At 40.7% G+C, this 57,671-nt stretch carries 58 protein-coding genes and 4 riboswitches (1 of these 62 cut by a window edge); of the genes, 49 read left to right on the top strand and 9 right to left on the bottom strand.

From position 1 onward, the window contains the following. The 5 genes from FBF83_RS15245 to FBF83_RS15225 all read left to right on the top strand — a co-directional run. Nucleotides 1–764: the 3' portion of an acetyl-CoA C-acetyltransferase gene (locus FBF83_RS15245; protein ID WP_048311912.1), read on the top strand. The gene continues 412 nt to the left of window position 1, outside the view; the window shows 764 of its 1,176 coding nt (coding positions 413–1,176); the start codon falls outside the window, past its left edge; the stop codon is at nt 762–764. Nucleotides 765–803: 39 nt separating this feature from the next. Then, on the top strand, nt 804–2,588 hold the full coding sequence (locus tag FBF83_RS15240) for an acyl-CoA dehydrogenase family protein (RefSeq protein ID WP_136948012.1): 1,785 nt from the start codon (nt 804–806) through the stop codon (nt 2,586–2,588). A 210-nt stretch (nt 2,589–2,798) separates the two neighbouring features. Continuing rightward, nucleotides 2,799–3,158 carry an arsenate reductase family protein gene (locus tag FBF83_RS15235; RefSeq protein ID WP_136948011.1) on the top strand — a complete coding sequence of 120 codons (360 nt, stop codon included), beginning with the start codon at nt 2,799–2,801 and terminating at the stop codon, nt 3,156–3,158. 95 nt (nt 3,159–3,253) lie between these two features. Then, nucleotides 3,254–3,640 (top strand): glycine cleavage system protein GcvH, encoded by a 387-nt coding sequence (gene gcvH, locus FBF83_RS15230; protein ID WP_136948010.1) that lies wholly within the window; start codon nt 3,254–3,256, stop codon nt 3,638–3,640. 353 nt (nt 3,641–3,993) lie between these two features. Next, on the top strand, nt 3,994–4,242 hold the full coding sequence (locus FBF83_RS15225; RefSeq protein WP_169525523.1) for a YusG family protein: 249 nt from the start codon (nt 3,994–3,996) through the stop codon (nt 4,240–4,242). Between the two features lie 28 nt (nt 4,243–4,270). Here the strand turns inward: FBF83_RS15225 and FBF83_RS15220 are convergent, their stop codons facing one another. Beyond that, nucleotides 4,271–4,774, bottom strand: coding sequence for a peroxiredoxin family protein (locus FBF83_RS15220; RefSeq protein ID WP_136948008.1), 504 nt, complete (start codon nt 4,772–4,774; stop codon nt 4,271–4,273). Nucleotides 4,775–4,913: 139 nt separating this feature from the next. Between FBF83_RS15220 and FBF83_RS15215 the strand changes: the two genes are divergently transcribed. The 5 genes from FBF83_RS15215 to FBF83_RS15195 all read left to right on the top strand — a co-directional run bounded on the left by FBF83_RS15215 (nt 4,914) and on the right by FBF83_RS15195 (nt 8,693). Further along, nucleotides 4,914–5,441, top strand: coding sequence for a TraR/DksA C4-type zinc finger protein (locus FBF83_RS15215; RefSeq protein ID WP_169525521.1), 528 nt, complete (start codon nt 4,914–4,916; stop codon nt 5,439–5,441). 139 nt (nt 5,442–5,580) lie between these two features. Further along, the gene (locus FBF83_RS15210; RefSeq protein WP_136948006.1) at nt 5,581–5,910 is read left to right on the top strand and encodes a toprim domain-containing protein; all 330 of its coding nucleotides are present in this window, start codon (nt 5,581–5,583) and stop codon (nt 5,908–5,910) included. A gap of 75 nt (nt 5,911–5,985) precedes the next feature. Further along, nucleotides 5,986–6,294 carry a thioredoxin family protein gene (locus tag FBF83_RS15205; protein ID WP_136948005.1) on the top strand — a complete coding sequence of 103 codons (309 nt, stop codon included), beginning with the start codon at nt 5,986–5,988 and terminating at the stop codon, nt 6,292–6,294. A 344-nt stretch (nt 6,295–6,638) separates the two neighbouring features. Then, complete coding sequence (gene sigI, locus FBF83_RS15200; protein ID WP_240688116.1) at nt 6,639–7,394, top strand: RNA polymerase sigma-I factor; 756 nt, start codon at nt 6,639–6,641, stop codon at nt 7,392–7,394. Nucleotides 7,395–7,415: 21 nt separating this feature from the next. Beyond that, complete coding sequence (locus tag FBF83_RS15195) at nt 7,416–8,693, top strand: anti-sigma factor domain-containing protein (protein WP_136948004.1); 1,278 nt, start codon at nt 7,416–7,418, stop codon at nt 8,691–8,693. Nucleotides 8,694–8,762: 69 nt separating this feature from the next. Here FBF83_RS15195 and FBF83_RS15190 read toward each other — a convergent pair whose 3' ends face one another. After that, a complete protein-coding gene (locus FBF83_RS15190) occupies nt 8,763–9,182 on the bottom strand; it encodes a TlpA disulfide reductase family protein (RefSeq protein WP_136948003.1) in 420 nt (139 codons plus the stop codon). A gap of 176 nt (nt 9,183–9,358) precedes the next feature. Next, a riboswitch (SAM riboswitch) is annotated at nt 9,359–9,469 on the top strand. A 247-nt stretch (nt 9,470–9,716) separates the two neighbouring features. Here FBF83_RS15190 and metX point away from each other — a divergent pair. From metX to FBF83_RS15090, 20 genes are all read left to right on the top strand, one after another. Then, the gene (metX, locus tag FBF83_RS15185; RefSeq protein ID WP_136948002.1) at nt 9,717–10,793 is read left to right on the top strand and encodes a homoserine O-acetyltransferase MetX; all 1,077 of its coding nucleotides are present in this window, start codon (nt 9,717–9,719) and stop codon (nt 10,791–10,793) included. A 15-nt stretch (nt 10,794–10,808) separates the two neighbouring features. After that, on the top strand, nt 10,809–12,107 hold the full coding sequence (locus FBF83_RS15180; protein WP_136948001.1) for an O-acetylhomoserine aminocarboxypropyltransferase/cysteine synthase family protein: 1,299 nt from the start codon (nt 10,809–10,811) through the stop codon (nt 12,105–12,107). Nucleotides 12,108–12,133: 26 nt separating this feature from the next. Further along, nucleotides 12,134–12,244: riboswitch (SAM riboswitch) on the top strand. 70 nt (nt 12,245–12,314) lie between these two features. Beyond that, nucleotides 12,315–14,093, top strand: coding sequence for a PLP-dependent aspartate aminotransferase family protein (locus tag FBF83_RS15175; protein ID WP_136948000.1), 1,779 nt, complete (start codon nt 12,315–12,317; stop codon nt 14,091–14,093). Nucleotides 14,094–14,114: 21 nt separating this feature from the next. After that, nucleotides 14,115–15,116, top strand: a complete 1,002-nt coding sequence (locus FBF83_RS15170; RefSeq protein WP_136947999.1) for an aliphatic sulfonate ABC transporter substrate-binding protein — start codon at nt 14,115–14,117, stop codon at nt 15,114–15,116. A gap of 15 nt (nt 15,117–15,131) precedes the next feature. Continuing rightward, nucleotides 15,132–15,965 (top strand): ABC transporter permease, encoded by an 834-nt coding sequence (locus FBF83_RS15165; RefSeq protein ID WP_136947998.1) that lies wholly within the window; start codon nt 15,132–15,134, stop codon nt 15,963–15,965. Between the two features lie 12 nt (nt 15,966–15,977). Beyond that, nucleotides 15,978–16,712 (top strand): ABC transporter ATP-binding protein, encoded by a 735-nt coding sequence (locus tag FBF83_RS15160; RefSeq protein ID WP_136947997.1) that lies wholly within the window; start codon nt 15,978–15,980, stop codon nt 16,710–16,712. A 17-nt stretch (nt 16,713–16,729) separates the two neighbouring features. Beyond that, a complete protein-coding gene (acsA, locus tag FBF83_RS15155; RefSeq protein WP_136947996.1) occupies nt 16,730–18,382 on the top strand; it encodes an acetate--CoA ligase in 1,653 nt (550 codons plus the stop codon). 14 nt (nt 18,383–18,396) lie between these two features. Continuing rightward, nucleotides 18,397–19,602 (top strand): homoserine dehydrogenase, encoded by a 1,206-nt coding sequence (locus FBF83_RS15150; RefSeq protein ID WP_240688115.1) that lies wholly within the window; start codon nt 18,397–18,399, stop codon nt 19,600–19,602. 335 nt (nt 19,603–19,937) lie between these two features. Beyond that, complete coding sequence (ilvE, locus tag FBF83_RS15145) at nt 19,938–20,843, top strand: branched-chain-amino-acid transaminase (protein WP_136947994.1); 906 nt, start codon at nt 19,938–19,940, stop codon at nt 20,841–20,843. A gap of 364 nt (nt 20,844–21,207) precedes the next feature. After that, entirely contained in the window at nt 21,208–22,929 is a 1,722-nt protein-coding gene (ilvB, locus tag FBF83_RS15140) for an acetolactate synthase large subunit (protein WP_420875139.1), read from the top strand. Beyond that, complete coding sequence (gene ilvN, locus FBF83_RS15135; protein ID WP_136947992.1) at nt 22,926–23,447, top strand: acetolactate synthase small subunit; 522 nt, start codon at nt 22,926–22,928, stop codon at nt 23,445–23,447. The genes ilvB and ilvN overlap by 4 nt, the downstream gene beginning before the upstream one ends. 33 nt (nt 23,448–23,480) lie before the next feature. Further along, entirely contained in the window at nt 23,481–24,506 is a 1,026-nt protein-coding gene (ilvC, locus tag FBF83_RS15130; RefSeq protein WP_136947991.1) for a ketol-acid reductoisomerase, read from the top strand. Then, entirely contained in the window at nt 24,493–26,034 is a 1,542-nt protein-coding gene (locus tag FBF83_RS15125) for a 2-isopropylmalate synthase (protein WP_136947990.1), read from the top strand. The genes ilvC and FBF83_RS15125 overlap by 14 nt, the downstream gene beginning before the upstream one ends. Nucleotides 26,035–26,050: 16 nt before the next feature. Next, nucleotides 26,051–27,157, top strand: a complete 1,107-nt coding sequence (leuB, locus tag FBF83_RS15120; RefSeq protein WP_136947989.1) for a 3-isopropylmalate dehydrogenase — start codon at nt 26,051–26,053, stop codon at nt 27,155–27,157. A gap of 26 nt (nt 27,158–27,183) precedes the next feature. After that, a complete protein-coding gene (leuC, locus tag FBF83_RS15115) occupies nt 27,184–28,596 on the top strand; it encodes a 3-isopropylmalate dehydratase large subunit (RefSeq protein WP_420875138.1) in 1,413 nt (470 codons plus the stop codon). 15 nt (nt 28,597–28,611) lie between these two features. After that, nucleotides 28,612–29,202 (top strand): 3-isopropylmalate dehydratase small subunit, encoded by a 591-nt coding sequence (gene leuD / locus FBF83_RS15110; RefSeq protein WP_136947988.1) that lies wholly within the window; start codon nt 28,612–28,614, stop codon nt 29,200–29,202. Continuing rightward, nucleotides 29,199–30,209, top strand: a complete 1,011-nt coding sequence (ilvA, locus tag FBF83_RS15105) for a threonine ammonia-lyase (protein WP_240688114.1) — start codon at nt 29,199–29,201, stop codon at nt 30,207–30,209. The genes leuD and ilvA overlap by 4 nt, the downstream gene beginning before the upstream one ends. A gap of 135 nt (nt 30,210–30,344) precedes the next feature. Beyond that, nucleotides 30,345–30,453: riboswitch (SAM riboswitch) on the top strand. Between the two features lie 126 nt (nt 30,454–30,579). Further along, nucleotides 30,580–31,602: a methionine ABC transporter ATP-binding protein gene (locus FBF83_RS15100; protein WP_136947987.1), complete on the top strand. Its 1,023-nt coding sequence runs from the start codon at nt 30,580–30,582 to the stop codon at nt 31,600–31,602. Further along, entirely contained in the window at nt 31,595–32,263 is a 669-nt protein-coding gene (locus tag FBF83_RS15095; protein WP_136947986.1) for a methionine ABC transporter permease, read from the top strand. The genes FBF83_RS15100 and FBF83_RS15095 overlap by 8 nt, the downstream gene beginning before the upstream one ends. 25 nt (nt 32,264–32,288) lie before the next feature. After that, entirely contained in the window at nt 32,289–33,128 is an 840-nt protein-coding gene (locus FBF83_RS15090; protein ID WP_136947985.1) for a MetQ/NlpA family ABC transporter substrate-binding protein, read from the top strand. A gap of 51 nt (nt 33,129–33,179) precedes the next feature. On the opposite strand, the gene FBF83_RS15085 is transcribed toward FBF83_RS15090, so the two are convergent. After that, nucleotides 33,180–34,133, bottom strand: coding sequence for an L-lactate dehydrogenase (locus FBF83_RS15085; protein ID WP_136947984.1), 954 nt, complete (start codon nt 34,131–34,133; stop codon nt 33,180–33,182). Nucleotides 34,134–34,519: 386 nt separating this feature from the next. Here FBF83_RS15085 and FBF83_RS15080 point away from each other — a divergent pair, with 386 nt between their 5' ends. The 14 genes from FBF83_RS15080 to FBF83_RS15010 all read left to right on the top strand — a co-directional run bounded on the left by FBF83_RS15080 (nt 34,520) and on the right by FBF83_RS15010 (nt 49,552). Continuing rightward, nucleotides 34,520–34,822: a carboxymuconolactone decarboxylase family protein gene (locus FBF83_RS15080; RefSeq protein WP_136948075.1), complete on the top strand. Its 303-nt coding sequence runs from the start codon at nt 34,520–34,522 to the stop codon at nt 34,820–34,822. A 746-nt stretch (nt 34,823–35,568) separates the two neighbouring features. Further along, nucleotides 35,569–36,354, top strand: coding sequence for a Fe-S cluster assembly ATPase SufC (gene sufC / locus FBF83_RS15075; RefSeq protein ID WP_048311960.1), 786 nt, complete (start codon nt 35,569–35,571; stop codon nt 36,352–36,354). Between the two features lie 18 nt (nt 36,355–36,372). Next, a complete protein-coding gene (gene sufD, locus FBF83_RS15070) occupies nt 36,373–37,680 on the top strand; it encodes a Fe-S cluster assembly protein SufD (protein ID WP_136947983.1) in 1,308 nt (435 codons plus the stop codon). A 2-nt stretch (nt 37,681–37,682) separates the two neighbouring features. Beyond that, nucleotides 37,683–38,903: a cysteine desulfurase gene (locus FBF83_RS15065; protein WP_136948074.1), complete on the top strand. Its 1,221-nt coding sequence runs from the start codon at nt 37,683–37,685 to the stop codon at nt 38,901–38,903. Then, nucleotides 38,893–39,336, top strand: a complete 444-nt coding sequence (gene sufU / locus FBF83_RS15060; RefSeq protein WP_048311964.1) for a Fe-S cluster assembly sulfur transfer protein SufU — start codon at nt 38,893–38,895, stop codon at nt 39,334–39,336. The genes FBF83_RS15065 and sufU overlap by 11 nt, the downstream gene beginning before the upstream one ends. A 101-nt stretch (nt 39,337–39,437) precedes the next feature. Then, nucleotides 39,438–40,835 (top strand): Fe-S cluster assembly protein SufB, encoded by a 1,398-nt coding sequence (gene sufB / locus FBF83_RS15055; RefSeq protein WP_136947982.1) that lies wholly within the window; start codon nt 39,438–39,440, stop codon nt 40,833–40,835. 446 nt (nt 40,836–41,281) lie between these two features. Then, nucleotides 41,282–42,136, top strand: a complete 855-nt coding sequence (locus FBF83_RS15045; RefSeq protein WP_136947980.1) for a DUF72 domain-containing protein — start codon at nt 41,282–41,284, stop codon at nt 42,134–42,136. A 15-nt stretch (nt 42,137–42,151) separates the two neighbouring features. Continuing rightward, nucleotides 42,152–42,970, top strand: a complete 819-nt coding sequence (locus tag FBF83_RS15040) for a sulfite exporter TauE/SafE family protein (RefSeq protein WP_136948073.1) — start codon at nt 42,152–42,154, stop codon at nt 42,968–42,970. Nucleotides 42,971–42,985: 15 nt separating this feature from the next. Further along, on the top strand, nt 42,986–44,374 hold the full coding sequence (locus FBF83_RS15035; protein WP_169525517.1) for a bifunctional metallophosphatase/5'-nucleotidase: 1,389 nt from the start codon (nt 42,986–42,988) through the stop codon (nt 44,372–44,374). Nucleotides 44,375–44,436: 62 nt separating this feature from the next. After that, on the top strand, nt 44,437–44,730 hold the full coding sequence (locus FBF83_RS15030; protein WP_211201520.1) for a YunC family protein: 294 nt from the start codon (nt 44,437–44,439) through the stop codon (nt 44,728–44,730). 139 nt (nt 44,731–44,869) lie between these two features. Further along, on the top strand, nt 44,870–45,649 hold the full coding sequence (yunB, locus tag FBF83_RS15025) for a sporulation protein YunB (protein WP_169525514.1): 780 nt from the start codon (nt 44,870–44,872) through the stop codon (nt 45,647–45,649). A gap of 71 nt (nt 45,650–45,720) precedes the next feature. Continuing rightward, nucleotides 45,721–45,901, top strand: a riboswitch (Lysine riboswitch). 207 nt (nt 45,902–46,108) lie between these two features. Then, nucleotides 46,109–47,686 carry a Na+/H+ antiporter NhaC family protein gene (locus tag FBF83_RS15020; RefSeq protein WP_136947976.1) on the top strand — a complete coding sequence of 526 codons (1,578 nt, stop codon included), beginning with the start codon at nt 46,109–46,111 and terminating at the stop codon, nt 47,684–47,686. Nucleotides 47,687–47,919: 233 nt separating this feature from the next. Then, nucleotides 47,920–49,446, top strand: coding sequence for a sodium-dependent transporter (locus tag FBF83_RS15015; protein WP_136947975.1), 1,527 nt, complete (start codon nt 47,920–47,922; stop codon nt 49,444–49,446). Nucleotide 49,447: 1 nt separating this feature from the next. Next, nucleotides 49,448–49,552 carry a methionine/alanine import family NSS transporter small subunit gene (locus tag FBF83_RS15010; protein ID WP_098444849.1) on the top strand — a complete coding sequence of 35 codons (105 nt, stop codon included), beginning with the start codon at nt 49,448–49,450 and terminating at the stop codon, nt 49,550–49,552. 36 nt (nt 49,553–49,588) lie between these two features. Here the strand turns inward: FBF83_RS15010 and FBF83_RS15005 are convergent, their stop codons facing one another. Beyond that, complete coding sequence (locus tag FBF83_RS15005; RefSeq protein ID WP_420875137.1) at nt 49,589–50,575, bottom strand: M23 family metallopeptidase; 987 nt, start codon at nt 50,573–50,575, stop codon at nt 49,589–49,591. A 183-nt stretch (nt 50,576–50,758) separates the two neighbouring features. Between FBF83_RS15005 and lipA the strand changes: the two genes are divergently transcribed. Further along, the gene (gene lipA / locus FBF83_RS15000) at nt 50,759–51,646 is read left to right on the top strand and encodes a lipoyl synthase (RefSeq protein ID WP_136947973.1); all 888 of its coding nucleotides are present in this window, start codon (nt 50,759–50,761) and stop codon (nt 51,644–51,646) included. A gap of 421 nt (nt 51,647–52,067) precedes the next feature. On the opposite strand, the gene FBF83_RS14995 is transcribed toward lipA, so the two are convergent. After that, complete coding sequence (locus FBF83_RS14995) at nt 52,068–52,727, bottom strand: YhcN/YlaJ family sporulation lipoprotein (RefSeq protein ID WP_136947972.1); 660 nt, start codon at nt 52,725–52,727, stop codon at nt 52,068–52,070. Between the two features lie 126 nt (nt 52,728–52,853). Between FBF83_RS14995 and FBF83_RS14990 the strand changes: the two genes are divergently transcribed. After that, nucleotides 52,854–53,159, top strand: a complete 306-nt coding sequence (locus FBF83_RS14990; protein WP_136947971.1) for a YutD family protein — start codon at nt 52,854–52,856, stop codon at nt 53,157–53,159. A gap of 10 nt (nt 53,160–53,169) precedes the next feature. Here FBF83_RS14990 and FBF83_RS14985 read toward each other — a convergent pair whose 3' ends face one another. Continuing rightward, nucleotides 53,170–53,439, bottom strand: a complete 270-nt coding sequence (locus tag FBF83_RS14985) for a hypothetical protein (RefSeq protein WP_136947970.1) — start codon at nt 53,437–53,439, stop codon at nt 53,170–53,172. Nucleotides 53,440–53,489: 50 nt separating this feature from the next. After that, nucleotides 53,490–53,762 carry a DUF3055 domain-containing protein gene (locus FBF83_RS14980; RefSeq protein WP_136947969.1) on the bottom strand — a complete coding sequence of 91 codons (273 nt, stop codon included), beginning with the start codon at nt 53,760–53,762 and terminating at the stop codon, nt 53,490–53,492. 185 nt (nt 53,763–53,947) lie between these two features. Between FBF83_RS14980 and FBF83_RS14975 the strand changes: the two genes are divergently transcribed. Together FBF83_RS14975 and FBF83_RS14970 are read left to right on the top strand one after the other, a co-directional pair. Continuing rightward, nucleotides 53,948–54,394, top strand: a complete 447-nt coding sequence (locus FBF83_RS14975) for a DUF86 domain-containing protein (RefSeq protein ID WP_136947968.1) — start codon at nt 53,948–53,950, stop codon at nt 54,392–54,394. A 188-nt stretch (nt 54,395–54,582) separates the two neighbouring features. Then, complete coding sequence (locus tag FBF83_RS14970) at nt 54,583–55,347, top strand: TIGR01457 family HAD-type hydrolase (RefSeq protein WP_136947967.1); 765 nt, start codon at nt 54,583–54,585, stop codon at nt 55,345–55,347. A gap of 37 nt (nt 55,348–55,384) precedes the next feature. Here the strand turns inward: FBF83_RS14970 and FBF83_RS14965 are convergent, their stop codons facing one another. Beyond that, entirely contained in the window at nt 55,385–55,882 is a 498-nt protein-coding gene (locus FBF83_RS14965; RefSeq protein ID WP_240688113.1) for a phosphatidylglycerophosphatase A, read from the bottom strand. A gap of 168 nt (nt 55,883–56,050) precedes the next feature. On the opposite strand from FBF83_RS14965, the gene FBF83_RS14960 reads away from it, so the two are divergent. Further along, the gene (locus FBF83_RS14960; protein ID WP_136947966.1) at nt 56,051–57,049 is read left to right on the top strand and encodes a hypothetical protein; all 999 of its coding nucleotides are present in this window, start codon (nt 56,051–56,053) and stop codon (nt 57,047–57,049) included. A 286-nt stretch (nt 57,050–57,335) separates the two neighbouring features. Here FBF83_RS14960 and FBF83_RS14955 read toward each other — a convergent pair whose 3' ends face one another. Then, nucleotides 57,336–57,560: a NifU family protein gene (locus FBF83_RS14955; protein WP_048311987.1), complete on the bottom strand. Its 225-nt coding sequence runs from the start codon at nt 57,558–57,560 to the stop codon at nt 57,336–57,338. Between the last annotated feature and the right edge of the window lie 111 nt (nt 57,561–57,671).

Raw genomic sequence — 57,671 nt, 5'->3', positions numbered from 1 at the left:
AAGAAAAGCCAGAGTACATTATGGGTATGGGACATACGGCAGAAGAAGTAGCAAGACGCTTTGAAATTAGCAGAGAAGATCAGGATGCCTTTGCTCTAAGAAGTCACCAACGTGCAGCACAGGCAATCAAAGACGGTAAATTTAATGATGAAATCGTACCTGTTGAAGTAACGAAACGATGGGTTGATGAGCAGAACAAACTTCAGGAAAAGAAATTCCTTTTCTCCCAGGATGAAGGCGTTCGTGCAGATACTTCATTAGATGTGCTTGCGAAGTTACGACCTGCTTTTAACGTAAGAGGATCTGTGACTGCCGGGAATTCATCACAAACGAGTGATGGCGCTGCAAGCGTTCTTGTCATGGATCGGGAGAAAGCAGAGAGTGAAGGGCTAGCGCCAATGGCGAAATTCCGCTCCTTTGCAGTTGCTGGTGTAGCACCTGAAATCATGGGTGTTGGACCTATCGAAGCGATACCGAAGGCACTGCGACTTGCGGGTCTTGAGCTATCTGATATTGGCCTTTTTGAATTAAATGAAGCATTCGCCTCACAGTCACTTCAAGTGATCCGGAAACTTGGTCTTGATGAAGACAAAGTGAATGTTAACGGAGGTGCGATTGCACTCGGTCATCCACTCGGATGTACGGGTACGAAGCTTACTCTTAGCCTGATTCATGAGATGAAGAGACGAGGAGAACAGTTCGGTGTCGTGACGATGTGTATTGGTGGCGGAATGGGTGCTGCCGGTGTGTTTGAAATTCTTTAAAGTGAGTATTCATAACGATGAAAAGGGAGGAACACAAGCATGTCTAATACAATGAACAAAATTATTAAAGGTGCGAGCTTTCTAGTCGAGGACCCAACTGCTGAGGACATTTTTACACCGGAGGATTTCTCTGATGAGCATGTGATGATGGGGAAAACGACAGAAGATTTTGTTGTTAAAGAAGTTGTTCCAGAGCTTGATAAGATTGAAGAACACGAATTCGAAATCTCTCGTAAACTTCTAGAAAAAGCAGGCGATCTTGGACTGCTAGGGGCAGACGTGCCTGAAGAATACGGTGGTCTTGGTCTTGATAAGATTAGTTCTTCTGTTATTACAGAAAAGTTCGCTCGCGCTCGTTCGTTCTCATTAAGTTATGGTGCGCATGTTGGTATTGGTTCTCTTCCAATCGTATTCTTTGGTAATGAAGAGCAAAAGCAAAAGTATCTTCCTGGTCTTGCTTCAGGAGCATTGATTGCGGCGTATGCTTTAACTGAGCCAGGTTCTGGATCTGATGCACTTGGTGCGAAAACGACTGCTAAGCTAAATGAAGAAGGAACTCATTACCTTCTAAGTGGTGAAAAGCAATGGATTACAAACTCAGCATTTGCCGATGTTTTTATCGTCTATGCAAAAATTGATGGAGAGCACTTCTCTGCATTCATCGTCGAACGCGATTCGAAAGGACTTTCAACAGGTCCAGAAGAGAAGAAAATGGGTATTAAAGGTTCTTCTACAAGAACACTAATCCTAGATGACGTAGCTGTACCAAAAGAAAATCTTCTTGGTGAAGCTGGCAAAGGTCACGTTATTGCATTTAACATCCTGAATGTTGGTCGTTATAAGCTTGCAGTAGGTACAATTGGTGGGATGAAGCGTGGCATCGAGCTTTCTGCTAAATACGCAACTGAGCGTAAACAATTTAACACACCAATTGCAAAGTTCTCTCTAATCCAAGAGAAGCTTGCGAACATGGCTGTTGCAACTTACGCAACAGAAAGTTCTACTTACCGTACTGGTGGTCTTTTTGAACAGAAGCTAGGGAAGCTCTCTGATGAAGAACAAAAAGATGGCGCGAAAGTGGCTGAAGCTATTGCTGAATATGCCATCGAGTGTTCACTAAATAAAGTATTTGCTTCTGAGGCGCTTGACTACGTAGTAGACGAAGCTGTTCAAATTCACGGTGGATACGGATTTATGTCCGAGTATGAAGTAGAGAAGATGTATCGTGATTCACGAATCAATCGTATTTTTGAAGGAACAAATGAAATTAATCGTCTTCTCGTTCCAGGAACGCTAATCCGTAAAACGATGAAAGGTGAACTGCCATTACTTGAGAAAGCAAAAGCACTTCAAGAAGAGTTGATGATGCTAACTCCTCAAGAGATTGGCGATGCACCGCTTGAGCAAGAGAAGTACCTTGTTGCTATGGCTAAGAAGGTTATGCTAATGGCAGCAGGAACAGCAGTACAGAAATATGGTAAAGCACTTGATAAAGAGCAAGAAGTTCTATCAAACATTGCTGATATCGTGAGCGAAATCTATTCTATGGAATCTGTTGTATTGCGTACGGAAAAAGCATTGAACAAATCAACTGCTGAAAAGCAACAGAATAAGCTACTTCTTACCCAAGTATTCTGTCAAGAATCTTTCAACAGAATTGAGGCACATGCGAAGGAAACATTACTTGCTGTTGAAACAGGTGATACTCTTCGAATGATGATTTCTGCTCTTCGTAAGCTAACACGTTATACACCAATTAACGTTATTGGTAAGAAGCGAGAAATTGCTGCTACTATTCTTAATAACCAGCGTTACACAGTGTAAATAACCTCCAAACCATATTCTCTCTTAATCCCTCCAAGAATTTGGAGGGATTTTTTTACCTCGTTAAGGAAATATAAAGATTGGGGTAAAAAGAGGATTTTTTCTTTGGATGACGAAAGCTACTTTTAGATGCGTCTGAATTTGTCGAACTCCTCACATATGGTAAACTAACGACATCATCACATTGACGTGTTTTAAGGAGGAACAGATTTGGCCATCACATTTTATGCTTATCCAAAATGCGGAACTTGTCGTAAAGCCAAAAAGTGGTTCGCAGAAAATAATATAGAAGTTAATGAAGTTCATATCGTAGAGAATCCACCATCTAAAGATGAGTTAGCACAGTTAGTCGATCATAGTGGACTACCAATCAAAAAGTTTTTTAACACTAGCGGCCAGAAATACAGAGAACTTGGGTTAAAAGATCGTGTTTCCACTGCCACAGAAGATGAGTTGCTTGAATTGTTAGCATCAGATGGTATGTTAATTAAGCGTCCGATCGTAACAGATGGACAAGAAGTAACGGTAGGGTTTAAAGAAGATACATTTGAGGAAATATGGAAACGATAAAATGGTTGCTTATTTAATAATAACTATTATACGATAGTTATTGTAAATAATATTAATAACTTAACTAGAGAAACTATTTCAGGGAGGAATTACAAATGAACTTACCAAAAGATTTTCGCTACTCAGAAGAACACGAATGGGTACAAGTACAAGAAGACGGAAACATCCGCATTGGTATTACTGATTTCGCACAATCAGAATTAGGAGATATTGTTTTCGTGGAGCTTCCAGAAGAAGGCGACACAATTGAATCAGACGAGCCTTTTGGAAGTGTTGAGTCAGTGAAAACTGTTTCCGAACTATATGCGCCAATCTCAGGAAAAGTTCTCTCTGTAAATGAAGAATTAGAAGATAGCCCTGAATTCGTTAACGAATCTCCATACGAAAAAGCATGGATGGTTGTTGTAGAACCAACTGAGCCTTCTCAGATTGAAGAGCTTATGACAGCTGAAGCTTATGAGAAAATGGTAAGCGAAGACTAATAGACCAATCAGCCAGGGAAGAAAAATTTTCATCGTTAACCTTTAAAAGTGCATGTATTTAAAGCTTCTGTCATCTATTTATTAAATGGCTCTTTTCGTATACTTTGTTGCTATAAGAGTGGGGGGTGATTTGCGCTCCAGGATGCTCGCTTTCCGCGGGGCGGGCGGTGAGCCTCCTCGTCGCTTACGCTCCTGTGGGGTCTCACCTGTCCCGCTAGTCCCGCAGGAGTCGAGCACCTTCCGCTCCAATCAGCTAAGTGGGGTTCTCTATAGAAAAACCCTTTAGAAAGAGCCTATTAAATAGCCTAATGACGGTTTTAATGAAACACACTATATATAAGGGGTTGTTATCGATGAATGATCAATCTCGTCCTATGGAAAGAATCGATATTACAAGTAAGGTGTATGGCAAGTTCGATCAGAACTCTATGAACCTTTTCTTAAACAAGGAAAAGATCGGCCGCATCTTATTTACCAATGAGGGGAATCATTATGAATTTTCCGATGGATTTGAATTCGACCAGGATAGGATCTTTCGTTATGAACGCGCGATGGAGAAAAACGGAAGGTATGTAGAAGATTGTGACCTTGGATGGTGTTAGAAAAACCGGCCTATTTGGCCGGTTTTTCTTATGCTTTATTTTTTCTAATGTACTTGATTGTCGTAATAAGACCATTAGGTGAAGGTCTACCAAATGGGCTTGACTGCAGATACTGCGCCATAAGTTTTCCATTCTCATCAATAAGGAAGATAGCTGGTTCACCGTGTTCACCATGATCTTCGTATGGATCATCTTCACTGTGCATCATGACACCATAAGCATCAATTGCTGCGTTTTCATTGTCACTTAACACTGGAAACTGTAGTCTATGCTTTTCTTTCATTTTTCTAAGAGACTCTAAACTGTCTTTAGCAATTGCGATAGGATGAACGTCTAATTTTTGAAATGCACCAAGGTGCTCCTGAATTTCTTCCATTTGTTCATTACATACTGGACACCATTCACCTCTGAAAAACACTAGCATATGCCAGCGATTATCGCTTTTTTGGTGCTCTTCGAACTGAAACAGCTCACCTTCTGTGTTAACGAGAGAAAAAGATGGTGCTTCTTGTCCAAGGTTTAACTTTGTCATTATAAACACTCCAATCTTTATTCTTATGTTCTTCTTTCCACCACTTGAGCATGATAAAACATAATTGAATGGTTTAACTGGAACTGTGTTTAGGGAAAATAGATAGTAGAAAAGAAAATGACCAATGGAGGGAACTATAATGGCTTTGTCGAAAGAAGAACTACAGCACTTTAAAAAACAGCTTCTTGATTTAAAAAAGGAACTTCTAGATAGTGGAGCAACTAAACATGATGAGAATGTAGCATTATCTGATGAAACAGGTGAACTGACTTCATACGATAATCATTTCGCTGACATGGCATCTGAATTAGATCAACGTGAAAAGGATATTACGCTAGAAGATGCTGCTAGAGAACGTTTGAGTGCAATTAATACAGCCCTTGATCGAATTCGTGAAGGTAACTATGGTATATGTATTGATACAGGAGAAGAGATTAATAAGGAACGACTAGAAGCAATTCCCTATGCAATTCGAACAAAAGAGGCTCAAGATGAATTAGAAGAAACAAAAGAAGATAGCAGACCGGATGATGAGGCAACATTTGAAACACCTGGTAATCGAGTAGATGATCGAATTCGAACAGCCGATGATCTGCAGAATGAGCACGGTAATTCGACTTCAGAGACTTACCTGGAAGAAGACAATCCAGATAACAAGGATGAGTAATCTTCAAAGCTCTAATGAATAGCTGTTGCTCAAATAATATTTAATCAACTCAAATTGCAAAAATAGAAACGATCTGCCTCCACATCCATATGCTATAGTAAAAGCATTGATACGACAGCTTGAAATGGAGCGTTGTGCCATGAATGATAAAGTAATAATTGTTGAAGGAAAGACGGATAAAGAGCAACTAATGAGGGTTCTAGATGAACCTGTTAGTATTATTTGTACGTATGGTACGATTAGTTTTGAAAGGCTCGAGGAACTTAGTGAAGAGCTTGAGGAAATGGACGTCTATGTACTAGTAGATGCAGATGATGCTGGTGAGAAGCTCCGGAGGCAGCTTTCACAGGAGATTCCTCACGCAGAACATCTTTACATCACAATGCTTCATCGTGAGGTGGCTGAAACACCACTGAACTATTTAACTCGAATATTAAGAGCAGCTAAATTCAAAGTCATGACCATATAGCGTGGGATTGAACATATTACCTCAGGGAAGCTTAATTAAGCTTCCCTGAGGTCTTATCTAGTTAGGAGCATACCAATGAAAGAAGTTACTGAGGAGAATGAGATGCGAGAGCTGATGGCTCAATCTCATTGTATTCTCTTTTTTTATACCCCATTTTGCCGGACGTGCAAAATTGCCCAGAGAATGCTGCAAGTTGTTATAGAATCAAAAGATCTTCAAGAGAAGATTTATGCTTGTAATTTAAATTACTTCCCATGGGTGGCTGAAAACCTTAAAATACAAAGTGTTCCTGCATTAACGGTTTATAGAGATGGAAATCCAGGTGACACCCTTTTCGCTTTTGAATCGGTTGTTAAGGTGGATACTTTTTTAAGTGATGAATAATTACTTTGATTATATTTGACCAATTGTTTGTTATTTATCGAATGCAATAAACGCCACCAGAGAGGGATTTTTAAGATAAATAATATGCTGAAAATTTCGTAATATTAACAATGATAAATTAGTATAACAGCCAGTAAAGAAACAGTAACATTGTCATAAAATTGTATTTTCGTTGATGCTGATTGAATGGTATAACTGAATATAGAGTCACCATTCGATTATTTCGAACGGTGGCACATTTCATTTTCATAGCTTTGATCCAATAATTCAAATTTATAACATCTAAGAATCCAACCCGTATAAGCAATCAATCGAAATTGATTGCAAAATGAGAGGTGTAAAACATGACAACCATTTCAATCAGCACGAAAATGGGAAATTTCGCGAATAACAGAGATAGCATTACATTAGAAGATAAAATCGATAGTATACAAAATGGCAATCAACTATTAAGAAACCAACTACTAGAAGATTACCAACCATTTATTAAAAAGATCACATCCAAAGTTTGCAACCGATATATCAATCATACGATGGACGAGTTCAGTATTGGACTGTCTGCGTTTAATGAAGCGATGGATCAATTCCGAAGAGGACAGGGTAGCCGTTTTCTTACTTTTGCAGATATGGTCATTAGAAGAAGGGTTATCGATTACATTCGTAAGGAAGCTAGACAAAACAAATACATCTATCTTGAACCTGAAGAACTTGATGAAGAAGGTCGTCTTGAAGATAGTTATGCAGAACAAAGAGCAGCACTCGATGTCTATGAAATGGACAAGCAAAGTGAAATGCGAATGTATGAAATTGAAGAATATGAACAATTGTTAAAGAAATTCAGTATTACGTTTAAGGTGCTTAGCAAAAATTGTCCGAAACATATTGATGCCAGAGAGAACGCCAAGATGATTGCAAAGTTAATTGCAGACGATAACGTATTATCAAGCTATTTGTTGGAAAAGAAGCAGCTCCCAATAAAAGATTTGTTAGCGCTCGTTACATGCAGTCGCAAAACAATCGAACGTAATCGAAAGTATATAATAGCAGTTGCATTAATCCATCTCGGTGGTTTTAATGCTCTGAAATCGTATATACAGTAGTTGAATTAAGGGGGCCAGGGGATGAAAAAAGGGGTCATTATGGACATTCGTGGTAGAAAAGCTGTTGTTTTAACACCAGATGGTGAATTTACAACAATTAATCTTAAGCGAAATCATACGTTAACAATAGGCTCTGAAATTAAACTTGCACCAAAACCAATTAAACAGAAAAAGGGTTATTTTACCCCCTCTATGCCTACCCTGGCCGGAATGACGGCGCTTTTGCTGTTAGTTGTTCTTGTCACAGGCGTCATACCTGTAACACAGAACGATGCAGTTGCAGCCTATATAAGCTTTGATATTAATCCTAGTATTGAGGTTGGAGTGAATTCTGATCTTGAAGTTGTTCAATATCAAGCATGGAACTCAGACGGAGAAGGGTTGAATTTAAGCAAGGAAACAAAGAACATGCCACTTAGTGATTTTGCAGGTCTTCTTGTATCACGACTGGATAAGGATGGCTATCTTTCAAATGGAGGAAAGCTGTTAATTGTAGCCTCAGATGTTGAGAAACAGGAGAGATCCGAAAACATCAAAGCTGCTCTTGAAAAAGCAATTCGTAACATTGAACAAAATGAATCATTAAAGAACCAGTCTATTGCAATCACGACTGTTCTAAATTCAGATTACAGTACGCGTCAAGAAGCTGTGAAAAAGGGTGTTTCACCTGGTAAATATGTGACGTATTTAAGTGCTTTAGATCGAGGCGTCTCTATTACCTTAAGTGATGTGCGGAATTTATCCGTTAAAAAAATTGAAGCTATGGATTCCCAAAACATGACTGCTGATGAATCAGATTCATTAGACCCTATTAAAGAATCATCAGATTTAGAGGATTCAGTTATCCAATTGAATGACAAAAAGGCACCTTCTACAGATGAAACAACGGATAACGAATTGATTTTACAAGAATCGAATGAGAGTGATTTGGAAGATAACCAAGATAATTCTAAAGAGACGATTCCAGAAATTGAGGATGAAGAACCAACGATCAACAAGGAATCTGTCAAATTAGAAGAAGAAAAAACTGATAATAACAATCCAAGTGAAATTGAAAATACTGAAAAAAAAACTAAAAACCAAGTAAAAAAAGCAGAAAAGAAGAACGATAAACAGAACGAAAAAAATGATCGAAAGCATCAAAAAGAAGATGTAAAAGATAAGAAAGACTACAAGAAAGATATGGAAAAGAAAGTGAATAAGAAGCAAGAAAAGAAAGAAGATAAGAAAGAAAAGAAACAAGAAAAGAATAAACATAAAAAAGAACATGATTCGAAGAAAGACGAGAAAGACAAGTAACGCTTCACGCTATTATTTATATTATTTATTAGAAAAGCCAGAGGGATTGCCCTCTGGCTTTTTACGATTCTACAGCATAAGCTCTGGGAGTGCTCCCACAACATCTAGAAATGACGATTGATCATCAAATACTTTAAAAATACGATGCTGTTTATCAAGCAACACCGTTGTAGGTACTCCTGTACAGTTATAATTGTCATACGTTTCACGACCGATATCTGCTAAGACGGGGAAGGGTAGTTGATGTTTATTCGTAAATTCTTTCCCCGCTTCAGGAGATCGTTCTCGTCCGGTCACATTAATTGTAATGAAACCAAGTTTATCTAGATCGGCATGCTGATAGAACTGCTCCTTCATTGGTAAATCTCTCATGCAATCTGGACACCAGGAAGCCCAGAATGTAATCATAACTGGCTTGCCTGCAAAGTCGGATAGTCGAATGGTTTCACCGCTTCTAAGTTCTTCTAATTCAAAATATGGCGCATCCAAAGTTTCTCACCTCACCGATTTATACTATCATCACTTTATCAAAATTCTAGTTCTAATCAAAATATTACTACCGTACAATGATTCTATATAAATTTTCAGAAATTGTTTGACACTGATACGGTACCTTGCTAAAATGAACACAATTAAATGAAAATTAAATGAAAACGAAATATTCTTTCTTATCTAGAGAGGCGGAGGGACTGGCCCTATGAAGCCCGGCAACCGTCAAACCATTCGTGGTTTGAAAAGGTGCCAATTCCTGCAGGAGAAATCCTGGAAGATAAGCGGAGCTGATGATTAAATCAAGCCTCTCTGTCTTTCAGAGAGGCTTTTTATTTTTGGATCTTTCTTTGACATTGTTAGCTATAAGAGTGGGTGATTTTCCGCTCCAATTAGCTACGTGTGCTATTCACAAAAAAATTCTTTCCAAAGCAACAACCTAATAGAAAACAGCCTTGTATTTAAATCGCAAAACTCACATGATTCATTGAGTACTGCGAAGCATGTTGATTGCTTGAAAGGAGTGATAAAGGTTTGGAGAGAGAAAAGAGATACGAGGATTGTAACGTATCTATTGGACCATTCGTGCTCGAATCGGGTGAGGAACTTCCTAGTGTAGAACTTGCTTATGAGCGGGTTGGGCCAACTGAAGCACCAGTCATCCTAGTGTGTCATGCCTTAACAGGAAATCAGTATACAGTAGGTGAGTCGGAACCTGGGTGGTGGGAAGGATTAATTGGTCATGGTAAGTACGTTGATACGTCAGAATTTCAAGTTATTACGTTTAACGTTCTTGGAGGATGTAATGGATCTACCGGACCGCTGTCCATAAACCCCGAAACTGGTCATGAGTATCAGTCGGATTTTCCATTCGTCACTGTGCGAGATATGGTTCATTCTCAGAAGAAAGCATTACAGCAGTTAGGAATTCATCATCTTCATGCCGTAATTGGTGGTTCACTTGGAGGAATGCAAGTATTGGAATGGGGGATTCTTTATCCGGATTGGATGGAGCATCTAGTCCCATTAGCTGTAACGCCATCTCTAAGCGCATATGGTATTGCCTATAACTCTATTTCTAGGTTTGCCATTACAAATGATCCTGATTGGAAAGATGGGTATTACAACCTTGATCATCCTCCAGTAGCAGGACTTGCAACAGCACGAATGATTGGCATGATCTCTTATCGAACCGATGACATGTTTCAAAAGAAATTCGGTCGAAATGAGAATGGAAATCCGGGTGAAAGTCATACAGAAACGTCCTATGATGTGGAATCCTATCTTCACTATCAAGGAAATAAGCTTACTCACCGATTTGATGCAAATAGCTATTTGTATTTACTTAAGGCCATGGATATGCACGACATTGGTAGGGGAAGAGGTGACATAACTGAGGCGGCTAAACAGATCCAATCAAACGTACTAGCAATTAGCTTTAAAGGAGATTTAATTTATCCTCCTCGTAATTTAGAGAGCATGTTCTCACTTGAAAGCTTAGCAAAATTCTATATTGTCGATACCAAATTTGGTCATGATGGATTTCTCGTTGAATTTGATAAATGGGGTCCATTAATTAAAGAACAGTTGAAGGAAACTTTAAAAATTTAAAGGAGTGAATGGAGAATGGCAGAGAAACGTTACAATTTAGAAACGATTGGAATTCATGGAGGATTACAGGCAGACCCCGCTACAGGAGCAAGAGCATTGCCGATTTATCAATCTAATGCTTATCGATTTAATAATACGGATCATGCCGCAGACTTGTTTGCATTAAAAGAAGAAGGGTTCATTTATTCTCGTATTGGTAACCCAACTGTCGGTACACTTGAAGAACGAATTGCTCAGCTTGAAGGCGGAATCGGAGCGCTTGGATTTGCGAGTGGTATGGCAGCCATCACTGCTGCTGTTCTAAACATCGCGAATAGTGGTGATGAAATTGTATCAGCCTCAACGCTATATGGAGGAACGTATAACCTCTTTGCAACTACGCTTCCTAAATACGGTATAAAAACCAACTTTGTAGATCCGGAAAATCTGGAATCGTTTAGAAGTGCGATTACACCGAATACAAAAGCGATTTTCGCAGAGACAATTGGAAATCCGGGGCTTCACGTACTAGATATTGAGAAGGTAGCAGAAATTGCTCATGAAGCAGGAATTCCGTTAATTATAGACAATACATTTGCTACTCCTTACTTGTGTAGACCAATCGAACATGGAGCAGACATTGTGGTCCATTCCGCAACGAAGTGGCTTGGTGGAAATGGTTCTACAATGGGCGGACTTATTGTTGATGCAGGTAAATTTGACTGGAATTCTTCTAAGTTTCCAGGATTCATTGAGCCTGATCATTCCTATCATAGCATTGTGTTTGCTGAAGCACTTCCTGAAGCGGCATATATTGTGAAGGCGCGCGTTCAACTGTTACGGGATACAGGAGCTTCATTAAGTCCATTTAATGCATTTCAAATCGCTCTTGGCGTTGAAACACTTCACGTTCGCATGAAGGAACATGTGGCTAACACTCGCAAAATAGTTTCATATCTGAAGAATCATGATGCGGTTGAGTGGGTGAGCTATCCTGAAGAGGAGAACCATCCTTCCAATCAACTCGTGCAGAAATATCTCCCTAAAGGAGCGGGGGCTGTCGTTGTCTTTGGTATAAAAGGTGGGCGAGAAACAGGAGCAAAAATTATTAATGCAGTCGATCTCTGGTCGCATGTAGCGAATGTAGGAGATGCTAAAAGCTTAATTATTCACCCAGCAAGCACAACGCACCAGCAGTTAAGTGCAGATGAATTAAAAGCTTCAGGCGTCCGAGATGATTTAATCCGACTTTCCGTTGGAATCGAACACATTGATGATCTTATTGAAGATCTTGATCAAGCTATTGCAAAGGCAAGAGTCGAAGCGAACGTTTAATTTATATAGACAAACTAAATAGATCACTCTTATCCAGAGAGGCAGAGGGACTGGCCCGATGAAGCCCGGCAACCATTAAGCATTGCTTAATAAGGTGCTAACTCCAGCAGAATAGCTACTATTCTGAGAGATAAGGGGAGGCTAATGCCCTCTTCTTATTGAAGAGGGCATTTTTTGATCTTTTAATTGAAAAATGGAGGAATAATCATGACACAATCATATCAATTCGACACACTTTCCTTACATGGTGGCCAGTCACCAGATCCTACAACGGGTTCTAGAGCAGTACCGATCTATCAAACGAGTTCTTATGTTTTTCATGATAGTGAGCATGCAGAGAGGCTTTTTTCACTCGATGAACCAGGAAACATCTATTCAAGAATAGGAAACCCGACTGTGGATGTTTTTGAAAAGCGAATGGCCCTTCTTGAAGAAGGTGTTGCAGCTGTCGCAACGTCTTCAGGGCAAGCAGCAATAGCACTTTCTATTATGAATATAGCGAGCGCAGGCGACGAAATTGTGGCCGCTTCAAACTTATATGGTGGTACTTATAATTTATTTGCCGTTACGCTTCCGAGATACGGGATAAACGTTACCTTCGTTGATCCTACAGATCCAGAAAATTTCAGAGAAGCGATTACGGACAAAACAAAAGCGGTATTTGCAGAAATAATTGGTAATCCTAGCTTGTCGGTTCTTCATGTAGAAAAAGTTTCAGACATTGCACATGAAGCAGGAGTGCCACTGATCGTTGACAATACGTTTGCTACGCCATATGCATGTAAACCACTAACTCTTGGGGCAGATATTGTTGTTCACTCCGCTACAAAGTGGATTGGAGGACACGGAACATCGATTGGTGGCGTAGTAGTTGATGGTGGGCGTTTTAATTGGAACTCTTCAAAGTATCCAGCCTTCATTGAACCGGATGAAAGTTACAACGGCATTCGCTATGCAATTGATTTTGCAACACTAGCGTTCAGCACAAAGCTTCGTGTTCAACTGCTTCGTGATTTCGGATCATGTCTTAGTCCATTTAATGCATTTCTACTTTTACAGGGACTTGAAACCCTTCATCTGCGAGCAGAGAAGCATAATCAAAATGCGATGAAACTTGCAGAGTTCTTACAGAACCACCCTTCGGTCGACTGGGTAAGCTATCCTGGCTTAACTTCTCATCCATCCCATCAAGATGCTCTAGAGATCCTATCAAATGGATTTGGTGCGGTTGTGAACTTTGGAATTAAAGGTGGAAAGACTGCAGGTAGAGACCTAATAGATAACGTATCTCTCTGGTCCCATCTTGCGAACGTAGGAGATGCTAAGAGTTTAATTATTCATCCTGCAAGTACAACACATCAACAGCTGAATGAGGAACAACTGGAACGAGCCGGGGTGAAAGAAGAACTTATACGTCTATCTGTTGGAGTAGAAGGGGCCGATGATTTGATTTTTGACCTGGACCAATCACTTCGCAAAGCAACAGGGTTAGAAAATGGGAGTCGAATTGTGATTAATGATGAAGGTGAGATTCGGTGGGCATTGCAAAGTCCTTACTTGAAAGAAGTAATCGATGGGAAAGAAAGTCAAAGACAAAAAACACTTGCTGTTGTTGGTCTAAGTGGAAATGAAGCGCGCCCGAGCCATCGTCTTGCACGCAAGATGCAGAGACTCGGCTACAAAATCATTCCAGTCAATCCAAAGGCTGATACGATTCTCGGAGAAAAAGCGTATCCGGATCTACGAAGTATCCCTCACCAAATAGATGTTGTTCAAGTCTTTAGAAGCCCTGAAGCAGCTATAGAAGTAGCGAAAGAAGCAGCAGAGGTTAAGCCGCGCTTGTTCTGGCTTCAGGAAGGTGTCGTTTCAGAAAAAGCGGCACAAATAGCAGCAGATGCTGGTTTACAGGTTGTTCATAATCGTTGCACATACAAAGAAGCCCAGAGGCTCAGAGGAACGATATCAACCTATGCATGTGAGATCTAACTAAGAGAGGGAGAAACCATTATGAGAAATTTTCCAAGAATTGATTATAGGAGTTTAAGTGTACTCGTGCTAGCTTTTGTGCTTCTATTCAGTGCTGGTTGTTCATCGTCAGAAGCCAACTCTTCTGGACCAGAAGAGATTCGAGTTGATTATGCTTACTACTCACCAACGAGTCTAGTTGTAAAAAAGTTTGGTTTTCTTGAAGAAGAATTTAATGAAGACAATATTAAAATCGATTATGTATTGAGTCAGGGAAGCAACAAGGCATTAGAATTTCTAACGAGTAACAGTGTTGACTTTGGCTCTACTGCAGGTGCTGCTGCTTTAATGGCAAAAGCAAAAGGGGCACCAATAAAGAACGTGTATATTTATTCAAAACCAGAGTGGACAGCACTCGTCACAAATAAAGATTCCGAAATTAGTAGTGTAGAAGATTTAAAAGGTAAAAAAGTAGCCGCAACACTTGGGACGGATCCATATATTTTCTTGCTACGTTCTTTAAATGAAGTGGGATTATCTCAAGATGATATTGAACTTGTAAACCTCCAGCACGGAGATGGTGCATCAGCATTAAGCACCGATCAAGTTGACGCATGGGCTGGACTTGATCCACATATGGCAAGAGTGGAACTTGAGACAGAGGCGAAGCTCTTCTATCGGAATGCTGATTTGAACACATATGGGTTCTTGAATACGCGAACCGAGTTTGCTGAAAAATACCCTAAACATGTGAAACGTGTCATTAAAGTCTACGAGAAAGCTAGACAGTGGATTCTTGACCACCCAGAAGAAGCGGCAGAGCTGCTAGCAGAAGAAGCTGATATTCAGCTTGATGTAGCGAAGAAGCAATTAGAACGAAATGATTTCTCAAACCCAATACCAGGAGAAGAGCAGAAAGAGGCGATTATAGCAGCAGGTAACGTTCTTCAAGAAAGCGAGATTATTGATGCTAAAGCAGATGTAAAAGAATTAACGAATGAGTTAATTGATCCAACCTTTGCAGAAGAAGTTATTGAGAAATAGAAAGGAGCTGTGGAAATGGCGAGACAAGGACATTCGGAAGCATTACCGCTTAGGCGTCTAGTGAGGGCGCCTAACAAAAAGAAACTAACAGTACATCCTGCCATTATCGGCAGTATCCTTCCAATTCTATTGCTCTTTATCTGGGAAGGGCTAAGCCGATTAGACGTTCTCCCAACTTATTTATTGCCAGCTCCAACAGTAATCGTAAATACGATAATCGAGTTAGGTGCTGACGGGTCACTCTGGGGGCATATCGGCATTACACTCTATCGTATTTTTCTTGGGTTCTTGTTAGGATCTGGTGCAGCGTTACTGCTAGGATCAGTTGTAGGTTTTTATCGAAAAGCGGAGCAGTTTTTTGATCCTATTATTCAAGCGTTTCGCTCCATCCCATCCCTTGCCTGGGTCCCCCTCTTTATCTTATGGATGGGCATTGCTGAGGCATCAAAAGTTACGTTAATTGCAGTTGGTGTTTTCTTCCCAGTTTATTTAAATGTTGTGAGCGGGATATTGAGTGTCGATCGTCAATTAATTGAAGTAGGAAAAATGTATGGACTAAGCAGTTTTCAACTCGTAAAAAGAATTATTCTTCCTGCATCACTACCTTCATTTCTAGTAGGACTCAGAAGTGGGCTTGGACTTGGTTGGATGTTTGTTGTAGCTGCTGAATTAATGGGAGCGAGCCAGGGACTTGGTTACTTGCTTGTTCTTGGACAGAACACCTACTCTCCTGAACTTATTATTGCAAGCATTGTCCTGTTTGCGGTCCTTGGTAAGCTGACTGATGCTGTATTGAAGAAGGTTGAAAGTAAGTCACTCCATTGGCAGGATCGGATGGAACAACGGTGAGGAGGATTTAAGATGAGTCTACAAGTTCGGAACGTAAGTAAAGAATTTGAGAATAGAAAAGCGATTGAAAATATCTCATTTAGTACAGAGCGTGGAGAAATTATCGGCATTCTAGGAACAAGCGGATGTGGAAAAAGCACCCTGTTACGAGCGGTATCAGGGTTAGATACGTCCTATAGTGGAGATGTACTCCTCGATGGTCATGTTTGCAAACATGTCGATGAACGACTTGGGTTTATTTTTCAACAGCCAAGACTGATGCCGTGGTTATCGGTCATAGATAATGTCTCATTTGGCTTGAATGATCGAAAAGAAGAGAAGCAAGAGAAGGCAGGTAGGTACCTGGATCTTGTAGGACTTAAAGGAAACGAAAGAGACTTTCCTAAGCAACTTTCAGGTGGCATGGCACAGCGCGTTGCGATTGCACGTGCTCTTGTAACCTCTCCTGAGTACTTGTTACTCGATGAACCATTTAGTGCACTTGATGCTTTTACGAAAATGAAGTTACAGGATTTAGTATTAGAAATCTGGGAAGCATACGAAACTACGATTCTACTTGTAACCCATGATATTGAAGAGGCGCTCTATTTATGTGACCGACTCATTATCCTTAAAGGGCAGCCTGGAACAATAGATGAAGAACTATTTATTGATGAACCACGACCTCGATCTCGCGGGAGCGCAAAGCTAGCCGCGTATAAGGAACATATTTTAAATAGGTTAGAATTAACTACACCTGTAAACTAGCCAGGAGGAGTCAGCATATGACCATACCGACAAACCAAATTCCTTCACAAGCTTTTGAAACAAATCTAGGTAGCTATGAAGAAATCTACTCTACATTTGAGTGGCAGAATAAAAAGAACCGTTATATCAATCGTTCTACTGGGAAAATGAATGCCGCTTACGAATGCATTGATCGTCATGTGGAAAACGGTTATGGAAATAAAACAGCATTACATTATGTTAATGGAGACACGAAACAATCACTTACTTTTAATGATGTAAAAGCAAGAACAGATCATTATGCAGCTGTATTAAAAAAGCATGGAGTAGAAAAAGGAGAAAGAGTTTTCATCTTTCTACCCAAAAATCCTGAATGCTACATCGCCATTCTTGCTGTTATTAAAGTCGGTGCTATTGCCGCTCCACTATTTGAAGCATTTATGGAAGAAGCAGTGAAAGACCGTATTAACGACTGTGGAGGAACCGTTTTACTTACAGATGAGGAGCTAAAGAAACGTGTCCCAGTGAAAGATATTCCTTCGCTTAGACTTATTCTTACAGCAAAGGAAGTGGAGAACACAGAAGTTGGGAATGAAACTCCAGTTGAATGGGTTGATCCAGAAAATGGTTTAATTCTTCATTATACGAGCGGTTCAACAGGTAAGCCTAAAGGTGTGTTACACGTTCACCGCTCTATTGTTCATCATTATCAGACTGGACATTGGGTTCTTGATCTTAAGGAATCGGACGTATACTGGTGTACTTCTCATCCAGGTTGGGTGACAGGGAGTGTGTATGGACTTTTTGCTCCATGGTTAAACCGTGCAACGATTGTTATTTCTGGAGGACGATTTGATGCAGATCAATGGTATAGCCTGATCGATCAATTGAATGTCACAGTTTGGTATAGTGCACCTACTGCTTTTCGGATGTTAATGGCAAATGAAGATAGAGTACAAAACTATAACCTGAATTCGTTACGACACATTTTAAGTGTAGGCGAGCCATTGAATCCAGAAGTGATTCAATGGGCATCCAGAGTATGGGGAAAGCGAATTCACGACACGTGGTGGATGACAGAAACGGGAGGGCATCTGATTGTTAACTTTCCAGGCGAAGTCATTAAGCTTGGTTCAATGGGGCGACCCTTTCCAGGTGTAAAGGTCGGGATACTTGATGAAGCCGGAAACAAATTGCCGATAGGACAGACGGGTCAGCTTGCAATTGAAGCACCATGGCCAGGGTTAATGAAAACCGTCTGGAACAATCCCGACAAATTCGAAAGTTATTTTCCATATGGAGGATGGTATGTCTCAGGAGATCTTGCTTATCAAGATGAGGAAGGATATATCTTCTTCCAAGGTCGTGACGACGATATGATTAATTCTTCTGGCGAGCGAATTGGACCATTTGAAGTCGAAAGTGCGCTTATTACCCATCCTGCAGTAGCTGAGGCAGGCGTTGTGGGTAAACCGGATCAATTAAGGGGCGAAATTGTCAAAGCTTATATCACGTTACGAACGGGTTACGAACAAACGGATGAACTTATCCAAGATATTCGGCTGCACGTAAGAAAGAACCTCGCTGCACATGCTGCACCTAGAGAAATAGAAGTACTTGATGAGCTTCCGAAAACAAAAATCAGCGGTAAAATTTTACGAAGAGTACTGAAAGAAAGATCAATTCAATAATGGAGGTGAAGTCAGTGGAAACACTTCATGTAGCACTGATTGGTTTCGGCACAGTCGGTAAAGGGATATACGAGAGCATCGAAGAACAGCGCGAGCAGTTAGAAAGCCTGCTAGGTAAGAAAGTTTCAATAGATGCCATATTAATTAAAGACGGAGATCTAGAAAGAGAAGTAGACAACAAGATCATGTTAACTACGAATGTCGAGGATCTACTGAGTCTACCTCAGCTTGATGTCGTCTTTGAAGCGATAATTGGTGTTGAACCTGCTCGAACGTATTTAGCTAAATTTATCGAAAAAGGTTGCCATGTTGTAACGGCAAATAAAGAGTTGTTAGCACATAAAGGGAAAGAGCTAAGGAGCCTTGCGACCAAACACAAAGTAGGCTTAAGGTATGAAGCAGCGGTGGCAGCTTCTATTCCGATACTAAGCACATTAAGAGAAGGATTGAAGAGCAATCAAATCCAAGAAATCAATGGAATCTTAAACGGAACCTCGAATTTCATTCTTAGCGAACTTCAACGGGAAGGAATTTCATTTGAACAAGCGCTTAATGAAGCTAAAGAAAAAGGCTATGCGGAAGCTGATCCTACGAATGACATTGAAGGATGGGATGCTTTTTATAAAATTCTCATTCTCTCTGATATTGTCTATGGCGAGCAGCCTGAATGGGAGAGAATTATTAGAAAAGGAATTAACGAAGTGACGTCTGCCGATATCAAGAAGGCGGAAGCGCTTGGCTTCCGAATCAAGCATATCGCTTCGCTCACTTCAACTGTTGATGGACCGGTTATTTCAGTGGAGCCAGTCGCAGTCACTTCTTCCCATCCATTTTTCCACATAACGGGTGTAAACAATGCACTCCAGGTATCTGGTAACCTAGCAGGAAGTATTACGTTAAACGGACCTGGTGCTGGTGCCTATCCAACAGCTAGCGCTATGATTGAGGATTTACTTAGTCTCTATCGAAACAGTTCGGAAGGTGTCTTTTATTCTCGATCACAGGAAAATAAATCTGAAGTTGATGATTGGTTGTTGTTAGGTGATATTCCAGAAGAGTTAATGATTGAACTTCTCCCTTTATCAGAAAAAGATGCATACTATGCTAGCGGTAAAAGAAGCGATATTGAATCTTATCTCGAGCAAAAACCTTTCCTAAAGCTATATCCAATCAAAGGGCCGATTGAGAAGAGTGACATATCTAATCTGGCTCTTGTATAAGTATTCAAACCCCTCAGATTTTAGAGGGGTTTTTTCAATTCCAATTGTGTAAGCGCTTTATTAAAATTTACAATAAAAAATTTTATGGAATGAAATCTCACGCGTGACAACAATGTAAGCGGTTCCAAAAAGACTGATATATCTAAATTATCTAAAAACTTTCAAAAGGGGTGTTGACCTACACTTCAAACCGGCGTAATATAATCCTCAATTAAACAAAGTATTCAAACAACTCACACAAAACAAACGAGGGACCGAACTTTAAAAAAATGGTCCTAAAATAACATCCTGACGCTTTACTGCGTCTATCTAATAAACAGAAAGGAGTGAACAAGGTGAGTGAACAGTGGATCTACCTTAATAACGAATTTGTGAAAAAAGAAGATGCCAAAGTATCGGTATACGATCATGGCTTCCTCTATGGTGATGGGGTGTTCGAAGGAATTAGAATGTACGACGGCAACGTCTTCAGACTTGAGCACCATTTAGACCGGCTTTATGATTCAGCTCATTCAATCATGCTTAAAATCAGACAGACCAAGGAGGAAATGACTAACATTATTGTTGAAACATTGAAGAAGAACAAACTTCAAGATGCGTATGTTCGTATCGTAGTATCACGTGGTGTTGGTAATCTTGGTCTTGATCCATTTACATGTAAGGAACCTCAAGTAATTGTTATTGCAGAATCACTGGCCTTGTTCCCTAAGCATCTATATGAATCAGGGATTGATATTGTAACGGTAGCGAGTAGGAGAAACCGATCGGATGTACTTAGTCCTAAGGTTAAATCATTGAACTACCTCAATAACATTCTAGTTAAGATCGAAGCCAACCTTGCTGGTGTTAGCGAAGCTTTGATGTTAAATGATCAAGGATATGTTGCTGAAGGATCGGCAGATAACATCTTTATTGTGAAAGGCAACGTAATCAAAACACCACCTGGATACGTTGGGGCACTTGAAGGCATTACGAGAAATGCCATCATGGAGCTCGCAAGTAAGAAAGGCTATGACATGAGAGAAGAGACATTTACTAGACATGATGTTTATGTTGCGGATGAAGTGTTTCTAACTGGAACAGCTGCAGAAGTCATAGCGGTTGTGAAAGTAGATGGTCGTGTCATTGGCGAAGGAAAACCTGGTAAAACAACTAATAATCTTCTTGGAGCATTTCGAAACATTGTCACTGTAGATGGCGTTAGCGTTTACCCATCTAAACGTGATGTGCAAGCAGGATAAGAAAGTCTACAAATAAATATTTAAAATCGATGACGAGGCAAAAGAATCAGGATTTGGTAGTAACCAGAGAGCCGGTAGTGGTGGAAGCCGGTATTACCCCCTGAATCGACATCCCCTCCGAGTGTTGATCTGAAACAAGTAAGATAGGATCAACCAAGTGTTCTTGGACACTTGTTATCAAAGCGAGCAGCATATGCTGTTCATGAGGCGACTAGTTTAATAGGTCGCAAAATAGGGTGGTACCGTGAAGTCTTTTCACCCCTATGGACCGTAAGATGCGGCGTAGGGATGAGAAGGCTTTTTTATAATTATACGTTTCTTCTACTAATCAAAGATAATGCAAGACAATAAAGCATTGGAGGGTATGAGTATGCGGGCGAAGGCGAAACCAGAAGCCGAAGCAGTAACAGCGGAAATGACCGGGGCAGAAGTATTAATTCATTCGTTAAAAAAAGAAAATGTTGAAGTGCTATTCGGATATCCGGGAGGAGCAGTTCTTCCAATCTATGATGCGTTGTATCGATCACCAATTAAGCACATTCTCTCAAAACATGAACAGGGTTCGATCCATGCAGCTGAAGGATATGCAAGGGTTAGTGGAAAGCCTGGTGTTGTCATTGCAACATCAGGACCAGGAGCTACTAATCTTGTAACGGGTATCACAGATGCCATGATGGATTCGTTGCCCCTCGTTATTTTCACAGGGCAGGTTGCAAGTACTGTCATTGGAACAGATGCTTTTCAGGAAGCAGATATCATGGGGATAACGGCACCAATTACAAAGCATAATTATCAAGTTAGGGACGTTCAAGACCTCCCTAGAATTATTAAAGAAGCGTTTCACATTGCGACAACAGGACGTCCCGGTCCAGTTCTTGTTGATATTCCTAAGGATGTAGCGAATAAAACGATTTCACCCGACTACGATTCGACTATTCATTTACCTGGCTATCAACCAACGTTTTCACCGAATATCTTGCAGATTAAAAAGCTTGCAGATGCGGTTGGTCAGGCAAAGAAACCAGTTATTCTAGCCGGTGCTGGTATCCTCCATGCCAATGCTGGTAAAGAGCTTTTAACATTTACTGAGAAACATAAGATTCCGGTCGTTAACACACTTCTCGGTTTAGGGAGCTATCCCGGACAGCATCCGCTCTTCCTTGGAATGGGAGGAATGCATGGAACGTATACAGCAAATATGGCCTTATATGAATGTGATCTGTTAATTAGTATCGGCGCACGTTTCGACGATCGACTAACTGGAAACCTTGCTCATTTTGCTAAGAATGCAGTCGTTGCACATATTGATGTAGATCCAGCTGAGATCGGAAAGAACGTACCTACTCAAATACCAATCGTTTCTGATGCAAGAGAAGCGCTTAGGAAATTAGTAGATGTTGATTCAGAAACACCAGATACAGAAGATTGGCGAAATCAATTAACAGAGAACAGTAAGAATTATCCTCTCTGGAAAAAAACGAATACAGATGAATTCTTGCCGCAGCAGGTTGTCGAACTTGTCCATGAGTATACAAAAGGGGACGCGATTATTACGACAGACGTTGGACAGCATCAAATGTGGGCCGCTCAGTATTACGCCTTTACAGATGCCAATCGATGGGTAACGTCAGGCGGATTAGGAACAATGGGCTTCGGCTTCCCAGCAGCGGTTGGCGCACAGCTAGCATTCCCAGATCAAACGGTTGTTGCGCTAACAGGCGATGGTGGTTTTCAAATGACGCTCCAAGAACTATCGACTCTTCAAGAGCTGAACTTACCAGTTAAGGTGGTCATCATGAATAACCACACACTTGGTATGGTAAGGCAGTGGCAAGAAGCCTTCTATGAAGAGCGTTATTCTCACTCATTACTTCCTGTTCAACCTGATTTTGTGAAGCTTGGTGAAGCGTATGGAATTAAGTCTTATAAAGTAGAAACCCAAGAAGAAGCTAGAGTTGTTTTTGAAGAAGCATTTTCACATCGTGATCCCGTATTAATCGATTGTCGAGTTAGTGGAAAGGAAAATGTGTATCCAATGATTGCACCTGGTAAAGGGCTTCATCAGATGATTGGGGTGAAACCATGAAACGAATCGTAACCGCGACAGTGATCAACCAAAGCGGTGTTCTAAATCGTATTACAGGCTTGATGACAAAGAGGCAGTTTAATATCGAAAGTATTACTGTTGGTCATACGGAAACAGAAGGCGTTTCGAAAATGACATTTGTTGTAAACGTAGACGGAGACGGGAAAATTGAGCAGCTAATCAAGCAACTGAATAAGCAAATTGATGTTTTGAAAGTGTCTGACATTACAGATCAGGCGATCGTAGTACGAGAGCTCGCTTTAATTAAAGTCATTAGTAACGCACAGATCAGAAGTGAGATTTCAGGAATTATCGAGCCATTCCGTGCATCCATCATTGATGTAAGTCGTGAGAGCATTACCGTACAGGTGACAGGGGACTCAGAGAAAATTGAAGCGATTATTGATCTCCTAAGACCATACGGCATTAAAGAAATGGTTCGAACAGGAATCACAGCCTTCCCACGAGGAAGTCAAAAATCAGTTACAGATATAAAGCAATATTCCATATTAAATTAACCACTAAACAAAATCGAGAAGGGATGAATCAAAATGGCAAAAGTATATTATAACGGTGATATCAACGAAGGAACTCTAAAGGGGAAGAAAATCGCAGTCATTGGCTATGGTTCTCAGGGCCATGCACATGCGCTAAATCTAAGTGAAAGTGGTTTTGATGTAACAGTTGGCTTACGAAAAGGACGTTCATGGGATCAAGCGGAACAAGATGGCTTTGACGTAAAAACGGTAAAGGAAGCTAGTGATGAAGCTGATGTCATCATGGTTCTTCTTCCGGATGAGTATCAACCTGAAGTGTATAAGGAAGAAATTGAGCCTGGTCTTCGTGCAGGCAATGCTCTTGTATTCGCACACGGATTCAACGTTCATTTCAATCAAGTTGTACCACCATCAAATGTTGATGTATTCCTAGTAGCCCCTAAGGGTCCAGGACATCTAGTTAGACGAACATTTGAGGACGGGGCTGGTGTACCTGCACTATTCGGTGTCTATCAGGACGTTTCAGGAAACGCAAAAGAACTGGCACTTGCTTACGCAAAAGGAATCGGTGGTGCACGTGCAGGTGTTCTTGAAACGTCATTTAAAGAAGAAACGGAAACAGATCTTTTTGGCGAACAGGCTGTCCTTTGCGGTGGACTATCATCCCTTGTCAAAGCTGGATTTGAAACGTTAACAGAAGCAGGATACCAGCCAGAAGTTGCTTACTTTGAATGTCTACATGAACTTAAGCTAATCGTTGACTTGATGTATGAAGATGGAATTGCTGGTATGCGCTACTCGATCTCCGATACAGCCCAATGGGGCGATTTTGTATCAGGACCACGCGTAGTAGATGCTGATACAAAGGCACGAATGAAAGACATTCTTGAAGACATCCAGACTGGTAAGTTCGCTAAAGGATGGATCTTAGAAAATAAATTAAATCGTCCCGAGTTCCATGCAATCAATGAAAAAGAAAAACAGCATCCGATTGAACAGGTTGGGAAAGAACTTCGCGCAATGATGCCGTTTGTGAAACCAAAATCGAAGAAGGAAGTGGTTGCCAGTGCGAAAGATTAATGTATTCGATACAACGCTTCGTGACGGCGAACAGTCAGCCGGAGTCAATCTGAATGCATTAGAGAAACTGGAAATCGCGAAACAACTAGAAAGACTTGGAGTCGACATTATGGAAGCAGGCTTTCCTGCTGCTTCCAGTGGTGACTTCCAGGGTGTGAAAAACATTGCAGATACCGTTCGAAATGCATCTGTAACCGGACTTGCAAGAGCGAATGTAAGCGACATTGATGCAGCCTGGGATGCGTTGAAAGGCGGTGCTGATCCAAGACTTCACGTTTTTCTAGCCACTTCTCCCATTCACATGACGCATAAGCTTAAGAAAACGCCGGACGAAGTCGTGGAAACGGCAGTGGAAGCTGTGAAATATGCAAAGCGATTCTTCCCGAAAGTCCAGTGGTCGGCTGAAGATGCATGCCGATCAGATCGTTCTTTTCTTGCCAAGATTATTAAAGAAGTCATTGATGCTGGTGCATCTGTCATTAATATACCAGATACAGTGGGATACAGAAGTCCACAGGAATACGGAGAGCTGTTCACTTATTTAAGAAATAACGTTCCGAATATTGAAGGTGTTGACCTTTCTGCCCATTGCCATAACGATCTTGGCATGGCCGTTGCCAACTCGCTTGCTGCGATTGAATGTGGGGCAACTCAAATAGAAGGAACCATTAACGGCATAGGAGAGCGAGCCGGTAATGCTGCCATAGAAGAAGTTGCAGTAGCACTTCACATCCGTAATGATTTCTATCAAGCTGAAACTCGTTTGAAGCTTGATGAAATTAAGCGAACGAGCAATCTTGTTAGTAAGCTCACAGGCATGGCTGTTCCAGGAAACAAAGCGGTTGTAGGAGCGAATGCATTTGCGCATGAATCCGGAATTCACCAGGATGGTATGTTAAAAGAAAAAACAACTTATGAAATTATCAGTCCTCAACTTATTGGCGTTCAATCTACTAGTCTAGTACTTGGTAAACACTCAGGAAGGCATGCTTTCAGAGATCGAGTGAAAGAGCTAGGTTTTGTATTGGATGACGCGAAAATCAATGAAGCTTTCAAAGAATTTAAAGACCTTGCTGATAAGAAGAAGCAAGTGACAGAGGATGACTTGTTCGCCCTATTAACAGATATTCAAACGGATGAAATCGTTGAGAAATATGAGATTCAGAGCATTCAGGTACAATATGGTACTGCGAATATCCCGACAGCGACCATCTCAATTGAAGCCCCAGATGGAACAATGATGCAGCAAGCTGGCACTGGATCAGGAAGTGTTGAAGCGATTTACAATACACTTGAAGAGATGATTCCAGGAACGCTTAAACTTCAAGATTACCGCATTAACTCCGTTGGTGGAGGAAGAGATGCTCTTGCTGAAGTTCATGTACGCGTAACCTATAACGGAGTGGAGTCGAACGGACGAGGAACGGCACAAGATGTGCTTGAATCGTCAGCTATTGCTTACTTGAATGCAATTAATCGCATTCTTGCACGTGAAAGTTATCAAGTGAAAAAACAAGCGCACGTATAACAAGGAGGTTTGATGGATGAAGAGAAAAGTTGCGGTATTACCCGGTGATGGAATTGGTAAAGAAGTAATGGAAGGAACGATGAAAGTTCTCAGTGCCGTAGCAGATCGATTTGGCCATACGTTTGAATTTCACAAAGGGAGAATCGGTGGGGACGCTATTGATCAAGATGGCGAGCCTCTACCAGATGAAACGCTTCGCATCTGTAAAGAAAGCGATGCTGTTCTTCTAGGTGCTGTAGGCGGTCCAAAGTGGGAGAGCCTTCCCGGTCATCTTCGTCCTGAACGAGGTCTTCTTGGTATTCGTAAAGAGCTTGGATTATTTGCTAACCTTCGACCAGTTACAGCGTTTGACAGTTTACTAGATGCATCTCCGCTTAAGCCTGACCGTATTAAAGGTGTTGATATGTTAATCGTTCGAGAGTTAACAGGTGGCCTTTATTTCGGTACTCCAAGTGAACGTCGAAACGGTGGAGACGAAGTTGTTGATACCCTTCACTATACAAGGTCAGAAATTGAACGGATTGTTGAGCAAGGATTTGAAGCAGCAAGTAAACGACGTCAGAAGTTAACAAGTGTTGATAAAGCCAATGTTCTTGAATCAAGCCGAATGTGGAGAGAAGTTGTGGATGAGAAAGCAAAAGCTTATCCAGAAGTAGAAGTTGAGCACATGCTTGTCGATGCTGCAGCGATGAAAATGGTTCAAAATCCGTCTCACTTTGATGTTATCGTAACAGAAAATCTATTCGGCGATATTCTTAGTGACGAAGCTTCTATGATTACCGGATCGCTAGGAATGCTTCCTTCTGCTAGCTTACGGAGTGATGGCTTTGGAATGTATGAACCCGTCCACGGTTCCGCACCAGACATTGCCGGTAAAAACCTTGCGAATCCGCTTGCGATGATTTTATCAGGCGCTATGATGCTAAAGTATTCTTTTGAAATGCATGACGAAGCAGATGCGATTGAGAAGGCAGTTAAAGAAGTGCTTGATGCAGGTTACTACACAACTGACCTTGCAAATAGTTCTACAAAAGCACTTGGAACAGATGCCATGATTAAGAAAGTCATTTATCAGTTAGAAGAAGCTGATGCAACAGCTGGCATCATGGAAGCATACGCTTGATGACGAAAGGTAAGAGGAGGATGGGTGTGGAGCCGAAAACAATTATTGAGAAGATTTGGGATAAACACGTTGTTCATGAAGAAGAAGGTAGCCCGGATCTATTATATATCGATTTGCATCTTGTTCATGAGGTTACTTCACCGCAGGCTTTTGAAGGCCTGCGAATGAATAACCGCCGCGTTAGGAGACCTGATTTAACCTTTGCAACAATGGATCATAATGTTCCAACGATAGCGCGTCATATTATTAATGACCCTGTATCTAAAGTTCAAATGGAGAAACTTGAAGAGAACTGTAATGAATTCGGAGTTGAAATTGCTGATATAAACCATCCGGATCAAGGGATTGTTCACGTTATTGGACCTGAACTTGGTTTAACTCAGCCAGGAAAAACAATTGTTTGTGGCGATAGTCACACGTCAACACACGGTGCGTTTGGTGCCCTTGCTTTTGGAATTGGAACGAGTGAAGTTGAGCATGTGCTTGCTACACAAACGCTGTGGCAATCAAGGCCGAAAACGATTGAAGTACGTGTCAACGGACGTTTAGGGTCAGGTGTTACCGCTAAAGACTTAATCCTCGCTGTAATCGCTAAGTTTGGTGTGAATGCTGGAACGGGTGCGGTCGTTGAATATACTGGAGAAGCGATTCGTAACATGACAATGGAAGAACGTATGACGGTTTGTAATATGTCCATTGAAGCTGGTGCGAAAGCCGGACTAATCAGTCCTGATGAAACAACATTCTCCTACTTGAAAGGGAAAAGACACACTCCTTCAGGAGCCGCGTTTGATGAAGCTGTCGCTGAATGGAAAAAGCTTGCTACAGATCCTGGTGCAGAGTATGACGAAGTGCTTGAGATTGGTGCTGAAGAAATTGAACCACAAGTAACGTGGGGAACGAACCCTTCAATGGGATCTTCTGTATATGCAAGAGTTCCATTTCCTGAAGATTATAAAGATCCAGGTGATCAAAAAGCGATTAAACAAGCACTTGCTTATATGGATCTTAAACCAGGTACACCGATACAAAATATTGAAATTCAATATGTATTCATTGGTTCCTGCACAAATTCTCGTTTGAGTGACCTTCGCTCAGCTGCTGAGATCGTTCGCGGACGAAAAGTTCATGAAGGTGTAACTGCACTAGTTGTACCGGGCTCGAAATCTGTTAAAGATGCTGCTGAAGCTGAAGGTCTTGATACAGTTTTTAAGGATGCAGGATTTGAGTGGCGTGAGGCTGGTTGTAGTATGTGCCTCGCAATGAACGATGATATTGTTCCACCAGGTGAGCGATGTGCCTCAACGTCTAATCGGAATTTTGAAGGACGACAGGGAAATGGAGCGAGAACACATCTGGTTAGTCCAGCGATGGCTGCTGCAGCTGCGATTGAAGGAAGATTTACGGATGCAAGGAAAGTAAAACCGTTAGTAGTGTAAAAGGAGTGAGTAGTCCTGGAACCAATTAATGAATACAAGGGTGTTGTTTATCCCCTTGAACAGGTTAACGTTGATACAGACCAAATTATTCCAAAGCAGTTCTTGAAGCGAATCGAGCGACAGGGCTTCGGACAGTTCCTTTTCTATAACTGGCGATTTGATGATGATGGTCGTCCTAGAAGTGATTTCAATCTAAACGAAGAACAGTATAGAAATGCTACGATCTTAGTAGCAGGGAAGAACTTTGGATGTGGATCGTCAAGAGAACATGCACCGTGGGCGCTACTCGATTATGGATTTAAAGTCGTGATCGCTCCAAGCTTCGCTGACATTTTCTATAACAACTGTGTAAAGAATGGTATTCTACCGATTGCTTTAAATCAAGAGATCATCTCACAACTATTCTCTAAAGCAAGAAACGGTTATGAACTTTTCGTTGAACTAGATAAGCAACAAGTCAGTGATGAGAATGGACCGGTTGCTTCATTTGAAATTGATCCTTACTGGAAAGAGATGCTATTAAATGGATGGGATGAAGTTTCACGAACTCTTTCATTAGAAGATCAAATTAAACTTTATGAAGAAAAACAATTTGTAGGAGAGTGAATGACGTTGGGAATTACCAGGAGAAATATGGCGTCCATGTCGTAAATGCAATGGAAAATCTGCTGCAAGCTGTTCACCGAACACCATTACAGCAGTCAACAACATTAAATGAAATCTCACATAAAGATGTCTTTCTGAAGATGGAGAATTTACAGCGAACAGGTTCCTTCAAAATTCGAGGTGCCTACAATAAGGTATCTATGTTAACGGATATTGAAGCAGCAAGAGGGATTGTTGCAGCATCTGCCGGAAACCATGCTCAGGGAGTCGCTCTTGCTGCAAGTGAACGAGGAATTAAAGCGAAAATTTTCATGCCTGTTCATACCCCAGTTAGTAAAATTGAGGCAACTCGTTCGTACGGTGCAGAAATTGTGCTTGAAGGTGAATCTTACAATGAAGCGTTCAAAGGTGCAGAGCGAGAGCAAAAAGAGCGTGGAGCTACATTTGTTCATGCTTTTGATGACCCGGATGTAATGGCAGGACAAGGTACAGTAGCACTCGAAATGATGCAACAGTGCCCAGATCTCGATACCATTCTTGTTCCAGTTGGAGGCGGTGGCTTACTCGCTGGTATGGCATTAGCTGTTAAGTCGTATTTTCCACACGTGAAAATCATTGGTGTGCAAGCTTCAGAAGCATCTGCGACGTGGAATCGTTTCAAAGGTACTGGACCTAAAGTCCTCCCTTCCGTTCAATCCATTGCAGACGGAATTTCTGTTAAAGAAGCTGGTAAATTAACCTACCCTATCATTGAGCAGCTAGTAGACGACATGGTGACAGTATCAGAAGAGGAGATTGCTACTGCGATCATTTTTATGCTTGAGCGGCATAAAACGCTCGTTGAAGGTGCGGGGGCAGCTTCCTTAGCAGCTATTCTTTGCAAAGCTAATCAGATGAAAAGTCATAGAATTGGCGCAGTTATTAGTGGAGGAAATGCGGATATCGAGAAATTTTCTTCTTACAAAAAACTTGCTGAGCGTGCCAAAACCATCAGAAAAATAAGCTAATGGTTTTCTCAATGCCCGAGTGAACGGAATATTTTAGATTATTGCGACTTTTTGCTCAGTAATTGACAGTCACATAGTCCCATGCTAAAATTCAGTTTAGTACTTAACCACAGTAAAGCAATTAGAATTTTATATCTCTTATTCAGAGAGGTGGAGGGACTGGCCCTATGAAGCCCGGCAACCGTCAAACAACCGTTTGAGAAGGTGCCAATTCCTGCAAAGCGTATGCTTTGAGAAATGAGAGAAAGACATTGTTTATTCCATGCCTTTCTGCTCATAGCAGGAAGGCATTTTTTGTTTTATAAGTGCTAATGCTAAATTATGAAGATAACCATAGAGATTATCTTTTGATATAAGGGAAGTGAGACATGTGATTGAGCTAAAAGGCATTAACAAAACATTTTTCGCGAAATCTGGGAAAGTGGAAGCCGTAAAGAATGTTAACCTTTCAATTGAAAAGGGTGAAATCTTCGGAGTCATCGGATACAGTGGTGCCGGTAAGAGTACGCTCATTCGGATGCTGAATTTACTAGAAAGACCAACAGATGGAACTGTCACGGTGGCTGGGAATAACTTATCCTCTTTAAATGAAAAGAAGCTCCGATTAGCAAGACAGGATATCGGAATGATCTTTCAACACTTTAATATTTTGTGGTCTCGTACAGTAAGAGACAACATTGCGTTTCCGCTTGAAATATCCGGCGTATCAAAGGAAAAGCGTAAAAAGCGTGTCGACGAGTTGATTCAGCTTGTTGGGCTTGAAGGTCGTGAAGATGCTTATCCCTCACAGCTAAGCGGTGGTCAAAAGCAGCGTGTAGGTATCGCAAGGGCTCTTGCGAACAACCCTAAAGTATTGCTGTGTGATGAGGCTACATCTGCACTTGATCCGAAAACAACAGATAGCATTCTCGAGCTATTGACAGAAATCAACAAGAAATTAGGTCTTACCATTGTTCTAATTACTCATGAAATGCACGTGATTCGTAAGATTTGTCATCGTGTCGCTGTAATGGAGAATGGAAATGTTGTTGAAGAAGGATCTGTCCTAGAAGTCTTTCATCATCCAAAGGAACCCATTACAAAGGACTTTGTTAATCAATTGAGTGAACCTGAGGAAATGAAGGAATCGATTGCACATCTGGCAGCAAGTAAAGATGGACAACTTGTCCAGTTCACATTCATTAAAGGAAAGACTGGTTCACCCCTCGTTACAGAGTTGATCCGTAGATATGATATTGAAGTGAACATTATTCAAGGGAAGATCTCACATACGCAAGACGGACCTTACGGAAAATTGTCCGTGTTTATGAAAGGGAAGCAACCTGTCTTAGACGAGGCGCTTGCATATGTTCGCGGGCAAGGTGTTGAAGCGGAGGTGATTTTGAATGACTGAGTCACTATTTCCTAACGTGAATTGGGAAAACATGTGGGAAGCTACACTTCAAACAATGTATATGACAGCCATATCTGTTCTAGCAACGTTTATTCTCGGTATTGCTCTTGGTCTTCTGTTGTTTCTAACAGCTAAAGGAAATATCTGGGAGAATAAACTTGTGAATGGAATTACAGCTGGAATTGTTAACTTGTTCCGATCCATTCCGTTTATCATTCTGATTATATTACTAATCCCATTATCAGTTTATATTATCGGTACGATGCTTGGAGCTAATGCTGCATTACCAGCACTAATTGCTGGGGCAGCACCATTCTATGCAAGAATGGTTGAAATTGCGTTAAGAGAAGTGGATAAGGGAGTTATTGAAGCATCTCAATCTATGGGGGCATCAAATGGTGCAATTGTATTTAAAGTACTGCTTCCTGAGGCAATGCCAGCACTTATTTCTGGTATCACTGTAACAGCAATTGCTCTTGTCAGTTATACGGCAATGGCTGGTGTCGTTGGAGCGGGTGGACTTGGAAACCTTGCATATCTTGAAGGTTTTCAGCGAAACAACCCTGATGTTACGTTAGTTGCTACTGTCTTGATATTAGTTATTGTTGCTATTCTTCAAATTAGTGGAGACTTAACAACAAGAGCAATAGATAAAAGATAAAGAGGAGAAAAGGAGAGATTCAGTTATGAAGAAAATCTTGTCAATGTTGGCTGTCCTTGCTTTAGCGGTACTCGCTGCATGTGGTGCTAACAACAGCAACAGTGAAGGTTCAGGCGAGGGAGAAGATTCGAATAAACTTGTTGTAGGGGCATCAAACATTCCACACGCTGAAATTCTTGAAGAAGCAAAGCCGATTTTGAAAGAAAAAGGTGTAAATCTTGAAATTAAGACGTTTCAAGATTATATTCTTCCAAATAAGACGCTTGCTAATGGCGAATTAGATGCAAACTACTTCCAAACGATTCCTTACATGGAGCTTCAAATGGAAGAGAACGAGAATTATGACTTTGTAAATGCTGGTGGGATTCACATTGAACCAATCGGTGTGTACTCTCAAGATTATAAAAGCTTAGATGAGCTTCCAGAAGGCGCGCAAATTATTATGAGTAACTCTGTTTCTGACCACGGACGTATGCTTTCTCTTCTAGAAGCACAGGGACTTATCACTCTTAAAGATGGTGTGAAAGCAGCAGATGCTACCGTAGAAGATATCGCTGAAAACCCTAAGAATATTGAGTTCAAAACAGATGTTGAAGCATCTCTTCTTCCTCAGATTTATCAGCAAGGTGAAGGCGATGCAGTTATGATCAACACAAACTATGCCATTGATGCGGGCTTGAATCCACAAGAAGATGCAATTGCATTAGAAGATTCTGATTCACCATATGTGAATGTTATCACTGTTAATAAAGGTGACGAAGACAAAGAAGCTGTCAAAACGCTAGTTGAAGTTCTTCGTTCTGAAGAAATTCAGAACTTTATTAAAGAAGAGTATGACGGTGCTGTTGTACCAGTAAACGAATAAAGAACAAAAGGTTCTCCACAAATGTGGAGAACCTTTTTATATGGGGCTAGATTATTTTTCGTATTTAAAAATAGGCTGCATCGCTTTTCTTAATGTATGTGCTGATTGATGGAATTTTTCCTTTTCGTTTGGATCAAGGTCTAGCTCAATTACTTCCCTAATCCCATTGTTATTTACGATTGCAGGAACACCAATGTAAATGTCGTCCTGTCCGTATTCTCCTTGTAGAAGAGTAGATATTGTAAGTATAGAGTTTTCGTTCCGAATGATGGCTTTCGTTAACCTAACAAGGCCCATCGCAATTCCGTAATAGGTAGCACCTTTGCGGTTAATGATATGATAAGCAGCGTCACGTACATTAACGAATAGATTATCGAGTTCTTCTTTTGCTTTTTTATTGTTTTCGATTAGAGAAAGAATAGGTCTACTTCCAATTGTCGTATGACTCCAGATCGGAACTTCGGTATCACCATGCTCTCCGAGAATATACCCGTGAACATTTCTCGAATCCACATTGAAATACTCACCTAATAAGTATCGAAATCTAGCTGTATCAAGTATAGTACCTGAACCAATCACGCGTTCTTTTGGTAGGCCAGAGAACTTCCAAGTTGCATAGGTTAGAGCGTCAACAGGATTAGTGGCCACGATGAAGATTCCGTCAAAACCACTCTTCATCACACTCGAAACGATCTTTTCGAAAATCGCAGTATTCTTATCAATTAGATCAAGTCTGGTCTCCCCAGGAGCCTGGTTAGCACCTGCAGAAATAACAACGATGTCTGCTTCAGTGCAATCTTCGTAATCACCAGCCCAAATCCTCATAGGAGCACCAAAAGGAAGGCCGTGATTCAAGTCTCTCGCTTCACCTTCCGCTTTTTCTTTATTCAAATCGATTAACACGAGTTCATTCACAAGTTCTTGATTTAATAAAGAAAAGACATAGCTTGTTCCAACAAAACCTGTTCCAATAAGTGCTACACGAGTCGTTTTTCCTTCATGCATGAAATCCACTCCTTATTAGGTTTAGTACCAAGGTTATAAGTTCTACCCATTAATTGGGCGGCGCTCACATGGGAACACTCGGTAGTTCTTTTTCTGGAAAGCTCTTTCTGAAAGCAAGTTGTTTTTGAAAGAAGTTTTGTGAAAAAAACACACTTCGCTAATTGGAGCGGAAGGATGCCCGTCCCGCGGAAAGCGAGCATCCTGGAGCAGAAATCCACCACTACCTCTCTATAAAACAGACTCCTTGAAAATTTCATGGATAGCTTAGTTCTTGTCTTCTCATACTAACATGGAATAAATAGAAGGAGGAATGCGTCTTGAAGCAAGAACAAGAATTTAACAATTTCTCAGAAGCGGCGCTGCATGATTATAAAGAAGGACTTGGGATGTTTACTGAGAAAATGCCTCAGCTTGCTAAGAAATATAATGCATTTACAGAAGAGTGTTTTAAAAAAGGTGCAATAAGTCAGAAAGAGAAACAGATGATTGCTCTTGGAATTTCGATTTTTTCACAGGATGAGTATTGTATTATCTACCATACAAAGGGGTGTCTTGATCAGGGATGTTCTGAACAAGAAATTCTTGAAACTGTTGGTGTGACAGCCGCTTTTGGTGGTGGAGCTGCAATGAGTCAGGCGGTTACGCTTGTACAAGAATGTATTAAAGATCTCGATCAAATGACGCATTAAAACACCGGGTTTCTTCTATTATATATGTGGTTCATACAGAAGTTAATGAAATAGGGTGGAATAGGGAGAAAAAATAAGAGATAGAGTTTTTTGTTTATTCAGAACTATCCTCATCCTTCCATAGACATCCTCACCCTTGTAAATGCTGTTTGTAGCTACTAATTCAACGTGGTAAAGTATCTTTGTAAGCAAAAAAGATACTGAAAGGATTGATTCATTATTAGCCCCATGCGGTTAAACCACACACCTGAAATGGAAAAGGCGATGTACCAGTCTCACGGAGTAGGTTATGCGGAGTATAGCCGGAATTTCAATAAACGAATGGAAGTCGAACGAGACCGTGAGATGAATCACCGTCAGAGTCTTAAAATGGTAAGTGAATTCGACCGTAGACTATCTAAATGAATCAGCATCCAGAAAGAACATAACTTGAAAAACCAGTCGACCGACTGGTTTTTTATATTGTGCGAAGTAGTTCATTCATTGTATGGTCTACTATTAAATGGTAGTCTTATCTATGGATATATCTAAAATATTCACCTTTCATTCTCATTCAGGAATAGCGGTAGATCTTGTGGAGAACGCTAGAAAGTATGATCCCCCGGTTCCTTGATATTAGTTTGGATTTGTTATAAAATTAGAATGAAAATAGATTGAGAATGACTCAGCACACATTCCTTGACATACACCTTATAGATACTACAATAAGGAAGGAATAGTATAAACGTTATTGGAGGTATTCACAAATGGCAGCATCAACTCTTAAGATTGAAAATCTTCATGTTTCCATTGAGGGAAAAGAGATTCTTAAAGGATTAAACCTTGAAATAAATGGTGGAGAGATCCACGCAGTAATGGGACCGAACGGTACAGGTAAATCTACCCTCGCGTCAGCTATTATGGGACACCCTAAATACGAAATCACTGAAGGCAGTGTCTTCCTTGATAATGAAGATGTACTTGAAATGGAAGTTGATGAGCGTGCAAAAGCTGGACTCTTCCTTGCTATGCAATACCCAAGTGAAGTAAGCGGCGTAACAAACGCTGATTTCCTTCGTTCTGCAATTAATGCTCGTCGTGAAGAAGGCGATGAAATTTCATTAATGAAATTCATCAAGAAGCTAGACAAGAAAATGGCAGAGCTTGATATGGGTGAAGAATTCGCTCAGCGTTACTTGAATGAAGGTTTCTCTGGCGGTGAGAAGAAGCGTAACGAAATTCTTCAACTTATGATGCTTGAACCAAAAATCGCTGTTCTAGATGAGATTGACTCTGGACTTGATATCGATGCACTTAAAGTTGTATCAAAAGGTGTTAACGCTATGCGTAGCGATGACTTTGGTTGCCTAATCATTACGCACTATCAGCGTCTATTGAACTACATTACACCTGATAAAGTACACGTAATGATGCAAGGTCGAATTGTAAAATCTGGAGGCGCAGAACTAGCTCAGCGTCTTGAGTCAGAAGGTTATGATTGGATTAAACAAGAACTTGGAATTAAAGACGAAACAGTTGGTCAAGAAGCGTAAGCGGTAAGGAGGATGACAATGTCAGTGGATACGAAGATTGCATTCGATCAAGATTACATTAAATCTTTTTCAGAAAGACGCCAGGAACCGAAATGGATGGAATCCCTGCGTTTAAAGGCCTTAGAGAAGTCAGAAAACCTTCCTATGCCAAAGCCTGATAAAACGAAAATCGATAAGTGGAACTTCACTTCATTTAAACACGATGTACCTGCAGACGCTATTTCTTCACTGGATGACCTTCCAAAAGACGTACGTGAACTCGTTGCTAAAGATCAGCAATCAGGTAATCTTCTAGTACATCGTAATTCTACACCTGTTTTTCATCAGCTTTCTGAAGAGCTGAAAGAACAGGGAGTTATTTTCATAGATATTCAAACAGCTCTACAAGAGCACGGTGACCTTGTCGAGAAGTACTTCATGAAAGACGTTATGAAGGTAGACGAGAATCGCCTAACTGCTGTTCATGCAGCACTACTAAATGGAGGAACATTCTTATATGTACCTCGTAATGTTGAAGTAGACGTTCCGGTTCAAGCTCTATACTGGCAGGAAGATCCTGAAGCAGGGCTATTCAATCACGTGATTATTGTTGCTGAAGATAATAGTTCAGTCACATATGTGGAGAACTATCTTTCTTACGGAAATGATGTAGAGTCTGTTGCAAATATCATTGCTGAAGTACACGTAGGACAGAATGCTCGTGTAACGTTTGGGTCTGTTGATAACTTTGCTAAGGGAGTTACAACTTACGTGAATCGTCGTGCGAACGTTGCTCGTGATGGTAAAGTTGACTGGGCACTTGCTCAGATGAACGACGGTAATACGGTATCTACGAACACAACGCACCTAATTGGTGATGGTTCCAACGCTGATTCTAAGACGGTAACAATCGGTCGCGGAGATCAGAAACAGAACTTCACGAATCAGATTATCCACCACGGTAAAAATTCTGAAGGTATGCTACTTGTTCACGGTGTTCAAAAAGATAGTGCAAGTGCGATCTTTAACGGTGTAACAAAGATTGAGCATGGCGCTGCCAAGTCAAACGGTGAGCAAACTCAGCGTGTTCTTATGATGAATGAGAAAGCACGTGGAGATGCTAACCCAATTCTTCTAATCGATGAAGATGATGTTATGGCTGGTCACGCTGCTTCTGTAGGTAAAGTTGATCCAATTCAGCTTTACTACTTGCAAAGTCGCGGGATTTCTCGCCATGAAGCAGAACGTTTGATTATCCACGGTTTCCTTGCACCAGTTATTAACGAACTTCCGATTGAAGGCGTTCGTAAACGTGCGGTTGAGGTTACTGAAGGGAAAGTAAATTAATGATGAATGTCCAGGACATTCGCAAGCAGTTTCCCATTTTACATCAAGAGGTAAATGGGAAACCTCTTGTATACCTTGATAGTGCAGCAACGTCTCAGAAACCAGCTCAAGTGATTGATGCAGTTGAGCGTTACTACAAGGAAATTAATTCAAACGTTCACCGTGGTGTTCATACGCTTGGCACACATGCAACAGATGCCTATGAAGGTGCACGTGAAAAGGTTCGTGAGTTTATTCATGCTTCTTCAACAGAAGAAATCATTTTCACTCGCGGAACAACAACAGCACTTAATATTGTAGCTTCAAGCTATGGACGTGCAAATCTTCAAGAGGGTGATGAAGTTGTCATCACACCGATGGAACATCACAGTAACATCATTCCGTGGCAACAGGTTGTGAAGGCAACAGGAGCCACTCTTAAATATATTCCACTTCAACCAGATGGAACAATTGCACTTGAAGACGTAGAAAAAACGGTAACAGAGAACACCAAAATCGTTTCTGTTATGCAGGTTTCTAACGTTCTTGGAACAATTAACCCGATTAAAGAAATTGCAGCCATTGCTCACCAAAATGGTGCCGTTATGGTCGTAGATGGGGCTCAAAGCACACCACATATGAAGATTGATGTGGAGGATCTCGATTGTGATTTCTTTGCACTTTCGGGACATAAAATGTGTGGACCGACTGGAATTGGTGTTCTTTATGGTAAGAGACAATTACTAGAAGAGATGGATCCGTTTGAATTCGGAGGGGAAATGATTGATTATGTAGGTCTTTATGACTCGACGTGGAAAGATCTTCCCTGGAAGTTCGAAGGGGGTACTCCAATTATTGCAGGTGCAGTAGGTCTCGGAGCAGCAATTGATTTCTTAAATGAAGTTGGAATGGATAATATCCAGCAGCATGAGTCACATCTTGCTAAGTATGCAATGGAGCAGCTATCCACAATCGAAGGCGTAACAATATACGGACCTGAAAAGCGTGCTGGCGTTGTAACCTTCAATAGTGACGAAGTTCATCCACACGATTTGGCTACTGTACTAGACACAGAAGGCATCGCCGTGCGCGCCGGACATCATTGCGCTCAGCCGCTAATGAAGTGGCTTGAAGTATCGGCTACAGCACGTGCTAGCTTCTATCTCTATAACACAGAAGAAGACGTGGATACATTTGTAGCAGGATTACGAAAAGCAAAGGAGTTTTTCGGTAATGTCTTTTAACAATCTAGACCAGTTATATCGACAGGTCATCATGGATCATTATAAGAACCCAAGAAACAAAGGGGAACTTGAAGGAAACGACCTTAAAATAAATATGAATAACCCTACATGTGGAGACACGATTCAACTACAGTTGAAAGTAGATGATGGGAAAATTTCGGATGCGAAGTTTATTGGAGAAGGTTGCTCTATAAGCCTGGCATCTGCGTCAATGATGACACAGTCAGTCAAAGGGCTTGAAGTTGATCAGGCGATGAAGTTGTCTGGAATTTTCTCTGATATGATGCAGGGCAAAGAGTATGACGAAGAAGAATTCGATCTTGGTGATATTGAAGCACTTCAAGGCGTTTCGAAATTTCCTGCTCGAATTAAATGTGCAACACTCTCTTGGAAAGCAATGGAGAAAGGTTTCAAGGAACAGGGTGAGGCTTAACTCGCTTCCAGGTGTTGTCATCGTTTCTTTTTCATACTAGAATGGTTGAAAGAGAACAACAGCCAAACACTGACATGTGTAATGTCAAGGAGGGAAATATAATGGCTAAAAAAATGCCTGAAGTTGGCGAATACCAGTATGGTTTTAGTGATAAAGACGTTTCAATTTTCCGCTCAGAGCGTGGGTTAACTCCTGAAATCGTTAAAGAAATTTCTCGTATGAAGGATGAGCCTAAATGGATGCTTGATTTTCGTTTGAAATCGCTAGAGCATTTCTACAGCATGCCAATGCCTCAGTGGGGCGGTAATCTTGCTGATCTTGATTTCGATGAAATTACGTACTACGTAAAGCCTTCTGAGAAGTCTGAGCGATCTTGGGATGAAGTACCAGAGGAAATCAAAGCAACATTTGATAAGCTTGGTATCCCAGAAGCAGAACAAAAATACCTTGCAGGTGTTTCTGCACAGTATGAATCTGAAGTTGTTTACCACAACATGCAAGAAGATCTTGAGAATATGGGTATTATTTTCAAAGATACAGATACTGCTCTTAAAGAAAACGAAGACCTTTTCAAAGAGTATTTCGCGAAAACAATTCCTGCAACGGACAATAAGTTCTCAGCTCTTAACTCTGCTGTATGGTCTGGTGGGTCGTTCATCTACGTTCCTAAAGGTGTTAAAGTAGATACGCCTCTTCAAGCGTATTTCCGTATTAACTCTGAAAATATGGGACAGTTTGAGCGTACGCTTATTATTGCAGACGAAGGTTCTTCTGTTCATTACGTTGAAGGGTGTACTGCACCTGTTTATACAACAAACTCTCTACACAGTGCTGTTGTTGAGATCATCGTTAAGAAAGACGCATACTGCCGTTATACAACGATTCAGAACTGGGCTAACAATGTGTTTAACCTTGTTACGAAGCGTGCTGTTGCGGAAGAAAATGCAACGATGGAATGGATCGATGGTAACATTGGTTCCAAACTTACGATGAAGTATCCAGCTGTTGTCTTGAAAGGTGAAGGCGCACGAGGCATGACCCTTTCAATCGCTCTTGCGGGTAAAGGACAGCACCAGGATGCAGGAGCTAAGATGATTCACTTAGCACCTAACACATCTTCAACAATCGTATCGAAATCCATTTCGAAGCAAGGCGGTAAAGTAACATACCGTGGTATCGTACACTTTGGCCGTAAAGCTGAAGGCGCTCGTTCGAACGTTGAGTGCGATACGCTCATTATGGATAACGAGTCAACTTCTGATACAATTCCTTACAACGAAATCCTTAACGATAACATTTCACTTGAACACGAAGCGAAAGTATCGAAGGTTTCGGAAGAACAGCTCTTCTACTTGATGAGCCGCGGTGTATCTGAAGAAGAAGCAACTGAAATGATTGTAATGGGCTTTATCGAGCCATTTACGAAAGAACTTCCTATGGAATATGCGGTTGAAATGAACCGTCTCATTAAATTTGAGATGGAAGGTTCAATCGGTTAAGCACTATTATGAAACGAACCGGATTTTCCGGTTCGTTTTTTTGTATTCGGGAATAGATGATTATCTTGAATGAAGCTTACTGGAAGGCTCTTTTCTAAAAGATTGTTGTTTTAAAAGAGGTTTTGAAAACACACACACTTCGACGTTGATTGGAGCGGAAGGTGCTCGACTCCTGCGGGATAAGCGGGACAGGTGAGACCCCACAGGAGCGTAAGCGACGAGGAGGCTCACCGCCCGCCCCGCGGAAAGCGAGCATCCTGAAGCGGAAATCAACCACTCCTTTTATAGCAACAATGTTTTTAAAAGAGCATTTTGGAAAGGCTCTTTTGCTTCTTCCTTGCTATTTTCTTACCTTCACATGAAAATAGAAGTAGAAGTATTTTAGTTATAACGACTACCGATTGAATGATTTCGGATGTTCCATCGAAGATGAAAGGAAGGATTGCATGATATACATAGGCGTTACAGGATGGGGCGATCATGATAATTTATATCCACCTGGAGTCAAAAGCAATGAGAAGCTTTCAATATATGGTTCCCATTTTCCAATTGTTGAAGTAGATTCATCTTTCTATGCTGTTCAGCCTACAAGGAATTTTCAGAAGTGGGCGGATGAAACACCTGAAAGTTTTCGTTTTGTAGTGAAGGCTTATCAGGGTATGACAGGTCATCAACGTGGAGATGTACCGTTCGATACAAGAGAAGAAATGTTCCAAGCTTTTATAGATTCTCTGACTCCTATTCAGAAAGCAGGTAAGCTTGCGATGGTGCTGTTTCAGTTTCCACCGTGGTTTGATGTGAATAAGGAGAACGTGGACATATTAAGAGACTGTAAGCGACGAATGGGGGACATTCCTTGTGCAGTAGAATTTCGTCATCAATCCTGGTATCATGAAGCTTTCTATGAAAAAACGCTTCGTTTTCTCGAAGAACAGGGATTTATCCACACAATTTGCGATGAGCCACAGGCAGGAGAAGGATCTGTTCCTCTCGTTATGGAAACGATTAATTCGAATCAAGTCCTCGTACGTTTACATGGACGAAATGTGAATGGATGGACAAATCCAGGCAATCGCCATAATTGGAGAGACGTTCGTTATTTGTACGATTACAACCATAAAGAGTTAATGGAATGGAAAGAGCGTATTCGCCAGTTGGAAGAAAAATGTGAGAATGTCATTATATTATTTAACAATAATTCAGGTGGTCATGCTGCAGGTAATGCGAAGAAGATGATTCAAATGCTTGATATAGAGTATACAAATCTAAATCCGAAGCAACTTGATCTTTTTGAAGAATAAGGAGATTTTAAGATGATAACCTGGATTTTATTAGTTCTTATTGGTCTGGCTGCCGGTACAATCGGTAGTCTTGTTGGTCTTGGTGGTGGTATTATAATCGTCCCAGTACTTCTCATCATTGATCAATACACAAATTGGCTACCGCCTTTATCTCCTCAATTAATTGTAGGAAGTTCGATCGTTGTACTTGTTGCAATTGGACTTTCATCTACATTAGCATATATGAAGAAGAAAAGTGTGGATTATAAAAGTGGAGCGCTCTTCTTTCTAGGAAGTGGACCAGGAGCCATTTTGGGAGCCTGGTTAAATAAATTTATTGAAGTAGATTATTTTTCTATCTATTTTGGGGTATTTATGGTGCTTGTTTCCATATTATTAATGATAAGGAATCGTTTACGCCCAATGAAATTGAATGGACAATTCACACGTTCTTTTACTAATTCTGAAGGTAAGAAAGAAACCTATCAATTTTCAGCTCCTGCAGCGGTCGTGGTTTCGTTCTTTGTAGGAGTTATCTCAGGATTGTTTGGAATTGGTGGAGGGTCCTTAATGGTTCCTGCGATGATCTTGCTATTTGGCTTCCCTATGACGGTGGCAGTCGCAACTTCAATGTTTATGATCTTCCTTTCAAGCATAACGGGTACACTTACCCATCTAGCACTTGGAAACGTGGAAGGCTTTCTCTTAATTGGATTAGTTCCAGGAGCGTGGGTTGGAGCCAAGTTAGGAGCATATATTAATCAAAAGCTATCAGACCAGACCGTTGTAGTTATTTTACGATGGATGTTAATCATTGTTGGAATTCGACTGATCTTTCAGGGAACTATGGGGTAGGAAAGGAAGATTGACTTGACTTGTAAAACACTAAATATCTATTATACAAATGATCTTCATAGTCACTTTGAGAACTGGTCTAAAGTGTCTTCTTTTCTCAAAGAGAAAAAGAGGATGCATGAACTCCAGGGAACACCTTACTTACTTCTTGATCTTGGTGACCATTCTGATAAAGTCCATCCAATCACAGAAGGAACGGTTGGGAAGGGGAATGTGCAGTTACTCAATGATCTTCAATATGACTATGCTACGATCGGAAACAATGAAGGAATTACGTTCTCTAAGAAGGAACTTGAGGAATTATATACAGAAGCAGAGTTCGAAGTGATTGTATCCAATCTCTATCATCAAGATGGTACAAGGCCTTCGTGGGCAATTCCATATAAAATTCATGAACTGAGTGGTGTAAAGGTAGGTATCATAGGGATTACAATCCCGTATGAGCAGTTCTATTCTCTTCTAGGATGGACAATCGATTCACCTTATAACTACCTTCAGGAGCTTGTGAATGACGTTCGAGAGGAATCTGACGTTGTTATTCTTATGTCTCATATGGGGCTAGGGAATGACGAGCAATTAGCAAGAGAGATGACAGGGATTGATGTCATCATCGGTGCTCATACTCATCATGTTCTAAAGCACGGTGTTGTTGTAAATGATACTCTCATTACCCAGGCCGGAAAAAACGGCAACTATGTTGGGGAAGTAACGATTTCTTACGATATAGAACGTGAATATGTTCTTGAAAAAGAAGCATATGCTGTGTCTGTTCGTAATCGTAAAGAAGACGATCCTACACGAAAAAGCATCCAACATTTGAGTATTAAAGCACAAAACCTTTTAGACGAAGTAGTCTGTCGACTGGAACAACCGCTAGAAGCTGAGTGGTTTAAACGATCCGTATTACCCGATGAATTGGCCGCAGCCTTAAGAGAGTGGTGTCATGCTGATATCGGTATGATTAACTCTGGTATGCTACTTGATGGGCTTTCTGAAGGCAACATTTCTCGCGAAAACATTCATCGTATTTGTCCGCATCCGGTTAATCCTTGTAAAGTAATCCTCAAAGGTAGTGAGCTTCGAGAAATTATTTCCTACGCTATGACAGATGACATTGTGAATCTAAGTTTTAAGGGGCTTGGCTTTCGAGGAGAAGTAATGGGTATTATGGCGTTTGATGGCTTAGAAGTAAAAACTGTTTTAATGGAAGATGGTCTTCAACATGTAACGGACATTCTCCATAATGGCCAGCAGCTAGCATCTGATGAAGAATATGCTGTGGCTACAGCTGATATGTTTACGTTTGGGAAATTCTATCCTCAGATGAAGCATGCCAAAAAGAAATACTATTTACCTGAAATGCTAAGGGATCTTCTTGCATGGAGACTTGAGAACAGATACTAGAAATTTTCATATAGATATAGTGATAATCATTCAAGTCAGGAGGCGAGAATGAAGTGATTACTATGTCACCGATCATGATTGACGGTCATCCTTTTACAGCTGTTAGTATGCAGCTTCCGAAAACGAATTTTCTTGCGGTTATGAATGAGAATGGATATATCATGTGCGGAGCACTTGATGTGGCCTTACTTAACGAGAAATTGAGTGACCGGAAGATTATTGCAGGAAGAGCTGTAGGTGTAAGGACGATCGAACAGCTGCTAGATGCTCCACTTGAGTCTGTTACACATGAAGCTGTAGCGAGGGGCATTACAGTTGGTACAATAGGCAGAGATGCCATGCTTAAAATGATGTGAAAGAAGTCGTAGCAGTGCTACGGCTTCTTTCTTTTACTCCGGAAGACACTTTGTGCTATGGAAACGGCATTCTGGGGAAATTGTCCATACTTCTCTCCTTCTTGGCATATACATGAAGAAGAGAAGGGAGGGTTCATGTTTGTTTCGAACTCGTAGAAAATTCTTTAGAAAGGGACCACTTCCCTTTCGATATGTTTTTATCATCTCCTTCATCCTTTTCGTATTCATGACCGTACAGGGGTTATGGGTTGTTGAAAAGGGAATCAAACCTACTCTCATTGAGATTGCAAGGACAGAGACAAATCGAATCGCTACACTTGCAATTAACCAGGCGATCAATCAAAAGATTGTAGAAGAAGTAGATAATTACCAGGAAACGCTTATAACAGAAGTGAAAGATGATCAAGGCAAAGTTGTGCTTGTTCAGATTAACCAAAGAGCAGTAAGTCAGGTTCTCGCTCAATCGACGGATAAAGTTCAAAAGTTCTTAAAAAGCGTTGAAGACGGTAAGATCGATTATTGGGCAGAACAAAATGGTGTTGATCTTAAAGTAGATGAAGATACGCCTGTAAACACGGGAATAATACATTATATTCCAATTGGTCAGGCTTTTAACAATACGCTACTCGCAAACTTTGGACCAAAAGTTCCAGTTCGTTTCACTGCCATTGGAGAAGTAAAGTCAGATATTAAACATAAGATTGAGCCGGTAGGGATCAATAATATCTGGGTGGATATTCGTGTTCACATCGAAGTGAATGTTAAAATCGTTATTCCTTTTGCGAGCGATTCTGATGTCGTCACGACGGATATACCTGTTATTGCAACAATAATTAAAGGGGATGTTCCTAACTTTTATAACAACGGATCTGGAGAAGGTGCTCCAAATCCATCGATTGATATGAAAGACATGGAATAATTTCTAATTGCAGAAAGGAGTAAGATAAGGTATACTTTTAAACTGAACTTAATATCGTTCCTTATCTTTTACGATGAGGTAGAGGAGCAGATCCTCATTAGTACGTGTTGGGAGAATGACACCAATGATCAGCATCGAAAGGGAGATCTGCCGAAGCAATAATAATTGTCACGTTATTTTTGTTGGGGCGGCATTGAATAAATGTCGAACTGTCATTATGAGTCTAACTTATAATGGTGAACTACTGATCGGGGTGGACACTTAACATTGACTCGGTGAAGCGAGCAATGATAGGACCAATCCTATCATTGCTCGTTTTTTTGTGCTCTTATATTGGTTATCTATATAACAGGTACAGTAAATTGAACAATGATGGCTTGCATCATTCAGAATTTAATGAAGAACGCTTTATGAGCCCACCCCTATCGCAATCTAATATTAAATATAAGGAGGGTTTCCGTGGAAAACTCATTTTTATCTATTATTCCACCGCTTGTTGCATTACTAATGGTAGTCGTGACAAGGAAAGTGCTCCCGTCTCTAGGAGTAGGTATTATTCTTGGTGCACTTATGATCAATAATTGGAGTGTTACAGCATCCATTAAGGAAATTTATACAATTGTTAAAGGTATTATTGTTGATACTGAAAGCGGTGGTTTAAATACTTGGAATATGTACATTATTTTCTTCTTACTATTACTTGGTATGATGACCGCCTTTATCTCCATTTCAGGAGGTAGCCGTGCTTTTGGTGAGTGGGCAATGAAGCGCGTGAAAACAAGAGTAGGTGCTCAAGTTGTCACAGCCATTTTCGGAGTTATTATTTTCATCGACGATTACTTTAACTCTCTTGCCGTAGGGAACGTTAGTAGACCAATAACGGACAGGCATAAAGTATCTAGAGCGAAGCTTGCTTACATTATTGATTCTACTGCTGCACCTATGTGTATCATTTCTCCGATTTCTAGCTGGGGAGCTTATATCATTGCCCTCATTGGAGGAGTGCTAGCTACACACAGTATTACCGGCGTTGGGGCACTTGAAGCATTCATGAGAATGGTTCCAATGAACCTATATGCGCTATTCGCTCTAGCAATGGTTTTCTTTGTAAGCTATTTCGATATTAACCTTAAGGCTATGAAAGTACATGAGGACCGTGCTCAAACATCAGGAGAAGTTCTTGATCCAGAGAAGGGTGCGGTACCTGGCGAAACGACTGGACTACCGGAAAGTGACAAAGGTAGCGTTGCTGATCTTGCTTGGCCAATTATTATGCTAATTGCAGGAACAGTTACCTTTATGATTGTGACTGGTATCCAGGCTGTAAGTGGAACTGATACAGCAGTTACGGTACTATCTATTTTTGAAAACACGGATGTTGCTACTTCGCTTCTTTATGGAGGATTAATTGGTCTTGCAACATCACTTATTTTCTTCTTCATGAAGCGCATGGGAGGAGCTGTTCTAGGTAAAGGAATTTGGGAAGGGATTAAGTCTATGCTTCCAGCAGTTTATATTCTTTTCTTTGCTTGGACCCTCATTGAAATTATTGGGTCTCTAGGGACAGGCCAATATTTAGCTGGACTTGTTAATGAGCACATTGTGATTGGATTCTTGCCTGCGATCCTATTTCTACTTGCAGGGGTTATGGCGTTTGCAACTGGAACATCATGGGGAACGTTTGGCATCATGCTACCAATAGCAGGTGAGATTGCTGCTGCAACTGATCCTACCTTCATGCTTCCTGTTCTTGCAGCTGTACTTGCAGGTGCCGTTTTTGGAGATCATTGTTCACCGATTTCTGATACAACGATTCTTTCTTCAACAGGTGCAGGAAGCCATCATATCGACCATGTCATGACACAGCTACCTTATGCGTTACTTGTCGCTGGCATATCGTTACTTGGTTACCTTGTACTTGGATTTACAGGAAGCTCAATTCTTGGCTTAGTTGCTACAGCTATCCTTTTTGGAATATTGGTCTTTATGCTGAAAACAAAATATGCCAATCGACCAGTTGAAGTAGCTAAAAATTAAAAAGCAGGGGGGACATTCCTCCTGCTTTTTTATATGGATTCACAAAAAAGTGTAGATTTTTATCAAAAAATGGACGATTTATACCAAAAAAGAGAAAAGATTGTTTTGACATGGTCATTCGTACTAGATATACTATAAACAAAATAATCTGAATTTACTTAAAAGTCACAACCTTTTTCTGGAAGGAGGCTTGTAGTGAAAAAAGGTTTAATTTGTCTAAGGGGGTAATTTATTTGGAAAATCGTGCGCAATGGGGATCAAGAGCTGGTTTTATTCTAGCTGCTGTTGGTTCAGCTATAGGTCTAGGGAATATATGGAGATTTCCAGCTGTTGCTTATGACAACGGTGGTGGGGCATTTTTTATACCTTATTTATTTGCATTACTTACAGCTGGTATCCCGATCTTAATTCTGGAATTCACAATTGGCCATAAATTCCGAGGCTCTGCACCACTCTCATTCTTTAGAATGAACAAAAAAATGGAATGGCTCGGTTGGTGGGGCGTTATCGTAGCCTTCGTAATCTCGACGTATTATGCCGTTATTATTGCATGGGCCATTTCTTATAGCTATTTTGCTTTTAATCAAACGTGGGGATCAGATACAGAAGGATTCCTTTTCAATGAGTATTTAAAATTAACAGTTTCTCCTGGAGAAACAGGGAGCATCGTTCCTGGCGTTTTCATTCCTCTAATTGCAGTTTGGGTTATCACACTTGGTATTCTTCTAGCTGGAGTTAAAAAAGGAGTTGAACGTGCGAATAAAATCTTCATTCCTACATTGATTGTTCTTTTCTTAATCATCGTTATTCGAGCAGTGACATTACCGGGAGCTGCTGAAGGTCTAAATGCCTTCTTCACACCTAATTTTGACAGCATTACTTCAGGTAGCGTTTGGGTTGCAGCATACGGACAAATTTTCTTCAGTTTATCGATTGCTTTTGCTATTATGATTACTTATTCTAGTTATTTACCTAAGAAATCAGATATCACAAATAATGCGTTTATTACTGGTTTCGGTAACTCAGCGTTTGAGCTTCTAGCAGGTATTGGGGTATTCTCAGCACTTGGATTTATGGCTCAGCAGCAGGGACTTAGTGTTGGTGAAGTTGTGAGTGGGGGAGTTGGACTAGCTTTCGTCGTCTTCCCACAAATTATCAATGAGTTCCCAGCGTTAAATGGTTTGTTCGGATTCTTATTCTTTGCATCACTCGTGCTTGCGGGATTGTCTTCCCTTATTTCCATTTCTGAAACGTACGTTGCAGGAGTTTCGGAGAAATTTGGAATTTCTCGTACAAAGGCAGTCTTGATTGGTGGGGGAGTTGCTTCACTGATTTCAATTCTTTTCGCTACACAGGGCGGACTATTCTTCCTAGACGCAGCGGATTACTTTATTAACCAATTCGGAATTGCATTTGTAGGACTTGTTGAAGTGATTGTTGTGGCATGGGTGCTTCGTGAGCTAAACGATTTAGAAGCACATGCGAACGCGATTTCTGATATTCCTTTGAATTTCTGGTGGAAAGCATGTCTTAGTGTAATTACTCCACTTGTCCTTGGATACATGATGTTTGATCTTTTCAAAACAAACCTTCTTCGTCAGTTCGATACGGCATCTGGTAACTACGGAGATTACTCAAATGGCTTTATTCTTTACAGCGGTTGGTTTGTTGCTGCATTCGCAATCCTAGTTGGAATTCTATTCAGCTTGAAGAAATGGGATGCAAAGGTCGAGCAGGAAAAGTACAAGGAGGTAAGTTAATATGGGCGGAAGTGCAATTTTCATGATGATTGTTGGTATGGTTATTATCTGGGGAGGTCTTGCAGCGAGTATTCTCAATGCTGTAAGAGTATCGAAAAAACAATAAAAAAAGAAAGAGGGACTAACACTGTTAGTTCCTCTTTTACTTTTTACGTGATCGTTCCTGGCGTTCCCATAAACGTAAAGAAGGGTAAGGATCGTAGGACCATTCTGTTCTTCCATTATCTTTGTAAATGCCATAGTGAAGGTGAGGAGGGAATTTCCCTGCAGTTCCTTTTGGACCATAACCAGAGCTTCCAACATAGCCGATAACTTGTCCAGGTTGAAGGACGCTACCTTTCTCAATGCCTTTTTCAAAACCATTTAAATGAGCATAATAATGGTAATTTCCTTGAATATCCCGAATGCCGATACGCCATCCACCGTATCGATTCCATCCTTTTGTTTCAACAGTACCGTAGCTTGTTGATTTAACAGCTACACCGTAGGAGGCAAAAATATCTGTTCCTTCATGGATACGTAGCCCTCCCCAACCTCTACGGTCTCCCCAAGTACTTCGATAGCTATAATCCGCTTGAAGTGGAACAGGAAAAGCATGTCTTTCTAACTTTAGTGTCTCAAATGTCCGATAGACAGCACTATTGCTTATAATTGTTCGAACTGCTTGATCCCGATGATAATAATCCCACAATCCAATTCGTAAATCCTCAATAGTTGTCCCGTAAGATTGCAAGAAATGACCTATCGTATATAGAAGATCCTCATCGTCTGTTAGAACTGCTTTCCCGTCACCGTTTCCATCAAGACCGATTCCTCCAAAGAAAGAGATAGATTCAGCGGAAGAATCTGCTGGATTCGGGTTAACTTCGCCAGCCCATTTCTCAGGTGGAATATGGATTGCAATTGCGCCCTTTTCACGTGGAATATCTTTTTGTGAACGTCTAATACTTCGTTCATATTGATCAATTCCTGCGTAAATGTACCAGGGTACTTGTGTTAGGGCCTCCATTTTATGAAACAGAGTCATTCGTTCAGCTCTTAATTTATCTTCGTCTATTTCTGCAGAAAGGCAGATGTTAGCTGGTAAGAGAAAGAAAAGAATAAGGATAAGAAAACTGTATTTTCTCAAGCGTTTCTTCTCCTTTCGTAAATTGTCGTTACTCTTAGTGTGGTTTCCATCGTCCAAAACATTAGGTCTAAATATTGGAAGGTAAAAAGCCCTAATCGTCATTAGATTCATACTTTTCCTAGAAATGCACATATTGGATATGTTATTCTTTAATACAGAAAAGGAATTGATGGGGTGATAATAGTGAGCAAGAAAGAAGAATATCTACGTAAACCAGAGTGGTTGAAAATAAAATTGAATACAAACGAGAACTACAAAGGTCTTAAAAAGATGATGCGTGAGAAAAAGCTACATACTGTATGTGAAGAGGCCAAATGTCCAAACATTCATGAGTGTTGGGCTGTTCGAAAAACTGCGACCTTTATGATCCTTGGGGACGTTTGTACTCGTGCGTGCCGATTTTGTGCGGTTAAGACTGGGCTTCCAACTGAGCTTGATTGGGCTGAGCCAGAACGTGTAGCAGACTCTGTTGAACAAATGGGCTTGAAACACGTTGTTATTACAGCGGTTGCTAGAGACGATTTAAAAGACGGTGGCGCAGCAGTCTTTGCTGAGACGGTTCGTGCAATTCGTAGAAAAAATCCATTCTGCTCCATTGAAGTACTCCCGTCTGATATGGGTGGACAATATGAAGCCCTTGAAACACTAATGGATGCTAAACCAGACATTATGAACCATAATATTGAAACAGTTGAACGCCTTACTCCAAGAGTTCGTGCACGCGCGAAATATCGTCGTACACTCGAATTTCTTCAAAGAGCTAAAGAAATGAACCCAGAAATTCCTACGAAATCAAGCATCATGCTTGGACTTGGTGAAACGAAGGAAGAAATCATCCAAACCCTCGACGATCTTCGTGCACATGATGTTGATATCGTTACCCTTGGCCAATACCTTCAGCCTTCTAAGAAGCACTTGAAAGTTGAAAAATATTGGACTCCACAAGAATTCCTTGAGTTAAAAGATATTGCATTAGAAAAAGGTTTCAAACACTGTGAATCCGGCCCAATGGTACGCTCTTCCTACCATGCTGACGAACAAGTAAACGCCGCAAAACAAGCGACTAATTAAGAAAAGCGGAAGTGGGCGTTTAGACACGTCAGGCACTGGAGCCCTATAACTTGAACACGTTCTTTGTGTTCGATTTATAGGGTGAAGTGACCAAGTGTCTGCCCACTGCAGCTAGCCAAGAAAAGCGGAAACGAGCGATTAGAAACGCAGATATTGGAACTCTTGAATGGGAACACGCTTTTTGTGTTCCTGTGAAAGAGTGAAATATCGGAGTTTCTGCGAGTTGCAGCTGGACAAGAAAAGCGGAAGTGGGCGTTTAGCCTCGACAAGCGCTGGAGGCTCACAAAAAGAACACGTTCTTTGTGTTCATTTTGTGAGGTGAAGCGATCGAGCGGCTGGGCACTGCAGCTGGATCAAGAAAAGCGGAAACGAGCGATTAGAAACAAACATAACAAAATCGGCCCTTACCAAGGGCCGATTTTTATTTCGACATCATTTCGTTTCCTTCTGTATCATTTAACTCGTCATTCATTTCGCCCTTCATTTCACCATTCTCATTCTCGCCTTCACTAACGATTTTACCTTGTGGTGCTTTTTTCATTTTGGCGATGGTTTGCTCGATGCTTTTATCGAGTTCATCACTAGCAGTTGAACCATTCTCATACCGCTCAACTTCGGCGATCATTCCCTGTTCATCTGAGACGTACACATGGTAATAACGCGGGATAACGGAAAGGGCTGTTTTCTTAACTTGATCTGCAGTAGCATCTCGGTCCTTCGTTGTTGATTTGTAACCAATTAATACTTCTTCATCAGTTACGAGTGTGGCAACATCATTTACGTATGGAAGAACAATCGCCATTGACGTGATCATGTCTGCCAATCGCTCACGATCAAGATAGACGACGTCTCTCGGTTTTTTCTTTGAAGTCATGTTGTTTGTATTTCTTGATTCACGAACGTATCCGAAATTCCCTTTTTTTGCTCTATCCTGTGAGTTCGCCATGTTCATTCCGTACTCTTCAGGATCTGTTTTGACTGGTGTTAAATCTGCATGGTCAAAAGAATCTGTCGCATCTTGCCCCTGGCATGCTGCAAGTCCTAGTGCAAGTGGCAAAATTAATAGCATTTGCTTTTTCACTCACATTCACCTCCATACGGTTATCATGACCGATTGTCGTTTCTTTTTTACTGGTATTACTTGGACAATTCAAATAAAAAAGGTATCATAATACTAATGAGCCCATATGGAAATGAGGGAAGTAGAGTGATAACAGTTAATCAACATACATTTGAGTTGGTCAAAGATGAGCGGGAAGGCTGGAACGAAGAGGCGTTCACCGCACGATACAGCGAAATTCTGGATAAATACGATTATATCGTCGGCGACTGGGGATATGGCCAATTGAGGCTTAAGGGATTCTTTGAGGATCGTAATCAGAAAGCGACGTTTGATACAAAGTTCAGCACTGTGCTGGATTATTTATATGAATACTGTAACTTTGGGTGTCCTTATTTTGTGTTAAAGAAGCACAAAAAGGAAAAGCCTAAGAAGCAACAGCAAGAAGCATAAGCCAACAGGCTTATGCTTTATATGGTTTTTCAGAGTCTTTTTCAGGGTCATCATGTGGAGGGTGTGAGGCAGGATCTTGGCGTGGCAGGTTCTGGTGAAGGTTTTTATTCTCATAATTGAACGCACTATAAGAACGCTGACCCTCTCGCCATGGAGTCGTTTTCCCCAGTTTCTTATTAACTGGGGAGCCGTATGGCCCTTCAGGTGTATCTTCAGGTAACACGTAATTGCGCCCCTTTTCTACATTGGCAAAGTCTGTATAGTTTTCATCATCAAACATGAATAAACACCACCTTTAACAGGTAGTGTATTCATTGCATGGTTGAATTATTAAGCGCTAAGTCTTTCGCGAAGGAAGTTTCGGAGCTCCTCTGCATCTTCTTCATTAAGTGAATAAGCATGTTCGAGGTTACCTGGCTCATTAAGGTCGTCGTGACCAATAATGGCGAATTTACCACCCTGAATGTCAAGAACGAGAGATTTTCCATAGAAACGATCCGATTTCACAATGCATAGATCAAACCGATGATTGCTTCCCATAAAGCATACAAACCTAGCTTCAGTTGCTTCCTGTTCATCATAGATGAGTCTGTCGTCATCCATAGTAGCACCCTCCTTTTTCTAGTTACCGTTATCATACCAAATTCTTACGTTTTCTCATATAAGCTGCGTTTAAAATGTAAGCTTTTTCATTTTAGGATATGCTAAAATGAAGCTATGCTCATATAGGTGCATTGAGTGCCTTAGTTATATTACTGTTAATTTGTTCAATAGGCAGGTGGATATCCATGTATTTTGTTGATCGAAAGAAAATTGAAGAGCATCTAGTTTATTTAGATAATGGTGTTGCGCTTTTCAAAAAAAGTACGTTTCAGACGCCGGTTGAAAAACTAGGCTTGGAGAGACTTCATCATGTGTTTATTGAAAGCATGATTGATGTGGGGAATAATCTTATTGATGGTTTTATTATGAGGGATCCCGGAAGCTATGAAGACATCATTGAAATATTAGCGGATGAAAAAGTCATACCTGCTGAAAATTCTAAAGCTTTGAAGAAAATCGTTTTGATGAGGAAACCTCTGATGCAATCGTATGTTGATATTGATCATGCTGCGATTGAAGAGAATGTAAGACAAAATATCGAAGCAATTGAAAGCTTTTCTACTTACGTTAGAACGTATTTAAATGAAGAGCTAGGAGCAGTATCTGCATTTATCCCTGAAGACTATAAATAGTTGATGAGGGATCGTGACATAAGCTAAACTGTGTGTAGTTAGAAACATGAGAGGTGTTTGAAATGATGAACAGCAACGGTTTATTTAAACAGCATACATTTGTTCTTCATATGACAACACCAATTAATTAACCGCTTTCATATTGGGAAGCGGTTTTCTTATGGTTAGAAAAGTTGGGAGGAAGTCAGTTGAAAAAGTATAAAGGGTATTTAATAGATCTTGACGGTACAATGTATCGTGGCACTGAGAAAATTCATGAGGCGGTGGAATTCGTTAAGCGTCTTCAAGAAGCAGATATTCCGTATTTATTCGTAACAAACAACTCATCGAAACGGAAAGAACAGGTTTCCGAGAAACTCGAACAATTTGGTGTGCCTTGTACTCCAGACCACGTTTTTACAACTAGTATGGCGACAGCAAGTTATATTTCCAATGAGAAGAGTGATGCTTCTGTTTATGTTATAGGTGAAGAGGGGATTCGCGATGCATTAACAGATAAGGGATTAACGTTGAAAGACGAAAACACAGATTATGTAGTAGTTGGTATTGACCGAACCATTACGTATGAAAAATTCGCTAAAGCCTGTTTAGCTGTTCGTAATGGTGCTACGTTTATCTCGACAAATGGTGATATTGCGATTCCAACTGAACGTGGCCTGCTTCCAGGCAATGGTTCGTTAACGTCAGTTGTAACAGTGTCTACAGAAGTAGAGCCGATTTTTATTGGAAAGCCAGAACCGATAATTATGGAACAAGCACTTGCTCAACTTGGAACACCGAAAGAAGAGACATTAATGGTTGGAGATAACTATAGAACGGATATTCTAGCTGGTCTGAATGCAGGACTGGATACATTGCTTGTGCATACAGGTGTTACCACGAAAGAGCATCTGGAATCAGTAGAGAAACAACCGACTTATACAGCGCAAACCTTAGATGAATGGAAAATATAAAAACGCCTCAAGGGGCGTTTTTATTTTTGTTAGCCATTTATTCAAGTTTCTGAGCTCGATGGGCAAGGCGACTGGATGCTGCGGCTGCAATAGCTCCGACAATATCGTCAAGATACGTATGACACATTCCCGTTGATTTGTCGTTAAGTTTCTCAAGAATGCCTGGTTTTTGTTTATCAATAAAACCATAGTTTGTAAAGCCAATTGATCCATAGACATTCACAATGGATAGGGCAATAATTTCATCAACACCATATAATCCTTCATCTTTCATTAGAATATCCTGCAAAGGTTGATCTAACATGTTTTTCTCTGTTAATTCATCCAATTGAATACCCGTTAGAATAGCGTTTTGAACCTCTCTTTTTGACAGTACTCTTTCTATATTTTCCACGCAAGTTTCTATTTGAAGGTTCGGGTGATATTTTTCCTGAAGATAGTAGACTAGGTCTGCAATATCCTTAATCTCAACCCCGCGTTCTTTTAATTTCGTTCTGGCTGCTTGCTCCACAAGATCCATAGGTTTTTCGCCCATTCTTGTCCCACCTAACTTTATAGTAAATTGGTATTGTAGGTTATTGATTTTATTAGTATATGGTGAGAACTCTGGAAATATGACAATGAATATTACGTGATGAGATACACCGAATGGGCGTTTCAAGCATATGTTACGAATATAATGACGTAATGCCGGAGGGTCATCATGCTTGAACGGGAGCTTTTTCATCAGTATGGCATCGTAGTTGAACAGCAGAATCAGAGAAATAATGAGTACGATATCAGAACTGCTGATATGTCTGAATATATTCTGAGGCGCACGATAATGGAACAAGAAGGTGATTTTCCATGGTTTGAGATGGTTGCTCAGTATTATAATCAGCAAAATGAACCAACAATGTTACCGATTCAATCAAGACGAGGCAAGTACATTGAAACAATTAATAATGAAGCCTATACACTTTACCAAAAGCCAATCAATCGAGGGTATAGCAGATTAAGTGATGGGCAACGCCTGGCACTTCTGCACCGTAAAGGAGGAAATCTACTAGCAGCCTACACTGATTTACCAGAGATTCAACCGTGGCAAATCAGGTGGCAGTATCGAATGGATCAATTAGAGGCTTTTCGAGAGGAATTAAAAAATCAGCAACAGAGCTTGAGAGAATTCGATGAGTGGTTCATCGAAACGTTCCCTTATTACTCTGGTGTATCAGAAAACGCCATCCAATATATCGTAGATTCAGGAATGGACACCGGTTCAAATCCATTTCAAGTGAGAACACTAGCGTTTAATCGATATACATCTTCCTCTCAAAGAACATCTGAAGCGCTATTCCCAAGCGACTTTATTCTCGATCATCCTGCAAGAGATCTTGCTGAGTGGATTAGGAGTGAATTAGCTCATAGCAATGGGGATTTTGAAACCATTCGAGCATTTCTCTGGGATTATCATGAGAGACGCACTTTAAATCAGATGGATTGGAATTTGCTTTTCGCAAGATTATTGTTTCCACTACCTTATGTTGAAGCAGTAGAGCATTATTATAGTGAAGGCAACTTAAAGGAAAAGGAAAGAAGTCTTGCTCACATTAAGGATTTTGTGAGAAGAGAGGGAGAACGTGAAGATTTATATCGTAAGTTATTTAAGGAATTGATTGGTGATCGTGGAAGCCAAATGAGAAAAATCGAGTGGTTATCTTAATGAAAGGCTTTTTTCGTACTCATTGTTGCTATTAGATTAGTGGTTAATTTCCGCTCCAGATGCTCGCTTTCCGCGGGGCGGGCGGTGAGCCTCCTCGTCGCTAACGCTCCTGCGGGGTCTCACCTGTCCCGCTAGTCCCGCAGGAGTCGAGCATCTTCCGCTCCAATCAGCTAAGTTTGGTGTTAAACAAATTGTTTCAAAAGCAACAATATTAAACAAAAGAGCCTAATGGAAAAATAAATTAAAAAATCCCCTCCAGCAATTGGAGGGGATGAATTTGTTTAATTTAGAATACCTGCTCAAGTTCGACTACGCCTGGAACTTCTTCAAGAAGTGCGCGCTCGATACCTGCTTTAAGGGTAATAGTGGAACTAGGGCAGCTGCCGCACGCTCCCATTAAACGTACTTTAACAACACCTTCTTCGATGTCTACAAGCTCTACGTCTCCGCCGTCACGCAGTAGGAATGGACGCAGTTTATTCAATACATCCTGTACTTGTTCTTGCATCATTCATCGACTCCCTTCATACTTCCATTATACTGATAATTAACTGAAAAATCTATGTGCTAACGTGGAATGATTATAATTATCACTATAACTTTATCACGCAATGGTACCACA

Source organism: Guptibacillus hwajinpoensis (genome assembly GCF_005144865.1).
Classification (GTDB): Bacteria; Bacillota; Bacilli; order Bacillales; family Guptibacillaceae; genus Guptibacillus; species Guptibacillus hwajinpoensis_A.
Note: the sequence above shows the minus strand (reverse complement) of the source record. Positions and strands in the feature narration are given on the sequence as shown.

Coding starts and splice junctions, on each gene's coding strand:
- FBF83_RS15240 (WP_136948012.1), top strand. CDS start 804: ATGTCTAATACAATGAACAAAATTATTAAAGGTGCGAGCTTTCTAGTC.
- gcvH (WP_136948010.1), top strand. CDS start 3,254: ATGAACTTACCAAAAGATTTTCGCTACTCAGAAGAACACGAATGGGTA.
- FBF83_RS15225 (WP_169525523.1), top strand. CDS start 3,994: ATGAATGATCAATCTCGTCCTATGGAAAGAATCGATATTACAAGTAAG.
- FBF83_RS15220 (WP_136948008.1), bottom strand. CDS start 4,774: ATGACAAAGTTAAACCTTGGACAAGAAGCACCATCTTTTTCTCTCGTT.
- FBF83_RS15215 (WP_169525521.1), top strand. CDS start 4,914: ATGGCTTTGTCGAAAGAAGAACTACAGCACTTTAAAAAACAGCTTCTT.
- FBF83_RS15210 (WP_136948006.1), top strand. CDS start 5,581: ATGAATGATAAAGTAATAATTGTTGAAGGAAAGACGGATAAAGAGCAA.
- FBF83_RS15205 (WP_136948005.1), top strand. CDS start 5,986: ATGAAAGAAGTTACTGAGGAGAATGAGATGCGAGAGCTGATGGCTCAA.
- sigI (WP_240688116.1), top strand. CDS start 6,639: ATGACAACCATTTCAATCAGCACGAAAATGGGAAATTTCGCGAATAAC.
- FBF83_RS15195 (WP_136948004.1), top strand. CDS start 7,416: ATGAAAAAAGGGGTCATTATGGACATTCGTGGTAGAAAAGCTGTTGTT.
- FBF83_RS15180 (WP_136948001.1), top strand. CDS start 10,809: ATGGCAGAGAAACGTTACAATTTAGAAACGATTGGAATTCATGGAGGA.
- FBF83_RS15175 (WP_136948000.1), top strand. CDS start 12,315: ATGACACAATCATATCAATTCGACACACTTTCCTTACATGGTGGCCAG.
- FBF83_RS15170 (WP_136947999.1), top strand. CDS start 14,115: ATGAGAAATTTTCCAAGAATTGATTATAGGAGTTTAAGTGTACTCGTG.
- FBF83_RS15165 (WP_136947998.1), top strand. CDS start 15,132: ATGGCGAGACAAGGACATTCGGAAGCATTACCGCTTAGGCGTCTAGTG.
- FBF83_RS15160 (WP_136947997.1), top strand. CDS start 15,978: ATGAGTCTACAAGTTCGGAACGTAAGTAAAGAATTTGAGAATAGAAAA.
- acsA (WP_136947996.1), top strand. CDS start 16,730: ATGACCATACCGACAAACCAAATTCCTTCACAAGCTTTTGAAACAAAT.
- ilvB (WP_420875139.1), top strand. CDS start 21,208: ATGAGTATGCGGGCGAAGGCGAAACCAGAAGCCGAAGCAGTAACAGCG.
- ilvN (WP_136947992.1), top strand. CDS start 22,926: ATGAAACGAATCGTAACCGCGACAGTGATCAACCAAAGCGGTGTTCTA.
- ilvC (WP_136947991.1), top strand. CDS start 23,481: ATGGCAAAAGTATATTATAACGGTGATATCAACGAAGGAACTCTAAAG.
- leuB (WP_136947989.1), top strand. CDS start 26,051: ATGAAGAGAAAAGTTGCGGTATTACCCGGTGATGGAATTGGTAAAGAA.
- FBF83_RS15095 (WP_136947986.1), top strand. CDS start 31,595: ATGACTGAGTCACTATTTCCTAACGTGAATTGGGAAAACATGTGGGAA.
- FBF83_RS15090 (WP_136947985.1), top strand. CDS start 32,289: ATGAAGAAAATCTTGTCAATGTTGGCTGTCCTTGCTTTAGCGGTACTC.
- FBF83_RS15085 (WP_136947984.1), bottom strand. CDS start 34,133: ATGCATGAAGGAAAAACGACTCGTGTAGCACTTATTGGAACAGGTTTT.
- FBF83_RS15080 (WP_136948075.1), top strand. CDS start 34,520: ATGTTTACTGAGAAAATGCCTCAGCTTGCTAAGAAATATAATGCATTT.
- sufC (WP_048311960.1), top strand. CDS start 35,569: ATGGCAGCATCAACTCTTAAGATTGAAAATCTTCATGTTTCCATTGAG.
- sufD (WP_136947983.1), top strand. CDS start 36,373: ATGTCAGTGGATACGAAGATTGCATTCGATCAAGATTACATTAAATCT.
- FBF83_RS15065 (WP_136948074.1), top strand. CDS start 37,683: ATGAATGTCCAGGACATTCGCAAGCAGTTTCCCATTTTACATCAAGAG.
- sufU (WP_048311964.1), top strand. CDS start 38,893: ATGTCTTTTAACAATCTAGACCAGTTATATCGACAGGTCATCATGGAT.
- sufB (WP_136947982.1), top strand. CDS start 39,438: ATGGCTAAAAAAATGCCTGAAGTTGGCGAATACCAGTATGGTTTTAGT.
- FBF83_RS15045 (WP_136947980.1), top strand. CDS start 41,282: ATGATATACATAGGCGTTACAGGATGGGGCGATCATGATAATTTATAT.
- FBF83_RS15030 (WP_211201520.1), top strand. CDS start 44,437: ATGTCACCGATCATGATTGACGGTCATCCTTTTACAGCTGTTAGTATG.
- FBF83_RS15010 (WP_098444849.1), top strand. CDS start 49,448: ATGGGCGGAAGTGCAATTTTCATGATGATTGTTGGTATGGTTATTATC.
- FBF83_RS14985 (WP_136947970.1), bottom strand. CDS start 53,439: ATGTTTGATGATGAAAACTATACAGACTTTGCCAATGTAGAAAAGGGG.
- FBF83_RS14980 (WP_136947969.1), bottom strand. CDS start 53,762: ATGGATGACGACAGACTCATCTATGATGAACAGGAAGCAACTGAAGCT.
- FBF83_RS14975 (WP_136947968.1), top strand. CDS start 53,948: ATGTATTTTGTTGATCGAAAGAAAATTGAAGAGCATCTAGTTTATTTA.
- FBF83_RS14965 (WP_240688113.1), bottom strand. CDS start 55,882: ATGGGCGAAAAACCTATGGATCTTGTGGAGCAAGCAGCCAGAACGAAA.
- FBF83_RS14960 (WP_136947966.1), top strand. CDS start 56,051: ATGCTTGAACGGGAGCTTTTTCATCAGTATGGCATCGTAGTTGAACAG.
- FBF83_RS14955 (WP_048311987.1), bottom strand. CDS start 57,560: ATGATGCAAGAACAAGTACAGGATGTATTGAATAAACTGCGTCCATTC.